This is a genomic window from Nostoc sp. CHAB 5836, from assembly GCF_020829445.1.
GTDB lineage: Bacteria > Cyanobacteriota > Cyanobacteriia > Cyanobacteriales > Nostocaceae > Nostoc.
Map to the genome: position 1 here is coordinate 1 of NZ_JAIVFV010000046.1, position 43,797 is coordinate 43,797.

General features: G+C 43.5%; 33 protein-coding genes and 1 tRNA gene. 19 read left to right on the forward strand and 15 right to left on the reverse strand.

Features of this window, described 5'->3' with window-relative positions:
• Window positions 1-356 precede the first annotated feature (356 nt).
• Window positions 357-1,058, reverse strand: a complete 702-nt coding sequence (locus LC605_RS11700; RefSeq protein ID WP_229547709.1) for a phosphoribosyltransferase — start codon at window positions 1,056-1,058, stop codon at window positions 357-359.
• A gap of 158 nt (window positions 1,059-1,216) precedes the next feature.
• Here LC605_RS11700 and LC605_RS11705 point away from each other — a divergent pair, with 158 nt between their 5' ends.
• Both LC605_RS11705 and LC605_RS11710 read left to right on the forward strand, forming a co-directional pair.
• Complete coding sequence (locus LC605_RS11705; RefSeq protein WP_229547740.1) at window positions 1,217-1,897, forward strand: uracil-DNA glycosylase family protein; 681 nt, start codon at window positions 1,217-1,219, stop codon at window positions 1,895-1,897.
• Between the two features lie 353 nt (window positions 1,898-2,250).
• Window positions 2,251-2,838: a Crp/Fnr family transcriptional regulator gene (locus LC605_RS11710; protein ID WP_229547710.1), complete on the forward strand. Its 588-nt coding sequence runs from the start codon at window positions 2,251-2,253 to the stop codon at window positions 2,836-2,838.
• A 717-nt stretch (window positions 2,839-3,555) separates the two neighbouring features.
• On the opposite strand, the gene LC605_RS11715 is transcribed toward LC605_RS11710, so the two are convergent.
• Both LC605_RS11715 and LC605_RS11720 read right to left on the reverse strand, forming a co-directional pair.
• Window positions 3,556-4,725, reverse strand: a complete 1,170-nt coding sequence (locus tag LC605_RS11715; protein ID WP_229547711.1) for a GNAT family N-acetyltransferase — start codon at window positions 4,723-4,725, stop codon at window positions 3,556-3,558.
• Window positions 4,726-4,818: 93 nt separating this feature from the next.
• Entirely contained in the window at window positions 4,819-5,559 is a 741-nt protein-coding gene (locus LC605_RS11720) for a RibD family protein (RefSeq protein WP_229547712.1), read from the reverse strand.
• A gap of 294 nt (window positions 5,560-5,853) precedes the next feature.
• Between LC605_RS11720 and LC605_RS11725 the strand changes: the two genes are divergently transcribed.
• Window positions 5,854-7,977, forward strand: a complete 2,124-nt coding sequence (locus LC605_RS11725; RefSeq protein ID WP_229547713.1) for an ATP-binding protein — start codon at window positions 5,854-5,856, stop codon at window positions 7,975-7,977.
• A 295-nt stretch (window positions 7,978-8,272) separates the two neighbouring features.
• Here the strand turns inward: LC605_RS11725 and radC are convergent, their stop codons facing one another.
• Window positions 8,273-9,004: a DNA repair protein RadC gene (gene radC, locus LC605_RS11730; RefSeq protein ID WP_229547714.1), complete on the reverse strand. Its 732-nt coding sequence runs from the start codon at window positions 9,002-9,004 to the stop codon at window positions 8,273-8,275.
• Window positions 9,005-9,321: 317 nt separating this feature from the next.
• On the opposite strand from radC, the gene LC605_RS11735 reads away from it, so the two are divergent.
• The gene (locus LC605_RS11735) at window positions 9,322-10,566 is read left to right on the forward strand and encodes a hypothetical protein (RefSeq protein WP_229547715.1); all 1,245 of its coding nucleotides are present in this window, start codon (window positions 9,322-9,324) and stop codon (window positions 10,564-10,566) included.
• A 285-nt stretch (window positions 10,567-10,851) separates the two neighbouring features.
• Here the strand turns inward: LC605_RS11735 and LC605_RS11740 are convergent, their stop codons facing one another.
• The 4 genes from LC605_RS11740 to LC605_RS11755 form a co-directional block, all read right to left on the reverse strand.
• Entirely contained in the window at window positions 10,852-11,526 is a 675-nt protein-coding gene (locus tag LC605_RS11740; RefSeq protein ID WP_229547716.1) for an S-layer homology domain-containing protein, read from the reverse strand.
• A 242-nt stretch (window positions 11,527-11,768) separates the two neighbouring features.
• A complete protein-coding gene (locus LC605_RS11745) occupies window positions 11,769-13,085 on the reverse strand; it encodes a sensor histidine kinase (protein ID WP_229547717.1) in 1,317 nt (438 codons plus the stop codon).
• Between the two features lie 440 nt (window positions 13,086-13,525).
• Window positions 13,526-15,763 (reverse strand): ATP-binding protein, encoded by a 2,238-nt coding sequence (locus tag LC605_RS11750; protein WP_229547718.1) that lies wholly within the window; start codon window positions 15,761-15,763, stop codon window positions 13,526-13,528.
• Complete coding sequence (locus LC605_RS11755; protein ID WP_229547719.1) at window positions 15,760-16,818, reverse strand: ABC transporter substrate-binding protein; 1,059 nt, start codon at window positions 16,816-16,818, stop codon at window positions 15,760-15,762. Before LC605_RS11755 ends, LC605_RS11750 begins: the two co-directional genes overlap by 4 nt.
• Window positions 16,819-17,276: 458 nt before the next feature.
• Between LC605_RS11755 and rpiA the strand changes: the two genes are divergently transcribed.
• Window positions 17,277-17,984, forward strand: a complete 708-nt coding sequence (gene rpiA / locus LC605_RS11760) for a ribose-5-phosphate isomerase RpiA (protein WP_229547720.1) — start codon at window positions 17,277-17,279, stop codon at window positions 17,982-17,984.
• Window positions 17,985-18,274: 290 nt separating this feature from the next.
• On the opposite strand, the gene LC605_RS32920 is transcribed toward rpiA, so the two are convergent.
• Window positions 18,275-21,856 carry a DUF4347 domain-containing protein gene (locus tag LC605_RS32920; protein ID WP_306426856.1) on the reverse strand — a complete coding sequence of 1,194 codons (3,582 nt, stop codon included), beginning with the start codon at window positions 21,854-21,856 and terminating at the stop codon, window positions 18,275-18,277.
• A 794-nt stretch (window positions 21,857-22,650) separates the two neighbouring features.
• Between LC605_RS32920 and LC605_RS11775 the strand changes: the two genes are divergently transcribed.
• A complete protein-coding gene (locus LC605_RS11775; RefSeq protein WP_229547721.1) occupies window positions 22,651-24,276 on the forward strand; it encodes a serine/threonine-protein kinase in 1,626 nt (541 codons plus the stop codon).
• 365 nt (window positions 24,277-24,641) lie between these two features.
• On the forward strand, window positions 24,642-25,175 hold the full coding sequence (locus LC605_RS11780) for a dihydrofolate reductase family protein (protein WP_229547722.1): 534 nt from the start codon (window positions 24,642-24,644) through the stop codon (window positions 25,173-25,175).
• 101 nt (window positions 25,176-25,276) lie between these two features.
• Here LC605_RS11780 and trxA (LC605_RS11785) read toward each other — a convergent pair whose 3' ends face one another.
• From trxA (LC605_RS11785) to LC605_RS11795, 3 genes are read right to left on the reverse strand one after another with little or no spacing between them, the layout of a single operon-like run.
• Window positions 25,277-25,615: a thioredoxin gene (gene trxA, locus LC605_RS11785; RefSeq protein ID WP_229547723.1), complete on the reverse strand. Its 339-nt coding sequence runs from the start codon at window positions 25,613-25,615 to the stop codon at window positions 25,277-25,279.
• Window positions 25,616-25,632: 17 nt separating this feature from the next.
• Entirely contained in the window at window positions 25,633-25,818 is a 186-nt protein-coding gene (locus tag LC605_RS11790) for a hypothetical protein (RefSeq protein WP_229547724.1), read from the reverse strand.
• Window positions 25,815-26,126, reverse strand: a complete 312-nt coding sequence (locus tag LC605_RS11795) for a hypothetical protein (RefSeq protein ID WP_229547725.1) — start codon at window positions 26,124-26,126, stop codon at window positions 25,815-25,817. Before LC605_RS11795 ends, LC605_RS11790 begins: the two co-directional genes overlap by 4 nt.
• A 427-nt stretch (window positions 26,127-26,553) precedes the next feature.
• Between LC605_RS11795 and LC605_RS11800 the strand changes: the two genes are divergently transcribed.
• From LC605_RS11800 to LC605_RS11820, 5 genes are all read left to right on the forward strand, one after another.
• Window positions 26,554-26,763: a hypothetical protein gene (locus LC605_RS11800; protein WP_229547726.1), complete on the forward strand. Its 210-nt coding sequence runs from the start codon at window positions 26,554-26,556 to the stop codon at window positions 26,761-26,763.
• A gap of 670 nt (window positions 26,764-27,433) precedes the next feature.
• Window positions 27,434-29,110, forward strand: a complete 1,677-nt coding sequence (locus LC605_RS11805; protein WP_229547727.1) for an ABC transporter ATP-binding protein — start codon at window positions 27,434-27,436, stop codon at window positions 29,108-29,110.
• A gap of 587 nt (window positions 29,111-29,697) precedes the next feature.
• Complete coding sequence (locus LC605_RS11810) at window positions 29,698-30,189, forward strand: GNAT family N-acetyltransferase (protein WP_229547728.1); 492 nt, start codon at window positions 29,698-29,700, stop codon at window positions 30,187-30,189.
• Between the two features lie 871 nt (window positions 30,190-31,060).
• Window positions 31,061-31,891 (forward strand): metallophosphoesterase, encoded by an 831-nt coding sequence (locus LC605_RS11815; protein ID WP_229547729.1) that lies wholly within the window; start codon window positions 31,061-31,063, stop codon window positions 31,889-31,891.
• Between the two features lie 270 nt (window positions 31,892-32,161).
• Window positions 32,162-32,995, forward strand: a complete 834-nt coding sequence (locus LC605_RS11820; protein ID WP_229547730.1) for a metallophosphoesterase — start codon at window positions 32,162-32,164, stop codon at window positions 32,993-32,995.
• Between the two features lie 649 nt (window positions 32,996-33,644).
• Here LC605_RS11820 and LC605_RS11825 read toward each other — a convergent pair.
• Window positions 33,645-34,274 carry a DnaJ domain-containing protein gene (locus LC605_RS11825; protein WP_229547731.1) on the reverse strand — a complete coding sequence of 210 codons (630 nt, stop codon included), beginning with the start codon at window positions 34,272-34,274 and terminating at the stop codon, window positions 33,645-33,647.
• Window positions 34,275-34,306: 32 nt separating this feature from the next.
• On the opposite strand from LC605_RS11825, the gene LC605_RS11830 reads away from it, so the two are divergent.
• The 6 genes from LC605_RS11830 (at window position 34,307) to LC605_RS11855 (ending at window position 40,431) form a co-directional block, all read left to right on the forward strand.
• Window positions 34,307-35,404, forward strand: a complete 1,098-nt coding sequence (locus LC605_RS11830) for a tocopherol cyclase family protein (RefSeq protein WP_229547732.1) — start codon at window positions 34,307-34,309, stop codon at window positions 35,402-35,404.
• Window positions 35,405-35,437: 33 nt separating this feature from the next.
• Window positions 35,438-35,511: transfer RNA gene (locus LC605_RS11835), tRNA-Arg, on the forward strand.
• Window positions 35,512-36,110: 599 nt separating this feature from the next.
• On the forward strand, window positions 36,111-36,641 hold the full coding sequence (locus tag LC605_RS11840) for a YdcF family protein (protein WP_229547733.1): 531 nt from the start codon (window positions 36,111-36,113) through the stop codon (window positions 36,639-36,641).
• An 829-nt stretch (window positions 36,642-37,470) separates the two neighbouring features.
• A complete protein-coding gene (locus tag LC605_RS11845) occupies window positions 37,471-38,634 on the forward strand; it encodes a GuaB3 family IMP dehydrogenase-related protein (RefSeq protein WP_229547734.1) in 1,164 nt (387 codons plus the stop codon).
• Between the two features lie 510 nt (window positions 38,635-39,144).
• Window positions 39,145-39,468, forward strand: coding sequence for a thioredoxin (gene trxA, locus LC605_RS11850; RefSeq protein ID WP_229547735.1), 324 nt, complete (start codon window positions 39,145-39,147; stop codon window positions 39,466-39,468).
• Window positions 39,469-39,618: 150 nt separating this feature from the next.
• Entirely contained in the window at window positions 39,619-40,431 is an 813-nt protein-coding gene (locus LC605_RS11855) for a carbon-nitrogen hydrolase family protein (RefSeq protein ID WP_229547736.1), read from the forward strand.
• A gap of 282 nt (window positions 40,432-40,713) precedes the next feature.
• On the opposite strand, the gene fba is transcribed toward LC605_RS11855, so the two are convergent.
• Window positions 40,714-41,793 (reverse strand): class II fructose-bisphosphate aldolase, encoded by a 1,080-nt coding sequence (fba, locus tag LC605_RS11860; RefSeq protein ID WP_229547737.1) that lies wholly within the window; start codon window positions 41,791-41,793, stop codon window positions 40,714-40,716.
• A 459-nt stretch (window positions 41,794-42,252) separates the two neighbouring features.
• Between fba and LC605_RS11865 the strand changes: the two genes are divergently transcribed.
• Window positions 42,253-42,681, forward strand: a complete 429-nt coding sequence (locus tag LC605_RS11865) for a hypothetical protein (protein WP_229547738.1) — start codon at window positions 42,253-42,255, stop codon at window positions 42,679-42,681.
• A gap of 348 nt (window positions 42,682-43,029) precedes the next feature.
• On the opposite strand, the gene LC605_RS11870 is transcribed toward LC605_RS11865, so the two are convergent.
• A complete protein-coding gene (locus LC605_RS11870) occupies window positions 43,030-43,182 on the reverse strand; it encodes a hypothetical protein (protein ID WP_229547739.1) in 153 nt (50 codons plus the stop codon).
• Between the last annotated feature and the right edge of the window lie 615 nt (window positions 43,183-43,797).

Sequence of the window (43,797 nt, forward strand, 5' to 3'; positions counted from 1 at the left end):
ACGGCATTGCATATAAACTCCAGTTTTTATCTCCTAAACTACCAGTCTGCTGTTTCAAGTATCAAGAAGCTGGAGTCTAATTAAAGGAATTGCTTGCCGTTGCGGCAAACAATTCCTTTAAGTCACAGTTTGTAGTGAACGCGAGTGCATCTCGCAGAGAGCAATACGGTTCACAAAAGGGCTGAAACTCTTTTTTTACGAACCACAGAGGCGCAGAGAACACGGAGAGAAGAGAGAAGGAGGAAATGCTTAACCCAAGTGTATTGTCGTAGAGAGGACTAATTCCAGTATTTTTTACATAATGTACTTTGATTTATTCACGCCGACTTACTTAGTTCTAAATTCCAAATTCCAAATTACTCGCAGACGTCAATTTTGCCCATTGTGTTTTGTTGCTGGAGATATACGAGAACTTCTAATGTATCTACTTGGGGAAATTCGCGGTAAAAATTACTCACACTCCAGAAGGGTTCGGGTGTTTCCAAGATAATTGTGCGATCGCCCCACTGTTCTAACCAGGGTAGCAATTTTTGTGGCGCTACTGGAGTACATAGCCAAACTGCTTCTGGAGAAAGGGCTTTCATGGCATTTGTCGCTACCGCTATTGTCATACCTGTAGCAATGCCATCATCAACTAAAATGAGCGTGGCTCCCTGTACATTGATCTGTGGACAAGCAGAAATTAATTGAGCCTCAAGAGACTGAGCAAGGTTTATCGCTTTATTTAAAGCTACTTCCCGCCACCGTGCATCATGTTGAGGGCGAAATAGCTTTTGATCATCAGCCCAAAGAACATTTCCCGAAGCAGTGACTGCACCAATTGCTAACTCTGGGTTTTCTGGATGGCTAATCTTTTTCGCAACGACGATTGTCAACGGACAACCCAAAAGACGTGCTATTGGTGCTGCTACTGGTATACCACCTCTTGGCAAAGCATAAACAATTGGTACAGGCTTTACCCCAGAATCAATAGTTTGCTGAGTCAAAACATCATGGATCACTCGCGCCAATAACTCACCCGCATGGGTGCGATCGACGAAAAGTGGGGTATGTGACATGGTTTCCCCCAGCATCTTAGAACGGCACTGCTTTTATCATGACTGAATTTTGTCTCAAATTAACTGATACAATAAGATTTGTATAAATAATCAGTATTCACCAAAAGTCTATTTATTCAGATATGACAGCTGGCGCTGATGCCAAAATCTTGATTTTCATGAGCAGCGAAACCCAACTCAGCCTCTTCGACGACTCAACTTTTAACCAACGAGAACTGATTCCTACAGACGCGAAAATTCTGATCGCTCCGGGAACTTATTCCAGCATAACGGAGTTGACACAGCATTGCGATCGCTGCCACCGTTGTCCATTAGGTGACACTCGTACTCATGCTGTTGTCGGACGCGGTAATCTCAAAGCACCAATTATGGTTATAGGGGAAGCGCCTGGTCAAAATGAAGACGAAACGGGTTTACCATTTGTGGGCAGATCAGGGCAACTGTTGGAGAAAATTTTGGCATCTGTGAATCTGACTACTGAGCATGATGTATATATTGCCAATATCAATAAATGCCGCCCACCAGATAATAGAGTTCCCACTCCTGTAGAAGTCGCGGCTTGTCTGCCCTATTTATTAGAACAAATTCGCCTAGTTGACCCCAAAATAATTCTATTAACAGGTGCAACTGCTGTCAAAGGGATCACTGGTGATAAGCGAGCAATTACGAAAATTCGCGGACAGTGGTTGGAGTGGCAAGGGCGTTTATGTATGCCAATTTTTCATCCTTCCTACTTGTTGCGTAACCCCTCTAAGGAACAAGGTGCGCCTAAATGGTTGATGTGGCAGGATATCCAGGCAGTGCGTGCTAAGTTAGACGAAATCCAAAATAACAGCTAATGTGGTAAATTTGCTCAAAATATCTCGCTATTTGTTGAGGTCGTCGAAGGAATAGTGTTTTAGCTTCATTGATCATTGGTCGATCATCTGTCAATACGGTTCAATTAAGGTTATTGGTGAGGTGTTATGGAGTGTAGAGACGTTGCATTGCAACGTCTCTACAAGAGTTATCGATAGACAAATTATCTTATCCGAACCGTATTGGATTATCTGTGACGTGGAAAAAGTATTTGCTAAAAAGCCAGGGTTTTTGCCGGATAAAGAAAATCGGGTTCTTAATTTTGGATAAAGTCGAGCTTAGAACCTGATATAAATATTATACTACTGTTAACTGATCGGAGAACAGTATTATAGTGTCTTTCTACACAAGTTTATCCAGCTTAAACAGCAATAATACTAATGAAATTTTTGCCCGTAGGTCATTTATGCCGGGTGATAAAAACGGTCTTTGGAAGATTGAAAGGGGTTTTGTCAGGACTTTTACCTATCTAGAAGATGGTACAACTGTCGCTCTGGGATTGTGGGGCCCTGGAGATGTTGTTGGTAAGGCTTTGTCAAAATTAGAACCTTATCAGATGGAATGCTTAACTAAAGTGGAAGCGACAGTCTTAGCTCTAGAGGACTCGACTCAACTAACAGAAACTCTACTTGCCCATATCCAACAGGCTCAGGAATTGATGATCATCCGTAGCCACAAAAAAGTGGATACTATGCTCATCAAGCTGTTGGCATGGTTATCCAAAAAATTTGGTTCAGAAGTTGAGAAGGGACGTTTAATAGATATGCGTCTAACTCATGAAGACTTGGCGGAAATGCTCGGTTCAACTCGTGTTACTATCACTCGTATTCTTGGGCAGTTTGAGCAAGAGGGCTTGATTGCTCGTCTTTCCCTACATCGAATTGTGCTGCGAGAAGAAGAAATTTGGTACTATGAAATTTAGATTATTTCAGCACTTCGGCAAAACTCAGTATTTGTAGCAGGGCTATTTCATTCTCATCTAGCCCGCCTCAGAATGAATTCTGAGTCTCATCTAGCCCATTCGCGATAGGCTAAGGTCAAGTAACATTTGTCAATAAGCAATATTACTCAAAGTATGGCTGAAAACTGGGGTTGGAAACACAATTTTTCAGCAGGCGATGCCTAGGTTGGGCTACGCCTACGCTTAATCTGAATACGCATCTTTATTCTTGACCGATAAGTTCAGTACAAGAGTTAACTTAATACCTCTGCTTTTCCCAAATTTTAAGCATAATTTCTAATTGACAAAAGTAAGATTCCATTAAACTCTCACCGATGCATCTAGCCCGCCTCAGAATGAATTCTGAGTCTAATAGCGAAAGTAGTCTAAAGACTACTGAGAAAAGGTTATAGTCCGTTAAAACGCAATACAGTTCAGTTAAGCATTTCTTTCTTCTCTTTGCGTCCAACTCTTACGAGACGCACTCGCGTTGGCGTCCTTCTCCCAGGGGGAGACGCACTCGCGTTTGCGGTAGCCTGCGGCAAGCCGAAGCGTCTACGCTAAAAAAACTGACTTTTACTGAGAGTTTTAGCCTTCAATAGGTAATCTTGTAGGGGGAAGGGGGTAATTACTAGTTCTCCCGACTCTTGCGCATTCATCCCACACTCACTCGAATGAGAGTGTGAGATGAATGCTGATCTAGCTAAATGGTAACTCTGCATTAATTGCCTCAATTTCCTGCTGTTCGAGTTGATTCACTTCCTTAATATAGGGACGTAAAATTTGTCCTAAACGATTATTGTAAAAGCGGTGCAGGCTGTGATTGGGCATAGCGGGGAAACCGCGCCGTTTTTTGTGTCGCCCGCCCGCACCAGGGTCAAAAATTTGGATTCCGTTAGCGATCGCCCACTCAATTGGTGCATAATAGCAGGCATCAAAATGTAAGCAATCTATTTCTTGAAAACTCCCCCAATAGCGTCCATAGAGTTTGTCACCTTTAAACAAACAAAAGGACATTCCTAAAGGATGAGAATTATCTTGCTCGCTATATGCGGCAATAAACAAGACTCGATGGCGATAATTGGTGTTTAGCTGCTCAAAAAACTGTTGTGTGAGATATTTGCTACCCCACCAGCCAAACTTATCGCAGGTGTCAGCATAGAACTGGTACATCAAGGGGAATGAAGACTGAAGAATTTGATCACCAGTTAGAGGTTGCAATCGTAAACCTGCTTTCTCCACAGCTTTGCGTTCCCGCTTGATATTGCGGCGCTGATTGGCGTTAAACACCTTCAAGTAGTCATCAAAAGTTTTAAAGCCAGCATTTTCCCAGATGTAGCTGTGGTGCAGCCAAGTTGTAAAGCCATGCCTTTCCAGCATCGGTTGCCATTGGGGATCTACGTAAAGAAAATGACACCCAGAAATCCGATTTTTGGAGCAAAAAGTGTCAATTTCATGCACCATCATCGCTGTGATTTCATCCTCATCTTCTCCTGGGGCAATTAAGAACCGATAGCCTTCAGCCGGAGTAAATGGTGTCATTCCCAGCAATTTCGGGTAATATTGGACTCCGATGCGATCGGCTAACTCTGCCCATTGGTGATCAAAAACAAATTCACCAGAGCTATGTCCTTTAAGATAAAGTGGCGCAGCAGCAATCAGCGTTCTATCTCGCCACAATGTCAAGTGATTTGGCAACCAACCAGTTTTAGCCGTAGCACTCTGGGAGGTTTCGAGATTGTTCAGCCACTCCCATTCTAAAAACGGCGTTTTGAGTGGCATTGCCAAAGCATTCCAGGCATTTTGAGGTACTTCAGCGATTTTGTTCGTCCAAACGACACAATAGCGAGGCTTAAGTTGTTCCACCATGTTAGGGGAGTAGCGAGTAGGGAGTAGGGAGTAGGGACAAGGCTCAGTACAAGTGCCCCATGCCCAATCCCCAATAACCTAATTTAGCGTAATCTAATCTCCTGGTCGTTGCAGACGATAGTGCAAAAACACTTCTTGCTCAATGGTATGAACTTCTAGAAGTTGCAATTTGGGAGCTAAATCGGGTAAAAATCCTTTCCCTTCTACAGGTGTGGGTGCGGTATTACCACCTAAAATCAAAGGACAGACAGTTAGCCATAATTCATCAATTAAATCTAATCCCAGCAAGGAAGCGACTAATTCACCTCCACCCAAGACCGCCAACCGTGTTATATGTAGAGTGGCTAGATGCTTTAAAGCTGCGGGAATATCAATTTCTCGCGTTGGTGTTTCAAAAACCAGAATCTGGTCAAATTCTGGACGGCACTCCTCTGCTCCGTTTCCTAGAGTTGAGGGAAGCGTCTGTAAGCGTCCTTTCCATGAAAGCGCTCCTGCTGTTGTCGTGAGTAGCCAACGTCTAACTGGTTGCTTAAAAAACTGAGTTTCCGGATTGAGGTTTGCAGAGTGTGTAATGACTATATGAACTGGCTGCAAAGGCTTCCCTCCTTGCGCCCGATGTTCCAATAGAGTTGGATCTGTTACAGTAAGTGTCGTTCCGTAGGCACTCAAAGTACCAGCACCGAATAAAACCGCATCAGAGGCCGCGATTTGTTTTTCTAAGTGTGCTTGATCAACCCTTGAACCAAACCGAGCAGGCGATCGCCTAAAATCTGCTATTTTACCATCTGCACTCATTGCTAAAACAACTGTAGTATGAGGACGATGTTGCAACATGAAATTGATTTGATAGTTTTAATATTTTCTTTCATCGTGTGTAGATTTTCAAAAAAATCCATACCTGCAAGCTACTGTTTTACAATTTCACTACTGGATTCATATGCAACACAAATTCCTTCCACATCTAGCATATCTGAGTTTTGGTATACCGCGTTTCTTTTTGATTTCTAGCAATTTGTTATTTTTAAACATTGAAAATAACATTTTGATAATTTAATAAAATGTCTCATTTAGCTGTTCTAATTGTATATCTTTGCTGTTGTGGTTTGCAGATGCAAAGTGAGACACTTGATGACTAATTCCCGCCAATCTTCCTTTCGTCGAATTTTAGTAACAAGAATATTGCTTCTGTTCGTCCCAGTTTTACTTATAGGCGAGATTGTTGCCTTGAATAAGGCACGCTCTAGCATATTGCGAACTGCACGTCAAAATTTAACAGAAAGCGCCATCAGTAAAGGGGAGAGAATTGGAGATGCGATCGCTATCTTAAAAGCTCATTTGCTGAGTGTCAGTAAAACAACGGTTATTCCATCGGATTCACCTGTACAAGGGCAAGAAATTCTCACGCAGTTAAAGCAGCAACTTCCAGCCAGTATTGAGTGCATCCAATTAACGAATCTCCTCGACCAAAAAATAATTGCCAGTAGCTGTGGGGATCAACCAATTGGAGAATTAAGATCATTTTTGTCTAGTGACGAAATTGATATCAAAGCAATCTTTCCGCCAAAGGTAGGAATAACTGGAAAAAGAAACACACTAAATCAACTACAAGTAGTTTTATCTGCACCAGTTTTTGATAGTCAAAAAAATTCAGTTTACAATTTAAGTATTCAGTCTGCATTGTACCAAAAGACCAGAAATCCTCCGGGATCACTCACTGGCGCTATGGTAGTGATTGCTGAAGATGGCACCATCTTGGCGCATCCAATCACAGAGTGGGTGGGAACTAATATCAATCAGCACCCAAATGCTTCCCAACTCAATAGCATAATTAAAAATGCCATTGCGGGACGAAATGATCCGATCAATTTGTCTTTTACAGATGGGAAAGAATTAGTAGCTGGCTATACAGCTATTACAAATCCACTTACTCAACAGCCGCAGCAAAAATGGATAGTCTTAGCTGTTACTAGTGTTGATAATGCCCTTTTTGGTTTAGAGGAAATCAAACTCATTCTCATCGTTTTGACAGTTGGTTTGATTGGTGCAAGTTTGTTAGCATCTCTATATTTAGCACCTTACTTGGCACGTCCTGTAGAAGAATTGCGAGACTACGCTCTCAATATTCACTCTCACCACGCCGCACAACCAGTTCCGCACAATTTTCAAATCCGGGAATTCAATCAACTGGCCCAAGCATTAGACCAAATGGTAGAACGGCTCAAAGCTGGGGCAGAAGAACTGGAAATAGCTTGGAAAGAAGCAAAAACCGCTAACCAGATTAAAAGCCAGTTTTTGGCTACGACTTCCCATGAATTGAGAAATCCGTTAAATATTATTATTAACTGTATTCGCCTGGTTGAAGATGGCTTATGTGATAACCGGGAAGAAGAAATGGAGTTTCTCAAACGTGCGGATGAAACAACGATTCACTTGCTAGGTATTATTAATGATTTACTCGATATTTCTAAAATTGAAGCAGGTAAGCTTTCAGTCATCACCACACCTGTTGACCTTCGACAAATATTGTTAGAGGTGATTAATTTACAATCAGTTAATGTTCAACAAAAGGGCTTGCAATTGAAATGTGAGTTAGATCCCCAACAGATACCAATTAAGGCAGATGCGGCAAAACTGAAGCAAGTGCTGATTAATGTTATCGGCAACGCCACTAAGTTTACCGACATAGGAAGCATTACCATTGCTACAGAAATTCAATATAGTAAATCTCAGGTGGTAATCGCTGTCAAAGATACAGGTATAGGCATTGATCCAACTCAACAGCACAAGCTATTTCGCCCCTTTGTAATGGTGAATGGCACAACCACGCGCCAGTTTGAAGGTACTGGATTGGGACTAGCGATTTCACGAAACTTAATTGAACTCATGGGAGGCAGCATTGGTCTTGAGAGTGCAGGACTTTATCAAGGTACGACACTGAAAATTACCTTACCTTTGATTGATATCTCGCTGTTACCTGTTCCAAACAAAGAAGGAAATGTCGGGGATCTGGGATTCTCCTCTCTAAATGAGGCAGCAACAGTCAGCGACTATCCTACCCTACAGCAGTCTGGGGTAAGTTCCTCTTTGGGGATCAACAAGTCTGTGAAAGCAGATGTAGATAAAGAGATGTTCCCGAAGTCCCTGCTGTTACTTGGAAAAGAGACTTGTGAAATTCGTCTTTCGCCACTGCAAACTATCCTGATAAGTCTTCCAAAAGGACAAGTTTGTGCCAATGGGACATCTCAAAGGTAATCGTCGCTGCGTTCCCATTGTAAATTTAACAAAGTAATGGGGTTTAATTCCCCTGCCTAACGAGGGCAGCACGAATTGAACGCCTAAGCTAAATAAGAGTCACTTTCAATACTGCGCAGGTTTTGCCCAAAAACCTTAACCCGTGTAGGTTGGGTTGAGGAACGAAACCCAACATTTGGGGGGCTTTGTTGGGTTTCGCAGAGCCTCAACCCAACCTACGATTTTCCAAAACCTACGCAGTATTGGAGTCACTTTCACGTAATTACGAATTACGAATTACGAATTACGAATTATTTTAATCCCCCTGTGGATGCTCATCCCACAAGGTTGTCAGTTCCCGTAAACTTTGATGATTGCCATTGCCCAAAATCAGATGATCTAGCAGGGGAATGCCCAAAACCTCTGCCCCTGCTAACAACTGGCGCGTTAATTCTATATCTTCTTGGCTGGGTTCAAGATTACCAGAAGGATGGTTGTGGGCTACTATTAGTCGCGTTGCTCCTTGGCGAATAACTTCGCGAAAAATATCACGGGGAGAGGCTAGAGTTTCAGTTGCGGTGCCAATGGTAATTACTTGCGTACCCAGCAAACGATTTTTGACATCTAACAGCACCACTGCAAAACGTTCTTGTATCTGCCACATCAAATCTTGGCTAAGGGTAGCAGCAGCAGCAAGTGGGCTATCAATTAATGTGCCATCTAAAGGACGAGATTGAAAGGCGCGTTTGCCTAATTCAATCGCGGCTAAGATACTTGTCGCCTTCGCTGGCCCAACACCAGAAATTTGCATCAACTCGGCGGGAGTAACTTCTCGCAGAACTACCAACGGATCACGTTGGTGTTTCCCTAATTCGCTCAAAATATATTGTCCTAAACCCACAGCAGACAGTTTTCCTGGCCCTTGACCGGTGCCTAAAAGAATTGCAATTAACTCCGCTGTGGCTAAAATTTTGGCACCATGCGTCATTAGCCGTTCACGCGGACGCTCATTTGTAGGTAAGTCGGCAATTCTGAGGCAATAGGTCATAGAAAACTCTGAGAATAGTCATCAAAGATAGAACTATCCTTAGTTATCCCTTCTTTGCTCTCAAAATCATCTTTTTTGAGAAAATCTTTAATTTTGGCAAATTTTCTCTATTTCTCTATTGATGACTAATAACTTGTGGAGAAGTTAGTATAAAATCAACATTCAAACTTCAATTAAGGGACTATTTCCAATGGCCCAACACTTTTCAAACACCCTCTAAGATATTTCCTGTTGACGAAAGTAAAAGCATTAAATAGTAACGCCTTCAGCTTCCGTGAAGTTTTACCGATTTCGAGTACATTTCAATTACCTATACCATGCCACATCCTCATTATCCCCCCGCCTACTTACGCTATCTCAGAGCCAGGTTGTTGAATCTAGCGCGACCTGGTTTTTGGGGAACTGCAATTTTTTTATCTGTAGTTGGGCTATTAACTTGGGAATACTGGTCAAACCCAGATATTTTTGTTTATAAGCAAAAAAACCAAGTCGCTTCACAAAAGCCTGTTGATTCCTCCCTGTCAGCTGAAAACAGAGCTATTGCAGCAGATATTGATAACTTGCCAGTTTTGTTTAATGACTTTGAACAAGCAACGGCCTCATTAACAACAAGAAAGCCTGGTGAAAATACGGCGGTAAGAAAGAGCAAAGGCTTATTAGATGATCTAATTAACAAACAAAAGTCTGCTAGTGACACCAAGTTAAACCCTGGTTTAGGCGTTAATGGCGATACCTCTCCAGCCCCGAAAAATCCCTTTGTTGTACAAACAGAAAATTTATTGCGTACTGGCACGATTGATAATAATAACCAGTTTCTAGGTCTCAAGACCTTAAATGCTGCGTCTGAACCAACAGAGGAGGAACAAACATCCTCTAGCCTGGGTATTGGATTCACTAATCAAACCAGCAAGAATCAAAATTCTCTTTCTATCAGCCCTTTACAAGCAGCGCTTAACCAATCGACAAACCAGAAATTGTCTAACTTCAATGGTGTCTCTGGAACTGAGACAAATAACTTGGATCGAGTCTCTGAACCAGGAACAACCCTAATGCCACCAATCAATAGCTTACCCAGTCAGAATTCTGTACCAAGTACTGGGTTAACTGCTGGGACAGGCTACACCTCAATCGGTACGAAGTTACCACAAAATCCCTACAGTAATTTAAATAACGGTCAGATAGCGCCTAATAGTGGGTTAAGTACGAGTACGAACTTACAGCAAAATCCCTACAATAATTTAAATAGTGGTCAGATAGCGCCTAATATAGCGCCAGTAACACCCCCAGTTACCTCTGCCGCACCAAGTAATATTGCACCTGACTCTAGCCAGAGTCCAAGTCAAGGGATTGTCAACCCCACAAATCCTGTGGGATATAGGAATTATGGCTTGCAGCAGCCGACGCAACTACCACAATCTAATTATGGGAATTATGGCTTGCAACAACCGACGCAACCATCACAATCTAATTATGGGAATTATGTGTTGCAGCAACCAACACAGTCTAATTCCTTATATCTTCGCCAGATTCGGGATAAGTATAGAAATCCGGCTCCAAGATGATTTTACAGCGATTTTCAGGTAAATGAACCACAATTATGAAACCTAACCCCCAGCCCCTTCCCTACAAAGGAAGGGGAGAAAATCAAAGCCTCTCTCCTACGAGGAGAGAGGAATGGAAGTGAGGTCTATTTGTGGTTCAAATACATGAAAACTGTACTAAGTAAGTCGGCAACAATAAATCAAACTATATTACGAAACGTAAATACACCTGAAACCCTTATAAATGACTAAGGACAAATGACAAATGACAGCCTTAGCCAGTTAGCTTTATTTGCGTCGCTCTACTTAAGGCAATTGTGGGCTATTTGGAATAATCGGAACTTCTGGTGTTTCGGGTTGTCGCTGTTGTCGTTGCAAATATTTACTCAATACATAGGCCATATCTCCACGGGTAACAGGTTTTAATGGGGAAATATTGCCTTGAGCATCTGTGTTCAGAAATCCCTCAGTAACTACTGTAGCGATCGCTTTTCTAGCCCAACCTGGGATAGACTTCTCATCTGGATGTGAAGCCAGAATCTCATTCACAGCCTCATCGGGAAACTGAAACACACCATAAGCCTGGGCGAAAATAGCCAAAGCTTCTGCTCTTGTCACCTTTTGATTAGGGAAGAATTCATTGCCCCGATAGCCTTTCATGATGTCAGTTTTTAAAACTGTCTGTATATCATTAAATGCCCAATAAGAACGAGGAACATCTGGAATCACGAAATTTTCTCTGTTAACAGCTTGTCTTTTATCGAGGCGAAATGCTTTTACCATAATTGACGCTAGTTCGGCTCGACTCAGTAACCTTTCTGGATAAAATTTGCCATCGGGATAGTTTGTCATCCATTTGACAGCAGTTACCTTTTGAATAGAATCAGATAGGATTCCAGAAGTAGATTCTGGCACTTGAGCGATCGCTGGTAAGCTTTGTAGTAGTGCTACTAAAGATAGAGTAATTGAAAGCTGACGCATTATAATAACCACTTTTAGCTGCTAAGGTGAATTTAAAAAACTACATTACTAGGACGAATGGCAAAATAATGAAAAAACGAACCGCAGAGGACGCAAAGGACGCGAAGGAATAAGAGTTTCAGAGAGTTATTGCGTAAGCCCTAATTACTAAGGTGAATGCAAAATTTGGTATTCCTAATAATCTGTAACTTAGTTAACGACGAATTTAAGCTGGGCAATGTTGCTCTTGCTACGTAGGAGTTTTATGTTGCTGCACCCGTTCGATGGTTGCTGTTACCGTGGCGTTCGGCTTTGTCGCATTGCAGTGGAACTTGGACGACAAACTCGGTTCCCTGTCCTAAAGTGGAATGACACTCGATCTTGCCGCCGTGTTTTTCGGTGATAATTTGATGGCTAATGGACAACCCCAATCCAGTCCCTTTACCGACGGGTTTGGTGGTGAAAAAAGGATCGAACAGTTGAGATCGAATGGGTTCGGCAATGCCGACACCGTTATCGGCAATCCAAACTGTGACCCAGTTAGTCTTGATCACAGAAGTCCGAATGGTGATGCTGGGGGAGGCGATCGCTGACTCTTCTAAGGCATCGATCGCATTACTCAAAATATTCATGAAGACTTGGTTGAGTTGGCTGGGGTAGCATTCAACCTCTGGTAACTGTTCGTAGTCTTTGATGACTTGAATGGCAGGAAAATCCGGTTTGGCTTTCAGACGATGTTGCAAAATTACCAGGGTGCTATCGATACCTGCGTGGATATCGACGGGTTTGATCTCAGATTCATCCAAACGGGAGAAGTTGCGGAGGGAGAGAACAAGGTCGCGAATGCGATCGCTACCCATTGCCATCGAACCTAATATCTTTACCAAGTCCCCTTGCAAAAATTCCAAATCTATGCTCTCTGCCCGCTTTCGGATTTCGTCCACTGGGTTGGGATAGTGCTTCTGGTAGAGTTGGACAAATTCCAGTAAATCTTGAGTATATTCCCTCACATAGGTCAGGTTGCCGTAGATGAAATTCACCGGATTGTTGATTTCGTGAGCAATTCCAGCCACCAACTGACCAAGGGCAGCCATTTTCTCACCTTGCACTAAATGCAGTTGGGCTTGCTTGAGGCTTTGTAATGCCTGGTTGACTTCATTGGTGCGCTGTTCCATCACGTGCGTAGCATAACGCAGTTGCAGATGCACCCGGATGCGTGCCAGTACTTCTTCATGCTGAATCGGCTTGGTGATATAATCGACTGCACCCAGGCTTAATCCCTTGACTTTATCCACAGAGTCGGAGAGGGCAGTCATGAAAATAACCGGGATATCACGGGTGTTGAAGTCGTTTTTGAGACGTTGACAGGTTTCAAATCCGTCGATCCCAGGCATCATTACATCTAATAAAATCAAATTGGGCCGAGATGATTGCAACCGTTGTAGGGCAGTTTCACCGCTTTTGGCGATCGCCACTCGGTAGCCCTGTTCGCTCAACAAATCTAACAATACTTGCAGATTGGTCGGGGTATCATCTACCACCAAAATCCTGTTCTCTTGAGGAATCGAATAAACGGACATCAGCAAACTCCAATAGCATATCGCAGAGATGAATTGTAAATGATCAGTCAAAGGGCTAAAGTTAAACCGTTAACGGTACGCGAAGTACTCATACTCTTGGGGATGAATAGCTCTTGTTGAGGATTGGATCTGGAATTGACCCTTCTCTTCTTACGCTGCGCGAACGGCTACGCTCAGGGTAAATTTTTGACAAAGTAAAAACTTTCTTCCAGATGTATGACGAATCCCGCTTGTTTTTCTGGTAGGATAGCTAATGTCTTGACCATCAATGCCATAAGCGAAAACCATTAGCTTTCAGGTATATGTTGCAAGAAGAAGATTTGGGTCTTGGGAACCAGGACTCCTGCCCTTGGAGGGAATGTCAGACCAATAGAATTACGGAGTTCTCTTGGCTATTGCCGATGAATTGGGAAGCCCCGTCCGTTTTGCGGCGGGGTAGTTCACACCTGTAGTTCGATCAGACGGAGAATGGCTTCGTTATCAAACTGTTGACTCAGTTCTAAAACTCGATTCGCAAAAACAGTGTATTCGGATGATAATTGCTTCAGGCGGTTGGCTTCCTGCTGAATATCGTTGATAAAACCACCCTGAGCAGAGGCATAGAGAGCTGCCAGTTCTGCGGCTGGGGGCATGATCAGGTCAACCTGGTCGCCATTGCTGACACTAGGTTGAGTCGTCTCTAGTTCGGTTTCATAAATCCACTGCAACTTCAAGAGTCGCTGCAATTCGGTAAGTAGCCCAGTAAACTCAATCGGTTTTGGGAAAAAGCTACTGCACCCTGCATCTAGACTTGACTGCATATCCACCTGAGACAGAGTTGCAGGAGAAACAATGATTGGTGTAGTGGCAAAGTCGGGTAGTTGGCGTAGACGGCGGATCATTTCTAAGCCATCGATGACAGACATATGTACATCGGTAATAATCAAGTCGGGACGCATTTGCAGGGCGATGTTAAAACCCGCTTGTCCATTATCTGCCTCTAATAGCTTGAAACCTAAGGGTTCGAGCATATTGATGGCGACGAGACGATTTTCTTCGTAATCATCGATCACCAAGATTTTGCGCTGTTCGCCTTGATAGCCGATTACTTTTTGATTGGCGATCGCTTGCCCTACTGTCCAATGAGAAACGGGGATCAAGTCTAATTCAAAGGAAAAAATACTGCCTTGACCAAACAGACTCTCGACTTGGATGGTGCTGCCCATTTTCTCGATAATTTGCTGGCTAATTGCTAGTCCTAATCCAGTACCTTCGCTATTGCGATCGCGCTTTCCGGCTTGCTCAAAGGGCAAGAAAATATTGCCCAGTTTTTCCGGTACAATACCAATGCCCGTATCTTTAATTTGGAAGCGAATCCTCTGGGCTGTCAGGGGTTCGGAAGCTTTGCCAACGGGTTCAACTCGAAACGTGACAGTGCCAAAGTCAGTAAATTTGACGGCATTACTGAGCAAATTCAACAACACTTGCCGCAGGCGTTTGTCGTCCGCATAGACGGCAATAGGCAGGTTAGCGGCGGGCTGGTAATGAAACTTCACGCTCTTTTGTTCTGCCTTGATGCGGCAAATATCTACCGTGGAAACGAGGAAGTTCGCCAAATGGAAATCCTGGGGATAAAGTTCCATTTTTTGGGCTTCCAACTTGGACAAATCCAAAATATCGTTGATCAGTGTCAGTAGGTGGGAACCACACTGCTGAATCACGCCTAGTCCCTTGAGTTGTTTGGGGGTAGTTGCCGGATCGCGCTGGAGGATTTGGGCATAACCCAGGATGCCGTTGAGTGGGGTGCGGAGTTCGTGGTTCATGTTGGCGAGAAATGTACTCTTGCTGCGGTTGGCAGCTTCGGCGACTTCCTTTGCCTGTTGTACTTCCCGGATTGCTGTTTCTAAATCTTGGGCTTGCTGCCAAAGTTCTTGCTGATATGCCTCTACGCGTGTAGCTGCCGATTGAATTGTCAGGGCCAGGAATTGGATTTCGTTATTTGGCAATCCATTGGGCATGACAAAATGGTCAATGCCATTCCTGTCAGTCACTGCTTTGTTCAATTTCTGGAGTGGCTGTAAGACAGTTCGCTGAATTAACACCGTCATCAGCCCCAAAATTGCTGCCATCCCAATGAGTAGGGTGAAGGTGGAAGTAGAGAAAGCTTGCCAAGCTTGCTGTTGCAGTTCTTCAGCATTGAGAATGGCGATCGCTAACCCGCGTCGGTCTGCCAGACCAAACAATGTGCTGCTAAAGGGCAAAATTGCTACTAATGCTGGCTTACCGTGTATCGTGATTCTGAAACTTCTTTCTGAACCCGTCTGAGCAGCCTGTTCTAATACTTGAGTTAATTCTGGATGAATTAAAACATAGCGCGGATATTGAAGTTCTGATCCACTTCGAGCCAAGGTTTGTCCATTGGGACTAACGATCGCAACTTCCACCACCGTTGGCAGTGTCCCGTAGTTTTGCACCACTCGCTTAACAATACTTGTATTCCCCAGTTCGATTAATCCCTCCGTGGAAAAACTGACCCCTTGGGTAATCGATTGGGCGCGTTGCTCTAGCTCTTTCTCCAATTTTGATTGAATCAAGAAGTAGTTCAATCCCAAGGTGGTTAAGCCGACCGTTGCTAGAGAAAAACCAAAACCCATCAGTAGTTGGTAAGATAAGTTAAGTTTAGATGACTTTTGGCTCATGACTTCCATCCTGCCATTGCTTCATTGATGAGGGTTGCATCAATCTCCACATCTTGCCGAACTACCCGACCATGACGCGGATCGGCTTTGAGCAATTGGACAATTTCTGCCTTTGCCGAATAGAGCCGACCCTCTGGGGCAAACATCCGCCGATTTAAGGTTATATCCCCCTTTTTTAATCCAGCATAATCACTGGCAAAAGCCTCACCACTTTGTCCCAGTTTCTTTCCAATGGTATTAAAAACTTCTTTCGGCTTGGTTTCAACTGCGTGCATCACATCAAACCATGCCAGCATGAATTGTTTTAGTTCTGCTTTTTTTGCTTTGATAATGCTGTCACTGGACATCAAGGTATCAATCACCAAACTATCCACTTGCTTTGTCGTGTGAACTATATTGCCTTTGATGTCCTTCGCCGTTTCCCCTAGCATCGGTTCCCACAGAAGGACAGCATCGATCTCACTCGCCTTAATTTTCTCGGCGGCTACCTCATTGGAATAATCCACAATCTGTACTTCAGAGGGCTGGACTTGATTAGCTTTCAATGCCTCCAACAAAACTAAATGACTGATGGTTCCTAACTTCGCTCCCACTTTCTTTTTCCGCAAATCTGCTACGGATTTAATGGTTGGCCGAGCAACGATTCCATCTATTCCCGAAGAAAGGTCGATCGTCATTAACACCACTGGATTGCCATTGCCCGGATCAACCTGCATCACCTCCCAGAAGCTATTAAATGTGACATCTAATGCACCGCGCATCACTGCCCGACTGGAATCTTGCCCGTTACTAAATTGTACAAACTCAACCTCTAGCCCTCGCTGCTTAAATATTTCTGAGATTTGGCCATAGAGTGCAATGTCATACCCTGGAAAGCTTGAAGTTCCCACACGGAGCCGTTTGAGAGATTGGTTTTGTTCGAGGCTACAAGCGTTGATCAGAAACGTCAAAGAAAGGGCGATCGCAAACAAACAGAAAAAGGTAGGCTTGATACCCAATCTCAATTTTTGCTTCCACCCAACACTCAATGTGTTGATCATCTGGGCAACTTTCATGACTTTCTGACCTAACTTTGGGAAAAACTGTATTTAAGCTTTATGGTTCCCAAAAGTAGAGTTAGCCTAACTATTTTTGATCAACATAGAGCGCCTAACTATAGATCAATACACTTGGGTTAAGGACTTCCAACAAATAAATTACCCAATCTTGTGGGGCTCTCGTGTCGCCCACCCCACAATCAGTAGTTGAGTATTTTTTTATTTGTCAGTCCCTTAAGCATTTCCTCCTTCTCTTTCTCTCTTCTCTCTGTGTTCTCTGCGCCTCTGTGGTTCGTAAAAAAAAGAATTTCAGCCCTTTTGTGAACCCTATTGAACTATAGATGTGAAGTCACGAGTGTGCAGCTTGCAAAAATCAAGGGAGTAGAAATCAGCAACAACTTGTTTTTTACCTTTCATTTTTTGGCCTTATCTGCCTACTACTATGGACTATAGGCAGTTTTTCAGGAGTTTTGGGAATGACAGTAACAGATCCCGTAAAGTTGATGAAGCAAGAAGTTGGCAAAGCCGCCGCCGCCCTGGTAAAATCGGGTTCCATCGTCGGGTTGGGTACGGGGTCAACTACAGCATATACAATTCAGTTTTTAGGCGATCGCCTGAAAACTGGTGAACTCAAAAATATCATTGGCATACCTACCTCGTTTCAGTCAGAAGTCCTGGCGAAGCAGTACGGTGTCCCTCTCGCCACCTTAGACTCTATTGACCACATCGATATTGCCATTGATGGTGCAGATGAAGTCGATCCGCAGAAAAACTTAATTAAAGGCGGTGGTGCAGCACATACCCGCGAAAAAGTCGTAGACTACCTGGCAGAACAGTTTATCGTCGTCGTAGATAGTGGTAAGTTAGTAGACCGCTTGGGTTCTACTTTCGCAGTGCCTGTGGAAGTGATTCCAATGGCAATTACTCCTGTTACCAATGCCATCAAAAAACTCGGTGGCAAACCAGAACTCCGCATGGGTGTGAAAAAAGCTGGCCCAGTGATCACTGATCAAGGTAACTTTGTCTTAGATGTCAGATTTGACTCTATTGAAGATCCAGCCGGTCTAGAAAAGACATTGAATAACATTCCCGGTGTTTTAGAAAATGGTATCTTCGTTAACTGTGTCGATTTAGTTTTGATTGGTGAAGTCAAAGATGGTCAGCCATTAGTGCGACAACTGTAACAGTTGTAGATTTGGGATTTTAGAATTTCAGACACATCTAAAACCCCAGATAATATCATGTCCGGGTGATTACTTATAACAAAACCTATCAATGTAGGTTTTGTTGAACTTTAGTGTTACCCAACATGAGCAAGGGTAAAATGTTGGGTTTCGTTCCTCAACCCAACCTACACATATTATCAGTCAATACACTTGGGTTAAGCATTTCCTCCTTCTCTTCTCTCTGTGTTCTCCGCGCCTCTGTGGTTCGTAAAAAAAAGAGTTTCAGCCCTTTTGTGAACCGTATTGCACTATATGGTGCTTTGCCCATCAAAAAGTATATTGCCGATAGTGGAGAGGTTGCCTAGTTTTTGCAGGATAACCTTGTCATCAGCCACCCCTTCAAAAGTGATTTCCAGATTGTTACCATTGCGGGTGAGTATCAGATTTTGGGCTGTCAATCTAGTACCTTGGAATTTGAGGATATCCAATTCGGCAATAATTGCTGCCGAGGGATTTGAGCTTTTACCTAGCCCACCGAAGTCGGTGATAGTATCAACACCATCACCTAAGTTGTAAACAAATGTATCCTTACCGCCGCCACCAGTTAGGAAGTCGTTACCTTGATTACCTGCGATCGTATCGTTCCCGCCTTGAGCATTAATTATCTCACCGTAGTTCTTGCCCACTAGATTATCAGCGCCATTGGTTCCCTTCAGGCTGTTGAACTCTAAAGCACCAATATCAACTTTACCCTCAGATATTCTGCCAAATCCAGCGCCACGTTGGTCAGTGGTGACACCAGCAGGAACTAGGGCATTATTGCCAGCATTAATGCCGGGACTATCCCCAAGTAAGATAGAAGTCAAGGTTGCACCACCATTATTTTGCAGGCGGCTGAGTTTGGGATCAATGGGGTTGCTGCTGCTGCCCACTAAGGTGCTGGTGGTAAAGCCTGTACTACCAATGTTATTGCCAATCAAGTTACTGCCAAGGTCAGTGAAGCTGCCTTTAACGTCAGCAGAATTATCCCCGAAGTTGCCTGCAATGATAGTGTTTCCAACAACGACAGTGCCATTAGAGTCATTAAAAACGCCCCCACCCTCGCCTTCTATAAAAAAGTTATCTTCGGTATTATTGGTAATAGTGTTATTGGTGAGAGTGAGTTTGCCACTGTTAAAGATGCCACCACCATAGTACGCTTGACCGCCAGAGATAGTGCTTCCGATTATCTCAGCAGTGCCTGAGTTATAAATGCCGCCGCCGTAGGACGGGTAAGGGTCAGGAGCATAACGATTCTGTCCATCGCCGAAGGCCCGATTATTAGAGACAGTACTCCCTGTGATCTTGACAATGCCTGTGTTCAATATGCCGCCCCCATAGGCAGGGATGAATTTGGTGTACGCATTATTATTAGAGACAGTACTGTTAGTCAGGCTAAGACTGCCTGTGTTAAATATACCACCGCCTAATGATGACCCCAAGTTACCAGAAACAGTGGTGTTGGTCAGGCTGAGATTGCCTCTGTTAAAGATACCTCCGACTGCTCCCTTATTATCCGAGACAGTGCTTCGCGTCAAGTTGAGGCTGGCATTGCTATTGAGCAAAATACTGCCATATATAACATCATTACCATTGGCAATCTTCAAGCCATCAATGCTAACATCTGTAAGAGTTCCCGTGATCTCAAATACACCTGAGGCATTATTGCCACTGATGGTCAGCTCAGATGCTCCAGATCCAACAATGGTTACATCATCGCTAATCGTCAGTTCCCCAGATGTGAGGGTGATGATATCTGGGGTGGCATCAGTGAACACACTGCCTACAAAGGTAATGGTATCTGCCCCAGCAGTCCCATTGGCATTGAGGATTGCTTGTCGCAACGACCCTTTTCCAGAATCATTGGTATTAGTCACCACTGTGTCCGTATTAACGGGTGATGGGTTAGTTGACTGGACTTCATAAGCACCAATATCAACTGTAGTGCCTGAGATTCGGTTAAATCCAGCACCTCTTTGGTCAGTGCTGACACTAGTTGCTAGGGAATTATTCCCGGTGTTAATGGCAGGACTACCTGTCAGTAAGGCATAGGTTAAAGTTGCACCGCCGTTATTTTGCAGCGGCCCGAGTTTTGGGTCAATGGGGCTGGCGCTAGTCCCCACTAAGGTGCTGGTGGTGAAACCAGCGCTACCAATCTGATTGCCAATCAGGTTATTGCCCGAATTCCTGAAACTGCTGCCGGACACGTCGGGGTTAATGCCGCCGGAGGTAGATTTGTCGAAGTTGCCTGCAATAATGGAGTTACCTACAATGGTGAGTCCGTCACCATAAGAATCAGTCTCACGACTCAAAACGCCACCACCGTTACCAACACCATCGCCGTTGGAGTCAGCAGTGTTATTGCTAATTGTGCTGTTGATCAGGCTAAGATTGCTAAAGTTATAAATGCCACCGCCATCCTCTAATGCCTTATTGCCAGAGACAGTAGTATTAGTCAGGGTAGCTGTACCGACTCTAAAATAATAAAAATCTCCTCCGTTATAAATGCCACCGCCGGAGTTTGCCCTATTGTTAGACACCGTGCTATTGGTAAGCTTAAAGTTGCCTTGGCTATAAATGCCGCCGCCGGAGTTTGCCGTATTGTTAGATACAGTGCTATCGGTAAGCCTGAGGATGTCATTGCCGTTGGTTGCAGAGCTATTAATACCACCACCGTCCAAGGTCGCCGTATTGTCAGAGATGCTGCTTTTAGTGACGCTGAGGATGTTTCCGTTAGCGATACCGCCACCGGAGTCTGCCCTATTGCCAGAAACAGTAGTATTGATCAGCTTAAGGATGCCTTGGTTGTCGATACCGCCGCCAAAGGAGTCATTCGAGGTTGCCGTATTACCAGAAACATTACTGTTGGTCAGGCTAAGGATGGTATTGCTATTGACCAAAATTCCGCCGCCATTGGTATTATTACCATTAGCAATTTTTAAACCATCAACGATCGCATCTGTTCCGATTCCTGATATCTCCAAGACTCTGGAAGCATTATTCCCACTCACAGTCAGCTGAGATGCCCCAGTCCCCAAGATGGTAACATCCTCAGTAATAGTTAGCTGCCCAGAGGTGAGGGTGATGGTATCTGGGGTAGTATCTGTGAATACACCTCCAAAGGTAATGGTATCATCCCCAGGAGTAGCATTGGCTAAGTTAATTGCCTCCCGGAGTGTGGTGATGCCGTTGTTCCCATTGCCATCATCCGTGTCTTTGGTACTATTTACCTCAAACGTTGCCAGTACTCCTGCATAAGCTTCTCGCGTCCTTCGTCCAAAGGCAAGATTTACTTCCATATCAGCAGTGCGAACTGACAACTCCCAGTTACCCCCTAATGCTGTATTGCCAATCCGTTGACTAGAAGCGGCAATATTTGCCCCTGTGAGTTGGTGCAGTTTTTGGACAAATTCTGCTCCCGCATCACCAGAAGCGACATTGCAACCATAGATGAGTAAGTTGTTGAAATTATCGCTTTTGCCAGAAGTGGAAAATATCTTCTGCCATTGTTGTAGTTCTTGGCTGTATTCGTCGAGGTTATGGAGTCCTAAAAGAGTGTTGCCCAATTGTAAGCAACCTGGGGCACCGTGGCACACAATATGAATGTTAGTCAAATTCGAGCAATATCTAAGGACAAGCTGCTGCGCTTCTACCCAACTAGCCAGAATTTTTGTGATTTTTTTAACACCATTTTGTGTCGAGTTCAGTAGTAATACTTGAGTATTATCAAGCACTCCATCGACTAAATCGCTATAGTCTTCAACTGCCATATCGATGAAGACTAGACTATGGGGAGAGGAGGTGGAAGTTGGAGGATTTACTGTGAATTGCAAGGGATGTAGCGTTGACATTTTGTTTCTTCGCGCTAAGGTTATGAGGGAAACTCAAACCGACTTCAGCCTGGGGTAATTACAGGGATTTCACATAACTACTGAGAGTTAAAACAACTATAATACGTACTAATTATTTTCCCTTTCGTTGCTATCATCTAGCAAGTTACTGCTTTTGTAAAGCTGAATAAGTATGTAATTATACGGATTTATTAAGTAAATTTAGCATATGTGTCAAAAATCAGATTTTATGCTGCGGCAAAAGCTAGACTACTACAATGTCTAAGTTAGTTTTAAGAAACCACCCGGAACTGAAGTTCCTCTCTTGTAGCTAAAGTCCGTTTTAACGGACTATAACCTTTTCTCAGTCGTCTTGAGACGACTTTCGCTATTAGACTGAGAATTAATTCTGAGGCGGGCTAGATGCACAAAGCGTGCTTAGGAAATAAGGACTGAAGTCCTTACTACAAACTTGCTTATTCATCAATTTAAACTTGACAGACTACTAGGACTTAAAGCTTTTTCTCCATTACTCATTACAGTAAAAGTTTTGATTCCCAAGTCAATACCAATGCTTTGCTTAGCGCGTCTTCCGCTTTAGGCTTGCCACACTCCCGCGCTATCCTATGAGAAAGATAAAACTGTTGTGATCATGGGGAGATCTTTCTCACTTCCGGAATTCCAACAACTAAATCATCCCGTAAGATAGACGGGCAAGAACGCTGCCCGATAAAAAATATGGGAAAATTTTTGGGAAATCCCTCAAGACTCAGGACTCGCTACGTTATCTGCTCACTCAGGACTCAGGAATCTTTATGTTAGCAGGCACAATTTTACAGGATGGAAAATATACCCTAATTCAAGAAATAGGGCGAGGTGGCTTTGGCATTACGTTTAAAGCTACGCACCACTACTTGGGTCAGGAGGTGGTGATGAAAACCATCAATGAACGGCTGCGACAACATCCTGATTTTGCCAAATTCCAGCGCCAATTCCAAGATGAAGCCAGACGATTAGCCACGTGTATCCACCCTAATATAGTCCGAGTTAGTGACTTTTTTGTGGAAGCTGGACTGCCTTACATGGTGATGGAATACATTGCTGGGGAAACCTTGGGAGACGCATTTGTACTACCGGGGATGCCAATGCCTGAAGCTACAGCAATTCATTACATCCGGCAAATTGGGGCAGCTTTGCAGGTAGTACACAACAACGGTTTGTTACACCGGGATGTCAAACCAGATAATATTATCCTTCGCCTGGGAACGCAGGAAGTAGTACTAATTGATTTTGGCATTGCCAGGGAATTTAATGGCGGTGTGAGGCAGACTCACACAGGTTTGGTTTCTGATGGTTATTCTCCCATTGAGCAGTACTTGACGCAAGCGCCACGCACACCTGCCACAGATGTTTATGGTTTAGCAGCAACCTTGTATGCACTGTTGACAGCCCAAGTTCCGATGCCAGCATTATTGCGCGATCGCGAGCAAATGCCTTCCCCCCGCGAACTGCAACCACACTTGAGTGCTGCTGTCAACCAGGCGGTAATGCGCGGTATGGCGGTGGAGTCTCGTTTTCGGCCAGCGACAGTTGCTGACTGGCTGCAATTGCTACCAGAAAATGAAGGGAATGTGATATCGCCAGCCATCGCCACTTACGCAGTGCCAACTGTCAATTTATCTGCCCAGCAAGCACCAACTGTAATTGGCAAAACTGCCCAAAATCCTATACATAGTCCGTCTGCGTGGGCGCAGTCCAACCCAGGTATCGCTAAAGAAACTATACTGGCTAAAAAACTGGGGTCATCTAAGATATTTATTGGTCTAGGTGTAGCCCTAGTTGCTGCTACAACAGGTTTTGGGATCACGAGCATATTACCTAAATCTCAGCAGCAGCCAACCGCCAAGCCGCTTTTTGAACAGCCAACTCAACAACCAGGCGCAAAATTACCTGACTTCGATAGTACATCTTCACCACCAGGTGAAGAGACTAACACCACCTCAAGAACCCAAACAGCACCTGTCTCTAATTCCAAGCAGCGCAGGCGTAATCGTCGTTCTTCCCAAAAAGAATCTTCCCGCAGCCCTACACAAGAGTCGCAACGCAGCAATTCTGAACAATCCACACCTTTACCTTTACCTAGCGTTTCACCCACACCCTCCTTAGTGGAGACACTACGGGCGATCCGCTCATCTCGTAATGCTTCTCCTGCACCATTGCCACAAAATAACTTACCCGCTTCTAGTCAAAATTCTGCCTCTCCTCAACCCGTGAGTCCATTAAATCCTGTGGTTATACCACCAGTACCACCAACGGAATCGAAACAATCAGATCCTTCTGCTGTAGTAGTACCAACACTGGAAAAGCAAAATTCACCGACTAATAGTCAACCCCAAAATGTTGAGAAGTTCGAGGAAAAGGTACAAGATGATAATAACTAAGTAGGTTGGCGCAATTAAAGTTAACTGGCTAAGGCTGTCATTCGTCATTTGTCATTTGTCATTAGTAAGGGTTTTAAGCTTATTTACGTTTTGTAACATACTTGAGTTTTTTCGCACCAAGGTACTTAGTACCGCAAGGCAAAAGTCAAAAGTCAAAATTAAAGAAACTACCACAATCACAGGGCTATTTCATTCTAGACATAAACCACCCGGAACTGAAGTTCCTGGCTCATAGCTAAAGTCCGTTAAAACGGACTATAACTTTTTCTCAGTCGTCTTTAGACGACTTTCGCTATTAGACTCAGAATTCATTCTGAGGCGGGCTAGATGAGAATGAAATAGCCTATACCACAATCAGAAGCACAATGACGAAAGTTACACTCTACATTGCAGCTAGTTTGGATGGCTACATTGCCCGCACTGATGGCGGAATTGATTGGCTATCAATTCTTGATACAGAAGGGGAAGACTACGGTTACACTGCTTTCTACGAATCAATTGATGCTATTGTGTTGGGCAGCAAGACCTATGAAGTAGGGCTGAGTTTTGATGAATGGCCTTATGTCGGGAAGAAATCCTTCGTTTTCACCCAGCGCCATCTCCAATCTAACCGTGAGGACGTTGTGTTTGTTTCTGATACAGTGAAACACGCCTTAGCAAATATAGAAGCTCAAGGTTTTAAAAATATCTGGCTAGTTGGTGGCGGAGCATTAATCAATTCGTTTCTTCAGCACAGCTTGATTGACGAATATATTATTTCAACTATTCCAATTATCTTAGGTGGCGGCATACACCTTTTTCCACCGCCTAGCCCTGAAGAAAAATTGGAGATGGTTAACTCCAAACAATATCCAAGTGGTTTACTGCAAGTAAACTATAGGCGAAAAGGAAAGGTTTAAAAATTTATAATTATGCCTCAAGTGGCGAGAAGTCCGAGCCTCGGAAGCCGACCCTCGGATCTTCGGGGAAATAAAATAAACCCTTTTTAATTACGAATTAGCTAAAGAAGCTTCTGAACAGCGTTGCTGAAGTCTTCGTAAGGAGAAACTCCCACGATAGTTTCTCCTAAAATACCATCTTTGAAAATTAAAACTGCTGGAATACTCCGAAGACCGAATCTTTTGAAAATCGGCTTGTTGCTGTCAACATCTACCTTAACGACTTTAGCGCTACCTTTGTATTCCTGGGCAAGTTGATCCATTAACGGACTGATCAGACGACAGGGGCCACACCAAGTCGCAGTAAAATCAACAACAACAACTTTCTCTTCACTTCCATTTAAAACAGCATCAAATTCACTTTCTTGAACGTAAGCAACTATCTGAGTATCAGTAGACATTTTTTAATTCCTTAGTATCAAACTAAAATTTCAGCCAAAATCCAACTATATAAACTATACTCCCTTCTGCCTGTCAGATTTACCAGTGACTGACATTGGTAAACTCCTGCAATTGTCGGTAGGATGGATTGTGCGATCGCCGAACGCACCCTACCAACTGACCTAATCCAAAAACCCATGCGTTCAAAGGGTGGAAGCGTCAATAGTCGTTCTTTTGATCAAACAGTTCTAACAACCCAATTGTGCCTACAAAAAAAGTGTAAGTAGCATATTGTATTGGCATTTTGTTTCTGGAAGGTGCATAAAAAGCTGCTATAATACTTTCGATAAAATGGCTGGTTATGGCAAAACGCTCAATCCAAAAAATTGGGTTAAGGCTGCTTGGTAAATTATTATTAGTTAATACTGCATAAATGTTCCACGATTCCAATCCAATTGCGCTTGTGATCAGCAATGTAGATATAATTTTTACAATGTGAAAAATCTTTCTATTTATAAACTTTAAGTTCATACTGCTCACAAAAAAATGTATAAATCTAGAAAAATCGGTAAATTAACAGACAAGTTAAAGTGTGTTATCTAAAAATTCACCCGAAGTCAACCAATCTTACATCATGATTTATGTTTTTGTAAAAGTCTGTAAAAATATTGACATGGTGTCTTAGGGGTTGTTTGAAAAGTATTTGAGTGTGATTTTAGGCACTTGTTGACCCACCTAACCCCCCGATAAATTGGTTACCGTGTATACACAGGTCGGTAGACCTCTCCCCAAACCCCTCTCCGACGCGGAGAGGGGCTTTGAAGTCACTCCCCTTGGGAGAAGCAAGTGGCACGTGATTTCTAATCGCCGAGGCAAGTAATAAATTGAAAAAAGTGTGGAATAATACATAGATGGTAAATTTAATTGCACTCCATAGATTGAGAATAAATGTAAAGCTATGATTGCTCAACATTACAATTCAATTCATGTTGAAAACAACTTGCTTAAACAAATCAAAATTAAAGAAAATCAGCTAAGAATTGCACAAGAATCTAATATGCTCTATGTAGCAGAAGCATTACAGAATCAATTATTCAAGTTACAGAGTCAACTATCAGAGCCGCAAGACGTTGAAATCCAAGCGTTGATGAGTTTGCTAGACGATTAAAATTGTAAATTTGTGTTCCAAAGTTTATTTAAAACCCCAAAAATATGCTATTTAGACTCTCTCTCTTCCTTGGTGTCCTTGGCGTCCTTCTCCCAAGGGGAGACGCTACGCGATGGCGGTTCGTAAAAAAAATTAGGTATTCTTCTGGCGGGAAGGGAGGTCTAATAGACATCTGGTGAAAAAGAATTGTTTTGACGTAGCACTGCTACGTCTCTACAAGCACTGTTACGTCTCTACAAGGGTTCTGGGTAACGCATATTTAATTTCACCAGATGTCTAATACTAATCTGTTGACACTCTCCGACCTAAAGGCGCGGAGATTCTTAAGACCTCACGGCCAAAGTATCCTGTTTACACAGGTTCCCAGGCTCACTACGTTTGCCCCATAGGGCGCAGTGATATCTCCTCAAGGTTTTTCGGGCGTAGACTTTCCCCCAGTCCGGGGGTAGGTTTTTAAATCTTGTACTGATTGAGCTATTCTAACATGGCTGAGTCCTAAAGGACTCAATTAGCCTTCTCCCAAGGGGAGACGCAAGCGCGAACATCACGCAGCCTGAAGTACGGAATACGCAACTACGTTGCTGTTCCTCAAGGGTTTTCAAGGGTTTTCTATAAACTATCTTAAATTTGAAATTATCAAAGCTGGTAGCTCAGGGGAGATAACTAAACTATGAGTGAAGCCTTATTCTGTATCGAAAATCTGCGAGTTGCCTATCCTCAACGCCCTGGAGAAGAACCAACCTGGGCAGTTGATGATGTGTCTTTCACCTTGCAACCAGGCGAAAGAATGGGATTGGTGGGAGAGTCGGGTTGTGGTAAGTCAACTATCGGACGGGCAGTAATGCGTTTACTACCAGCCTCTAGTCGGGTTGAGGGAGGGGTGACCTTTCAAGGAAAGTCGGTGTTTGATTTGATACCTAACCAGTTGCGTAAATTTCGGGGAGAGGCGATCGCCTTAATTTTTCAAGATCCCATGACACGCCTCGATCCGTTGATGACTATTGGTAAGCATTGTATCGAAACCCTTCAGGCGCACTCACCAGAATTATCAACGCCGTCAGCTCGAGAAAAAGCACTTGCTACCTTGGCAAAGGTAAATATTCCAGCCAGTCGCTGGAATCAGTTTCCTCATGAGTTTAGCGGTGGAATGCGGCAACGGGTAGCGATCGCCTTAGCTTTACTCCTCAACCCGAAGTTGATTGTTGCCGATGAACCTACCACCAGTTTAGATGTCACCGTCTCCGCGCAGATATTGCAAGAACTAACTCGGCTGTGCGGTGAAGAAAACATGGGATTGTTGCTGATATCTCACGATTTAGCAATGGTGGCTGAATATTGCGATCGCATTGGCGTCATGTACAACGGTAAGATGGTCGAAATGGGTTCTACAGAAACCGTGTTTAGACAACCTCAACATGAATACACGCGATCGCTCTTAAAAGCAGCTTTACACATTCAAACAATAGATGAAATAGGGAGTGAAAACTGGGGAGTGGGGAGTGGGGAAGAAAAGCAATTACCGATTATTAATGAGAAATCCCCAATTTTGAGTGTCACAGAACTCAAGCAACACTACACCATCGAACCTAACTTTATCGAACGACTGTTTAACACCCAAGCGCAGACAATTAAAGCAGTAGATGGGATCAGCTTGGATCTTTATTCAGGAGAAATTCTCGGCTTAGTGGGAGAATCAGGTTGTGGTAAAACTACACTATCACGAACAATCTTGCAACTAATTCGTCCCACTAGTGGCAAAGTTGAGTTTTTCGGACAGGATTTAACTAAACTGTCGCGTCAAGAAATTCGTTCCTCACGGCGACAAATACAAATGATCTTTCAAGACCCTCATGCTTGTCTCAATCCAGCGATGACAGTGGGACAAAGTATCGCTGATCCTTTATTTATCCACAATCTGGCCAATTCTGCTCAGGCAAAAGAACAAGTTTTGTGGATGCTAGAGAAAGTTGGGTTAACACCGCCAGAAGTGTATTATGAGCGTTATCCATCAGATTTGTCTGGAGGACAACAGCAACGAGTAGCGATCGCTCGTGCTTTGATTACTCACCCTAAACTTTTAATCTGCGATGAACCCGTGAGTATGTTAGACGCCAGCGTCCAGTCGCAAGTGCTGGATTTGATGTTGCAATTAAAAGAAGAGTTTGAATTAACTTACCTATTCATCACTCATGACCTTTGGTTAGCTCGATTTTTATGCGATCGGATTGCCGTAATGAATGGCGGTAAAATTGTCGAACTCGGTCTGACAAAAAAGATTTTTGCCAATCCTCAGCACCCTTATACTAAAACCTTACTAGCTGCTGCTCCATTATTAGCACGCGCTTAACTAAGTAGGTCGGTGCAATTAAAGTTAACTAGCTAAGGGTGTCATTTGTCATTTGTCATTTGTCATTCGTCATTTGTCATTTGTCATTTGTCATTTGTCATTCGTACTGAGCGACTCGCCCTGACTTGTACTGAGCGCAGCCGAAGTAGCGACTTGTACTGAGCGCAGTCGAAGGGAGTCGAAGTATTTGTCCTTTGTCATTAAGTAGGTCGGCGCAATTAAAGCTAACTGGCTAAGGCTGTCACTTGTACTGAGCGACTCGCCCTGAGCGCAGTCGAAGGGAGTCGAAGTATTTGTCCTTTGTCACTTGTACTGCCCTTCGACTACGCTCAGGAACCGCGAAGTCGAAGTATTGGTCACTAGTAAAGATTTTAAGGCTATTTACGTTTCGTAACATACTTTGATTTTTTCGCGCCAACTTACTTAGTAAGGGTTTTAAGCTTATTTACGTTTCGTAACATACTTGAGTTTTTTCGCACCAACGTACTTAAATCAAGAGTGATGAGTTGAAAATTCCTGACTCTCTTCCCTTGCTTACACTGTATTATTTTTGAATATTTCTGAAGATTTTTTCCGAGACGGTGTCAATGACTATTCGCCATGCGACTGAAACTGACTTACCTACAATTGTGGCAATTTACAACGCTGCAATTCCTAGCCGCATGGCAACTGCTGACTTAGAACCAGTATCTGTGGAAAGTCGTCTTGCTTGGTTTAAGGGGCGATCGCCTTCACAACGCCCACTTTGGGTAACTGAAGTAGACGGAGTCATCGCTGGATGGCTTAGTTTCCAATCCTTTTATGGGCGACCCGCCTATAGCAAGACTGCCGAAATTAGTATTTACATAGCCCCTAACTTTCATCAGCGCGGCTTGGGAGGGCAACTTTTAGCACAAGCAATTAGCGAAAGTCCTCGTTTGGGTTTAAAGACCCTAGTATGCTTCATTTTTGCCCACAATCAGCCCAGTTTAAAACTTTTTGAAACATTTGGTTTTCAACGCTGGGGACATTTACCTAAAATTGCCGAACTTGACAGCGTTGAACGGGACTTAGTGATCATGGGACTACGAATTAGCTAGATCAGCAGAAGCCCCACACTCACTTTTAGGAGTGTGGGACGCCAGTCGCCTGCGACGGGAAACCCGTCTACAGCGCTGGCTCATGAATGCGCGGGAGTGGAGAGATATAGTAATTAATGTATTTTAGCGTAGCCAAAACATTTAATTGCTATGTCGAACCATGACCCATATTCATTATATTTCCTGAGAGAAATATGGTATTATATCATGTCCGGTTGATTACTTACTAAACCCCAAGAACCCCACCCCGCCAAAGCTGTGCTTTGTCTCCCCTCCCCGCCCGCGGGGAGGGGATTAAGGGGTGGGGTGCAATGACTGTGAGAATCATAACTAATTACCCGGACATGATATTATAGGCAAGTACAGACAAAGCCGAAAATGCTGGCTGTACACTGAACCTAGACAATCTAGAATATGGGGTTCCATTCAAGAATAGATATTTTTGTATCGTCTCCGTGAATGGGTAAAATTCTAGCGGTACTAAGGTAGAACATACTTTTTTGTACTTGTTCAAATCTGCGGCAGGGCATGACGTGGATTCAAAACAAAGCTCAGTTAATGTCTTCAATTAAGAGTCGCCCAGATGCCTACACTGTAATGTACTCAGTCAGTGTAAGTATGTCACTAAATCTGTTGTTTAAGCAATCCCCGATAAATTGAGGGACTTTGATGTATTTTTCTTTCTTCGTATGAAACCACCCTGCTTCTTAAGGGGGGATCTAAAAGTGCAAAGATACAGCCAACCACTTTTAAAACATCCTTTAAGGCGAAGGCATCGTGAAATTTTCAATAAGTTGACTGGTCGCTACAGACAAACCGACGATGTTTCCTTAGGCTGTAAGCGCTATGATTGAGCTTTATTGAACGTCTTATGCATTGGTTGTTATCTGGGCCGTTGAGTACAGAAGAATTGACGGTTAACATTACAGGTTTGCCTGCATCGTTACAAGGTAAGAAACTGGTGCAGTTGTCAGATTTTCACTACGATGGTTTGCGGCTGTCGGAAGATATGCTTTCAAAAGCGATCGCCGTTAGCAACCAAGCTGAACCAGATTTAGTTCTATTAACTGGTGACTACGTAACTGACGATCCGAGGCCGATTCAGCAACTGGTGCTTCGACTCAAACATCTGCAAAGTCGCTGTGGGATCTACGCTGTTCTTGGCAATCACGACATACATTACAAAGATGCAAAAGCAGAAGTTACAGATGCCCTTACTAGCATTGGAATTCACGTTCTTTGGAACGAAATTGCCTATCCACTAGGAAAAGAATTACCACTTGTTGGATTAGCAGATAGTTGGTCACAGGAATTCAATCCTATACCAGTAATGAACCAGCTAAACCCCAACACACCCTGCATCGTCTTATCCCACAATCCAGATACTGCGGAGATATTACAAGCATGGCGAGTCGATTTACAATTATCGGGTCATACTCATGGTGGTCAAATCGTAATTCCTGGAATTGGCCCTGCGGCATTGTTTTACGAAAAGCTTGTAGAAAAAATACCCAGAAAAGTGCGACGTTTAGTCCCATTTTTACAAGTAAATCTTTCTGTAGTCAGCCATTGGGAATGGGCACAGGGTTTTCATCGGCTAGGAAAAAATCAACTATATGTCAATCGTGGTTTGGGAACTTATCTCCCAGGACGCTTATTTTGTTCCCCAGAAGTTACTATCATTACCCTACAAGCTGAATGAGAAGCCAGGAAGCAGAAGGAAAACCCCATAACTAAATTCAGCGATTTCCAATAGACATAGGAGTGAAATTAAATATGCGTTACCCAGAACCCTTGTAGAGACGTAGCACTGCTACGTCTCTACATTCCTTTTCACCAGATGTCTAATAAATAAATCAATTAATCAATTAATTGTATTTCGAGTAAATGACATAAATTATTGCATTTTATCAAGTTACATTTTGATTTTTGGTAAGCTGTAAGCGCTGGTATGAGGAGTATCGGTTGCCTTATGCATTGGTTGTTTACAGGACATTTAAGATTAGATAAAATAACGGTTAAGATTGCGGAACTTCCAGCATCTTTACAAGGTATAACGCTAGTGCAGTTGTCAGATTTTCATTACGATGGTTTGCGACTGTCGGAAGCTATGTTAGAAAAAGCGATCGCACTTACTAACGAAGCTGAACCAGATTTAATTCTATTAACTGGTGACTACGTAACTGACGACCCGACACCAATTCACCAATTGGTGCTTCGACTCAAACATCTGCAAAGTCGCTGTGGTATCTACGCCGTACTTGGGAACCACGATATCTATTACAGTCATTCAAAAGCAGAAGTTACACAGGCGTTAACTAGTATTGGCGTCCATGTGCTTTGGAATGAAATCGCCTATCCACTAGGAAAAGAATTACCATTGGTAGGACTAGCTGATTATTGGTCACGGGAATTTTCCCCCGCACCACTCATGAATCAACTAGACTCGGCTACACCCCGCATTGTTTTATCCCATAACCCAGATACAGCCAAGATATTGCAACAGTGGCGCGTAGATTTGCAACTATCTGGTCATACCCACGGTGGTCACATCGTAATTCCGGGCATTGGCCCCGTAGTATTCTATTATAAAAAGCTACTGAAACAAATTCCCAAAAAATTGCGGCGTTGGGTAACATTTTTCTTGGGAGACTGTTCTAAAGTCGTACGATATTGGGAGTGGGCGCAAGGGTTTCACAACGTAGAACAAAATCAACTATATGTCAATCGTGGTTTAGGAACTTATAAACCAGGACGTTTATTTTGTCCACCTGAAGTGACTGTAATTACCTTAATTAGTCATTAGTCATTAGTCATTAGTCATTGGTTATTGGTCATTAGTCATTGGTCATTGGTCATTGGTCATTGATCATTAGTCATTGGTCATTGATCATTAGTCATTGGTCATTGGTCATTGGTCATTAGTCTAAATAAAGGACAAAGGACAAATGACAAAGGACAAATGACGGAGACGTTGCGCGAACGCTGGTCAGAGTGCAATTTAAATGCATAACACTCAAAGCAGAAACCGCCTGAAGCTACGATGGATAAATATCAGCAGCTTGGGGCGGTTTCTTGAAGATTGGAGAATTCAGAAGTAACTAACTCAAACTAAGGTGGACAACATTCACGATCGCTCTACGAATCAATTGCGCATCCTTAATATTCCAACTAGGCAGGTATTTTCTGGCTGTGCGTTTTAAAACCTCCAATACGACTCATTGAACTCAAGGCAAAAATACATTCAATGGATGCCACAATCAAAACAGCGATCGCAAGAATATTAGAGCAGGAGGTACAGGCTCTAACTTGAAGGTTTTTGTTTAACTTTTAACCTGTTTGTACCTTGCTCTTAATCTAGCATTATGTTTTTTAACCTACAAGACACGTTTACTAAACTTGAGTACCATTAATTTATCGCAACAATTCAGAAATCTTTCTTAAGAATCCTCTGCTCATCTCCAACGTCGATTTAGCCGCAGTAAACTTTTAATCCCTCGACAAAATCTTTCTAGCAGAGGCGTAGGTTTTGATACATATCTAGGTGAGCGTGACGTCCGTGCAGCACCGGGATTTATTAACTCTTGTTCTATTTGTGCAGCTTTATTTAAATCAGAAGCGGCTCTATATTCGTATCCCAGTTGTGAGCAAACTAGCCCACGATATTTATATGCGTCAACATAGTGAGGATTGAGACGAATTGCGTGGGTAAAATCTGCGATCGCATCCTCATATCTTCCTTGTGTAGCATTCTCTACTCCTAAAGTATAGAAAGTTTCTGCATCCCAACGATTGACAGATACTTTTGGGGGATTTGTACGCGAAGATGAAGATGGATTTTCAGCAATAGAAGGCTCAGATGGACTTTCAGATTTGAGATGATTGTAAGCTGCGTTGATTAATTTAATTTTTTCTTCAGCTTCCTGCTTTTGCCTTTGATCAATAAAGCGATCTGGATGCCAAGTTTTTACCAGTTGACGGTAAGCTCGTTTTATTTGTGCTGGTGATGCACCAGTTTTCAGCCCAAGAATTTCATAAGCATCATTGATATCGAAGCGTAGACGTTTCGGCTTGTCGTTAGACATCGCGCATACTCAAAAAATCGGCAACTATCTCTATGTTAACTATTCCCATAAATCCTCTCCAATCAACCCAAACGCCCCATTCTGGTTATCACTGGGATGGCGGTAGTCGCCGCTTTTTTGAAGGCTGGTATTACCGTGTCACTTTACCGGAAATTGGGCAAACATTCGCCTTTATGTACTCCATTGAAGACCCCATCGGCGGTAAACCCTATAGCGGCGGTGCAGCCCAAATCCTGGGCCCGGATGATGAGTATTTATGCCGTACTTTTCCTGATGTCAACAAATTTTGGGGTAGTCCAGATGTTCTGGGTTTAGGTCATTGGGGTAAAACTAATTTGCAAGTTTCTCCCCTATACCTACTCCCCGCAGAGTTTGAGCATCATGTTCAAGAAGGATATCAAGCCACAGCCACCTTGAATCAGGGAATAATTCGCGAACGCGCCACTAATAATTATTGTCGTTGGCAGTATGAAATTCAACCACTATACGGTTGGGGAAATCAAAATAGCATTCAGCAATCAACCGCAGGCTGGCTATCATTCTTGCAGATTTTTGAACCTGGATGGCAGATTTTGATGGCTCACGGTCTAGCCAGTGGGAAAATTGACTGGAATGGCAAAATCTACGAATTCACCAACGCCCCAGCCTACGGCGAGAAAAATTGGGGTGGTGCTTTTCCGCAAAAATGGTTTTGGATAAATTGTAATTGCTTTGAAGGCGAACCCGACTTAGCATTAACTGCTGGCGGTGGACGGCGGGGTGTGCTGTGGTGGATGGAATCTGTAGCGATGATTGGCTTGCACTATCAAGGGAAGTTTTATGAATTCGTTCCCTGGAATTCACAAGTAGAGTGGCAAATTCAGCCTTGGGGTAGATGGCAAATGAAAGCTAGTAACTCCAATTACGAAATTGAATTGACAGGAGCCACCCATCTACCTGGTACACCTCTACGTGCGCCCACAGCAGAAGGTTTAAGATACTGTTGCCGGGACACCATGCAGGGAAAACTCAATTTAGAGTTACGAGAACTAAATGGGAGAAAATCTCAAATAATCCTCAAAGCAGAAAGTCTTCTTTGTGGTTTAGAAGTTGGCGGCGGCTCTTGGGATAATTATTGGCAATCTCCCTAAAACTACTGCTATAATTACATATGCTTCGTAATTGGGGTTGTAGCTCAGTTGGATAGAGCGGACGCCTCCTAAGCGTCAGGTCGTGCGTTCAAGTCGCACCAGTCCCGTTGTTTCCCGCACTATTAATATAGGGACTTCCAAATAAATAAATATTCAACTATTTATTGTGGGGTGGGCGACACGAGAACCCTTGACTATGGACTCTCGTGTCGCCCACCCCACAAGATGGGATAATTTATTTCTTGGTAATCCCTATAGTAGCGGTTCTCTCTTGGGCGCAGTACAGTTTTGACCTCGCTTCCATTAAAAGGAGAGAAGCTTTGAATCTTACTCCCCTTCCCTTGAAGGGAAGGGGCTGGGGGTTAGGTCTGTATTCCATGCAATTGGGAACCGCTATAATAGCGGCGCACATCTAGATGTGCGCCTCAACGTTATACTTTCTTGAAACGAGAAGCACTATATAAAGTGGCTAAAACCCTTTGATCAATCGTTCCATACCGGTTAGGATAATCCATCAATTAGAGAAAAAACTCCAATGGCGCTATAACGCAAAAATCAACCTGAGCAATATTTGGGCAGATTCTTTGAAACTTTGCTACTCTACTATCAATTGTTTTTTCTTATAGCCAGAGAAAAATTTGGATTGACTAAATTAAGTTATTAAGCCTTGAATAAGCTACTCTTTACAGGTAAATCTTTTCGTTTTATGGCTTTTGTCCTACCGATAATCATCTGGTGGGGATACAAAGAAGTAAAAAACCAATTTGTGCAGCCGCAAGCAGTTGTAGTGTTGGGTGGTTCAACGAGACATTTAGAGCGAGAGAAGTTTACCGCCAAATTCGTTCGCGATCATCCAAATATACCCATTTGGATTACAGGCGGCAGTCCACGTACATTCACCCAACGAGTGTTTACCAAAGCTGGTGTTGATCCCAAACGCTTACACTTGGACTATGAAGCAGTAGATACTGTTACCAACTTTACTACGTTGGTGGATGATTTGCAAGCTCGCGGTATCAAGAGCGTTTATTTGATTACTTCAGACTTCCATATGCGCCGGGCTTGTGTGATCGGCGAAATTATTTTAGGTAGTCGGGGTATTTATTTAAAACCCGTGCCAGTTCCTTCAGAAAAACCCCCTGAATCTGTCGAAAAATCTATTCGTGATGGAGCTAGAGCGATAATTTGGTTACTAACTGGTTACACTGGTGTAGATGCGGCTAAGAATAAACGGTAAATCAAATCAATTTTGGACTTTGGATTTTAGATTTTAGAATTGAAGAACTAAGTACAGATGCAGCGTAAAATCGTGGCCAATTGAGGGTTGAAATTTAAACGCATAGGCGCCTCGCCTTCCCGCAGGGTAGGAACGCAAAGGGAAGCGCATAGGCGCCTCGCCTTCCCGTAGGGTAGGAACGCAAAGAGAATTCGCTACGAATTTATGAAATATTGTACTAAGTCAAGATTATAGAAAATATGCCGAAAACCCTTGAGGAACAGCAACGTAGTTGCGTATTCCGTACTTCAGGCTGCGTGATGAAGGCTAATTGAGTCCTTTAGGACTCAGCCATGTTAGAATAATTCAATCAGTACAAGATTTAAAAACCTACCCCCGGGCTGGGGGAAAGTCACTCGGCCAAAAACCTTGAGGAGATATCACTACGCACGACGAGTGCAAACGTGGTGAGCTGCGCGTACCTGTGTAAACAGGATATTTTGGCCGTGAGGTCTTAAGAATCCCCTCGCCTTTAGGCAGGGGAGTGTCAATGGCATTAACTCAGTTAAACCAATTAACAAAGTTTAGGGGTTTAATTCCTAGCCTTTCAAGGGCAGAACGTTTTGGGTCGGGGTGTAAATCCCCGTCACAAAACAAAATTTACGAATTACGAATTACGAATTACGAATTATTTTAATAACTTTTCCTTGATGGGTACTTTGCATCCACCAAAGTTTTGAGCCGCACCTGAGACTGCTGGGAGTAGTCTAGTATAATTCGGGAAAAAAACACTCCAACTTCCCCCACAATTTGATACCCTAGCTTAAACAGATTTGAGAAAATTTAAAGCGTGGAAATTCAACTTGGGCGGGGAAAAACAGCTCGCAGAGCTTACGGAATAGATGAAATTGCTCTAGCCCCCGGTAACAGAACACTAGACCCCAGCTTGGCAGATACTAAGTGGCGTATTGGCAATATTGAGCGAGAAATCCCGATAATTGCCAGTGCAATGGATAGTGTAGTAGATGTTCGCATGGCTGTACGTTTGTCACAGTTAGGAGCATTAGGTGTCCTCAATTTAGAGGGGATTCAAACTCGCTATGCTGACCCAGAGCCAATATTAGATCGGATTACCTCTGTGGGCAAAGATGAATTTGTTGCTCTTATGCAAGAACTCTATGCCGAACCAATAAAGGCGGAATTAATTGAACAACGTATTCAGGAAATTAAACAACAAGGTGGCATTGCGGCGGTGAGTGGAACTCCAGCCGGTGCAAGTAAATATGGTGAGGCAGTAGCAAAAGCTGGGGCAGATTTATTTTTTGTCCAGGCTACGGTAGTTTCCACTGCACATCTGTCACCAGAGTCTTTAGTACCACTTGATTTAGCAGAATTTTGCCGTTCCATGCCCATTCCCGTGGTGTTGGGGAATTGCGTCACTTACGAAGTCACGTTGAATTTGTTAAAAGCCGGGGCGGCTGGGGTACTGGTGGGAATTGGGCCTGGTGCGGCTTGTACATCTCGTGGGGTGTTAGGTGTGGGCGTACCACAAGTAACTGCGATCGTTGATTGTGCTGCGGCAAGAGATGATTACTATCAGGAAACTGGCAACTATATCCCTATTATTGCTGATGGCGGTTTAATCACCGGTGGGGACATTTGCAAATGCATCGCCTGCGGTGCCGATGGTGTGATGATTGGTTCCCCCTTTGCCAGAGCCACAGAAGCCCCAGGACGAGGTTATCATTGGGGTATGGCGACTCCCAGCCCCGTCTTGCCCCGTGGCACCCGGATTCGCGTTGCCACCACTGGTAGCCTAGAGCAAATACTCATCGGCCCAGCAGGACTAGATGATGGCACTCACAACCTTTTAGGAGCCTTAAAGACTAGTATGGGCACCTTAGGAGCGAAAAATATTAAAGAAATGCAGCAAGTGGAAGTTGTGATTGCACCTTCTCTATTAACAGAGGGTAAAGTTTACCAAAAAGCTCAACAATTAGGTATGGGGAAATAGAATTGGGGCATAGGGAATAGGAGATGGGGCAAAAAGACGACGCCACTTGCTTCAAGTCGGGCAAAGAAACGGGCGGTTAGAAACCGCGTCTACACAAACTCTCACCCACCTACGTGGGTTTCAAAACCTTGATTTGACTTTAGTTTGCGCAGGCGGACTTTCCTTGTATAGCCGCGAATGACCTTCGTCAAGGCTTAAGTTGACACCGATGCTTCCCAATTCCCAATGGCAAATTCCCAATGCCAAATTCTTCAATAAATTTTTCCAGCCCCTAAACAATTGCTGGAAAAATCCGATATGTCGCCTACAATAGAGATAGCGGAGACGCATGTTTCCGTTCACTCCTCACACCACACTCCGCCCGGACTACTGTTCGGGCGGTTCCTTATTTTTGTAAATAAATTCTAGAGCTTCTTTGCAAATATACATCCTCTACTTTCAAGCTGAGGTTTTTGCTATGGTAGAATTTTCACCAAGCTCAGATATTTATTATTGGCGAAGGTTTTAGGCATGTCAGCAGCCGCACAAGTTACCGATTCTAGTTTCAAGCAAGAAGTACTCGACAGCGATGTACCCGTTTTAGTTGACTTTTGGGCACCCTGGTGCGGACCATGCCGTATGGTAGCTCCTGTTGTTGATGAAATCAAAGAACAGTACGAAGGTCAAATAAAGGTCGTGAAAGTCAATACTGATGAGAATCCTAATGTTGCTAGTCAGTACGGCATCCGCAGTATTCCCACATTAATGATTTTTAAGGGTGGACAAAAAGTGGATATGGTGGTGGGCGCAGTGCCTAAAACTACATTAGCTTCCACTCTCGAAAAGTATCTTTGAAACTCAAGTGGTAACAAAATCCTTTTGAGTTATCCATGTTGTTCTAACTTTAGGTTAATTTTTATAAACAAGTTTGAGAGGCGCGAATTTCTCGTTTTTCAAACTTGTTTACATTTGTATACGATAAATCAACTGTTCATTGTTGAATCTATGAAGTCTTATTTAGCCGCCGCTATTCAATTGACCAGTGTGCCCGATCTACACAAAAATTTGGCACAGGCAGAAGAATTAATAGATCTTGCCGTGCGTCAAGGTGCTGAATTGGTGGGTTTGCCAGAAAACTTTTCCTACATGGGAGAAGAAAAAGACAAACTTGCGCAAGGTGATGCGATCGCTCGTGAAAGTGAAAAATTTCTCAAAAAAATGGCTCAACGGTTTCAAATTACCATCTTGGGCGGCAGCTTTCCACTTCCTGTAGACAATACAGGCAAAGCTTATAACACCACTTTACTCATCGACCCAAACGGCCAAGAACTTGCCCGCTACTACAAAGTACACCTATTTGATGTTAATGTTCCCGACGGCAACACCTACCGTGAATCCAGCACAGTTGTGGCTGGTACACAACTACCCCCTGTTTATTTCTCAGAAAAACTCGGTAATTTAGGGCTTTCTATTTGTTATGATGTCCGCTTCCCGGAACTGTACCGTCATCTGGCAGAGAAGGGAGCCGATGTGATCTTTATTCCCGCCGCCTTTACCGCCTTTACAGGCAAAGACCACTGGCAAGTACTACTACAAGCCAGAGCCATCGAAAATACCGCCTACGTCATTGCTCCTGCCCAAACAGGTAACAACTATGGCCGCCGTCTAACCCACGGCCACGCGGTTATTATCGACCCTTGGGGCGTAATTTTAGCCGATGCTGGGGAAAAGCCAGGAGTTGCGATCGCAGAAATCAAGCCCACTAGGCTCGAACAAGTCCGCCGTCAAATGCCCTGTTTACAGCATCGGGTGTTCTAGGGATTGGGGATGAGGGGGATGAGGGGGATGGGGGGGATGAGGGGGATGAGGGGGATGAGGGGGATGAGGGGGATGAGGAGTGGGGACTGAGTAGGGGAGCAGGGGAGGGAAATAACTAATACCCAATGCCTACTTGCCCTGAGCGAAGTCGAAGGGATGCCCCATGCCCAGCGCTTATGGATAAAGCAAAAAACCGGGATTTACCCGGTTTTTAACAACATTAAAATCCTCAGTTTTTCAGAAGCATAGCAGGACTGTGCCCCGATTTATTTGTTGTCAAAATTAAACTTTAGCAGCTGCTTTGGTAACAACGTTGAGTTCACCTTTAGCATACTTAGTAGCAAAATCTTCCAAAGAAATTTGCTTGATCTTGCTTGCATTGCCAGCTGTGCCAAATTGCTGATAGCGTTCAGCACAAACCTTCTGCATATATGTAATCGAAGGCTTGAGGAAGTGACGGGGGTCAAACTCCTCTGGTTTTTTAGCCAAAGCTTCACGTACAGCAGCAGTAATAGCTAAACGGTTGTCGGTGTCGATATTTACTTTACGTACACCACTCTTAATACCTTTTTGAATTTCTTCTACAGGTACGCCGTAGGTTTCAGGAATTGCACCACCATACTGGTTAATCAGTGCAAGCAAATCTTCTGGTACAGAGGATGAACCGTGCATTACCAAGTGGGTGTTGGGCAAACGGCGGTGAATTTCTTCAATGCGGCTGATTGCCAAAATTTCCCCAGTTGGTTTGCGGGTAAACTTGTAAGCACCGTGGCTTGTGCCAATGGCAACAGCCAAAGCATCTACTTGGGTTGCTTCTACAAAGTCAACAGCTTCATCGGGGTCGGTTAGCAGTTGTGAGTGGTCAAGTGTACCCTCAAATCCGTGACCATCTTCAGCTTCACCAGCACCAGTTTCTAGAGAACCCAAGCAACCGAGTTCACCTTCAACACTGACACCCAGAGCATGAGCTACATTTACAACTTCGCGGGTAACATTGACGTTGTACTCGAAGCTAGCGGGAGTCTTAGCATCAGCTTCTAAAGAACCATCCATCATCACGCTGGTGAAGTTGTTCTTAATTGCTGAGTAGCAGGTAGCAGGAGCATTCCCATGATCTTGGTGCATGACAATGGGAATGTGAGGATAGGTTTCTACGGCTGCCAAAATCAGGTGGCGGAGGAAGTTTTCTCCTGCATAAGCACGAGCGCCACGAGAAGCTTGCAAAATTACCGGGCTATCTGTTTCGACAGCAGCCTTCAGGATCGCCTGAATCTGCTCCAAATTGTTAACATTGAAAGCTGGGATGCCGTAACCGTTTTCAGCTGCGTGATCCAACAGCAGCCGCAGTGGTACAAGCGCCATAGATAGTCCTCCTAATGTGGTTGTCAGCTAGTCGGTGTGAGAGAAGCGTAAATATTATTACGCTAAATCTTAAGAGTTTTTTCAACTTATAGGAAATTATAACTAGTGTCGTGTGCCTATGTTGAAAAAGTTTACGCCATAGTTATTATAAATATGTTCTATACTTGCTCTCTACTATTGTAGTATGCTCCATACTTGCTCTGTACTGCTGTACATTTAGCTACCCTAGAGCTAGTAGCTCTGGTAGCGCAGTACCCAAAACGGCCATCTCAAAGCGATCGCGCCTTGGGTTGAAAAATTTTATCAAAGTTTATTGCCAGGATTGTTAGGGAAGTAAGATTTATAGTTGCTAAATTTCAAAGGTCTTGATAAGCTAAAACACCAATAATATAAGCTTTTTGGCGGTTTTTCTGTCTTGACATTCCCGAAGAAGCCGATGCAATATAGGAGTGTTTTTTAGTGAACGCAGCTGAACAAGCAACGAACCTTGAACTCGCCAGCAACATTGCTACGGTAGTTAATTTGTTCAAATTCGAGTTTCCTGATGCCAAATCTGATCTCAAACCCTGGAAAAATGACCCGGAAACTAGGGAGTTAGTTGATCCAGATTCTATAGATATTGGCTTTCACTTTCCTGGTATCAGCAAATCTTGGCGAAGTCGCAGTCTTTTGATTCAAATTCGATTTTATCAAGATCCCGTCAATAATTCCCGCCGGGCGATCGGCGTGGAAGTCGCCGGATTTGATCATCGCGGCGAAGCTTGGCGACTTTCTACGGTAGAAAACTGGAGTATTGTCGGCGCATCTTCGCCTTCTGGTGAAATTCGGGATAAGCTCAAACAGATTTGCCGACAAATTTTAGAAGTATTTAATAAACAAAGCCAATAAAATCAACTTGTGTCAGAGAAAGTAGTGAGGAATAATACAGAGGAAAGGTTTGCGATCGCTTGACTTTTAAGACATTGGCTAAAATAATACTGATATTTTTTCACCAAGCCCAACATTCGTGCAGGGAACAGAAAATAGGGAACTCTTAACTCTTAACAGCTTTGAAAACCTGCCCGAATGTTGGGTCGGAGAGGATGTTTTAAAAGTATTTTTCGTCACACCAAAGCGTCTCTGGGCTTGTTTAACGACAGGCTGACGCCAACGGGGAGAGGAATGGAAGCAGGGTTTTTAGTATACTTTACGACTTTTCAAACATCCTCTTACACCTGTGCAATTTATGAAACATTCTTACTGAAAAGATCGCAATAGCAAGCTAACGATATTTGGTGGTGTTTCTGGCACAGGTGATGCTGTCTTTGTCTGAATAATATTTGGGCTAAGTACTGCTATCAGGTGGAGCAATAAGGTGAGGATGGCGGCTTGTATAAGTTTTTCCAGCATGGCACGTCTCTCTCTGAGTGGATAGCATTTCAATTACGACTGGTTATTCTAAATACACCTTTTACTATAGATTTCCCGAATTTAACAAAAATAACTTGATAATTGCTGAGGGAAATCCTAAAAAATGTTTAAAATGCTACAGGAAATTAACATAATTTTCTCCGGGAGTCTAATTTCGGTTATTGGTCTAATTAGCACATCGCCAAGGTTGTGCCACAAAGGCCATAACATTAGCGACAGATGGAGTTTTTTAATTTGTTCTTCCCTAAATCGGGTAGACAGTTCTTGCAGTTAAAAAGTGCCCTTAGAGGTTAAATCTATCGCAAAAGCACCTTTTGCTCTCTTGTTAGATCAGACAGAATGAGAAAGATTTACTTGTATCTACCTGTGAACACTAGAGATAAACCCCAGTTTCATGCTCTCACAAGAAAATCGCGGGTCGTGTTTCCTCCACTTGACTTTCAGTCAGTGGAGGAAACACGCCACGCGTGGTTTTAACCACCGTGAAAAATGATAGAATTAAAGTGCAAGTAGGAATAATCATCTACGTGTTGAAGTGTTTTGTAAGGAGTAACCCCTGATTTACCTCGTACCTGCACAAGTTGTAGCCCTGGG

What these genes read in the sequence shown, in the direction of transcription:
- LC605_RS11755 (WP_229547719.1), bottom strand. Translation starts at nt 16,818, where the DNA reads ATGAAAGTTGCCCAGATGATCAACACATTGAGTGTTGGGTGGAAGCAA.
- LC605_RS11705 (WP_229547740.1), top strand. Translation starts at nt 1,217, where the DNA reads ATGAGCAGCGAAACCCAACTCAGCCTCTTCGACGACTCAACTTTTAAC.
- LC605_RS11840 (WP_229547733.1), top strand. Translation starts at nt 36,111, where the DNA reads ATGGCTTTTGTCCTACCGATAATCATCTGGTGGGGATACAAAGAAGTA.
- LC605_RS11740 (WP_229547716.1), bottom strand. Translation starts at nt 11,526, where the DNA reads ATGCGTCAGCTTTCAATTACTCTATCTTTAGTAGCACTACTACAAAGC.
- trxA (WP_229547723.1), bottom strand. Translation starts at nt 25,615, where the DNA reads ATGTCTACTGATACTCAGATAGTTGCTTACGTTCAAGAAAGTGAATTT.
- LC605_RS11830 (WP_229547732.1), top strand. Translation starts at nt 34,307, where the DNA reads ATGTTAACTATTCCCATAAATCCTCTCCAATCAACCCAAACGCCCCAT.
- LC605_RS11700 (WP_229547709.1), bottom strand. Translation starts at nt 1,058, where the DNA reads ATGTCACATACCCCACTTTTCGTCGATCGCACCCATGCGGGTGAGTTA.
- LC605_RS11775 (WP_229547721.1), top strand. Translation starts at nt 22,651, where the DNA reads ATGTTAGCAGGCACAATTTTACAGGATGGAAAATATACCCTAATTCAA.
- trxA (WP_229547735.1), top strand. Translation starts at nt 39,145, where the DNA reads ATGTCAGCAGCCGCACAAGTTACCGATTCTAGTTTCAAGCAAGAAGTA.
- LC605_RS11800 (WP_229547726.1), top strand. Translation starts at nt 26,554, where the DNA reads ATGATTGCTCAACATTACAATTCAATTCATGTTGAAAACAACTTGCTT.
- LC605_RS11745 (WP_229547717.1), bottom strand. Translation starts at nt 13,085, where the DNA reads ATGTCCGTTTATTCGATTCCTCAAGAGAACAGGATTTTGGTGGTAGAT.
- fba (WP_229547737.1), bottom strand. Translation starts at nt 41,793, where the DNA reads ATGGCGCTTGTACCACTGCGGCTGCTGTTGGATCACGCAGCTGAAAAC.
- LC605_RS11825 (WP_229547731.1), bottom strand. Translation starts at nt 34,274, where the DNA reads ATGTCTAACGACAAGCCGAAACGTCTACGCTTCGATATCAATGATGCT.
- LC605_RS11855 (WP_229547736.1), top strand. Translation starts at nt 39,619, where the DNA reads ATGAAGTCTTATTTAGCCGCCGCTATTCAATTGACCAGTGTGCCCGAT.
- LC605_RS32920 (WP_306426856.1), bottom strand. Translation starts at nt 21,856, where the DNA reads ATGTCAACGCTACATCCCTTGCAATTCACAGTAAATCCTCCAACTTCC.
- LC605_RS11815 (WP_229547729.1), top strand. Translation starts at nt 31,061, where the DNA reads ATGCATTGGTTGTTATCTGGGCCGTTGAGTACAGAAGAATTGACGGTT.
- LC605_RS11735 (WP_229547715.1), top strand. Translation starts at nt 9,322, where the DNA reads ATGCCACATCCTCATTATCCCCCCGCCTACTTACGCTATCTCAGAGCC.
- LC605_RS11780 (WP_229547722.1), top strand. Translation starts at nt 24,642, where the DNA reads ATGACGAAAGTTACACTCTACATTGCAGCTAGTTTGGATGGCTACATT.
- LC605_RS11715 (WP_229547711.1), bottom strand. Translation starts at nt 4,725, where the DNA reads ATGGTGGAACAACTTAAGCCTCGCTATTGTGTCGTTTGGACGAACAAA.
- LC605_RS11725 (WP_229547713.1), top strand. Translation starts at nt 5,854, where the DNA reads ATGACTAATTCCCGCCAATCTTCCTTTCGTCGAATTTTAGTAACAAGA.
- LC605_RS11720 (WP_229547712.1), bottom strand. Translation starts at nt 5,559, where the DNA reads ATGTTGCAACATCGTCCTCATACTACAGTTGTTTTAGCAATGAGTGCA.
- LC605_RS11810 (WP_229547728.1), top strand. Translation starts at nt 29,698, where the DNA reads ATGACTATTCGCCATGCGACTGAAACTGACTTACCTACAATTGTGGCA.
- LC605_RS11750 (WP_229547718.1), bottom strand. Translation starts at nt 15,763, where the DNA reads ATGAGCCAAAAGTCATCTAAACTTAACTTATCTTACCAACTACTGATG.
- LC605_RS11795 (WP_229547725.1), bottom strand. Translation starts at nt 26,126, where the DNA reads ATGAACTTAAAGTTTATAAATAGAAAGATTTTTCACATTGTAAAAATT.
- LC605_RS11805 (WP_229547727.1), top strand. Translation starts at nt 27,434, where the DNA reads ATGAGTGAAGCCTTATTCTGTATCGAAAATCTGCGAGTTGCCTATCCT.
- rpiA (WP_229547720.1), top strand. Translation starts at nt 17,277, where the DNA reads ATGACAGTAACAGATCCCGTAAAGTTGATGAAGCAAGAAGTTGGCAAA.
- radC (WP_229547714.1), bottom strand. Translation starts at nt 9,004, where the DNA reads ATGACCTATTGCCTCAGAATTGCCGACTTACCTACAAATGAGCGTCCG.
- LC605_RS11820 (WP_229547730.1), top strand. Translation starts at nt 32,162, where the DNA reads ATGCATTGGTTGTTTACAGGACATTTAAGATTAGATAAAATAACGGTT.
- LC605_RS11870 (WP_229547739.1), bottom strand. Translation starts at nt 43,182, where the DNA reads ATGCTGGAAAAACTTATACAAGCCGCCATCCTCACCTTATTGCTCCAC.